We start from the raw sequence: 56,670 nt of genomic DNA, 5'->3' as shown, positions 1-56,670 counted from the left end.
GGCCGCGGGTGTCGGAGTCGCAGCCTCGGACGGTGCCGTTGGAGTTGCTTCGGCAGCGACCGCCGGGGGCTGGGTGACCTCGGGAGCCGAGACGTCGCCGCTCGGCGCGGCCGCGCATCCACTCAATAGGAGCGCGACCGCCACGACGAGCGCCGGGACGCGCAGCGCGCGCCCCGGCATCCGCGAGATGCTCCTGGTCACTGACCCGCTGCGCGAGCCCTGCGCGCAACCGCCAGACCAGCCGCGCCGACGACGGCGAGGCCACCGAGGCCGAGGAAGCCGAGCGTCGTCGCATCGAGGCCACCGGCAGCAGCAGCGCCGCCGGCACCCGTGTCGACGCCGCCGACAGGAACCTGCACGAGCTGGCCGCGCACGACGCCGGCCTTGAAGTCAGCCGTGTGCGAGTCGCCCGTGAAGCCGGCCGGGTTCGCCTCGATCTGCTTGAGCGTGAAGCCCTCGCCCGTGTCGGTGCCGGCGTCGCTGTTGAGGCCCGTCGTGAACGGACCCTCGAGGCAGCCGCTGCTGGTGCGCGTGCCGTCACCGTTGTCGGTGGGGTTCGGGAACGCGATGCGGGGCGGGCCAGCCTGGCCCTCGGCGGCCTCGTGGATGTGCGTGGCCGTCTTCGCGGGGCTCTCGTACTCGCCCGTGACACCCGTGAGGGTGATGTCGTAGCAGATGATATTCAGGTCGGAATTGATGCGGAAGTCGAACTGGCCCATCGATCCGGGCTCGCCCGGCGTCACGTCGCCATCGTTGTTGATGACCGCGTCGGGCGTCGCCATGACCGTGTAGGCGCTCGTGAACGAGTCGGGTTCGGAGACTTCCGTCTCGGCGGTCGCGGGGGCGGCGGCGACAAGAGCGATGGCGGCGGCAGCGGTGGCGCCGAGAGTGAGCGACTTCGCGAACGTGTGCTTGGGCATGAGGGGGTGCCTTCCTGCTTCGCAGCTCCCGGGTGGAGCCGTCGTACAGGGGCATACGGGGCTCGACCCTCCCGCGTTCATCCGCCCCCGAACTTTTTCGAGAGAGATTTTCGGGGACGCCCTGAACGCGGCATGCGGTCAGGCAGTACACCCCTGTACCAATCGCAGTTGAGTCGCCGGAGGGAGGAGCCGTGAGCACTGCCGTTATCGTTGACCGCGCCAGGGGGCCGACGACGAGAGGACACGCACGAATGGCGGATGCGCCGCACTCGTTCGACCTCCACGCGGCGTTCCGCGACCACGGCGGCGTGCTCCTCGGCTTCACCATCAATGCGCTGCGCGACCGCGCGCTTGCCGAGGACTGCGTGCAGGAGACGTTCCTCCGAGCCTGGCGAGCACGCGACCGCTTCGACCCCGCGAAGGCCGGCGAGCGCACCTGGCTGTTCGCGATCGCCCGCAACGTCATCGCCGACGCCCTGCGCGCCCGCGACCGGCTGCCCAGGACCTCCGCAGACGACGCATCCGCCGCAGACGTTGACGTGGCAGCCGAAACTCCCGACCCGCTCACGGGGCTCGGCCTCACCGAAGCCCTCGCACTCCTGCCCGACGAGCAGCGCGACGCGATCATCGCCATCCACCTCACCGGCTACAGCTACGCTGAGTTCTCCGCCCGCTGCGGGGTGCCCGTCGCCACCCTCCGCACCCGCGTCTTCTACGGCCTCCGCGCCGTCCGCGGCCACCTCGACGAATCCGGAGGAGCTCGTGACTGACCACACCGCAGACCGCCGCGGCGAGCTCATCGCCGCCGCCCTCGTCGGCGAGCTGACCGCCGACGAGACTGCCGAGTTCGAGCGGATGCGCGCATCCGACCCCACCATCGACGCCGACCTGACGGAGCTGCGGGCGCTGACGGGGCAGGTCTCCAGGCGCCCTGAATGGCTGGATGCGACGCCAAGCGACGGGCTCCGTGACGCCGTGCTGGCGATCGGGGCCGCAGATGGCGGCGTCGACCGTCGCGAATTCGGCGACGAGGAGCGAGACGATCGTGCCGGTGGCCCCGTTGGGCCAGACGACGCGGATGGGTCTACCGGGGCTCCCGGCTCGGCTGACGCCGTCGACTCTCGCAATGGCGCCGATGAAGCGGGCGGACGCGGCGAGGCCGACGAAGCCGACGCCGCCGCCGCCGACGCCGCGCCCGTCACGCCGCTGCGCCGCCCCCGGTTCGGAGGCGCCATGATCGCCGGGATCGCTGCCGTTGGCCTCGTGGTCGGCGTCGTCGGAGGCTTCTTCCTCCCCCGCCCTGAGACGCCCACACCAGTCGGCGACCCCGGAACGCTCGGCGCCGTCGAGCCCGTCGATTTCCAAGGCGAACCCGTCGGCGTCGAGATCGACGGCAGCGTCGTCGCGCACACCTGGGGCACCGAGACCCTGCTCACGGTCAACGGGCTGCCGAGCGGTGAGTTCTACTCGGTGGTCGTCGTCGATGCCGCCGGCGAGGACGTCGGCTCGGGGACGTTCCTGGGCTCAGAGGTCGAGATCAACTGCGCCGTCAACGCGGCCGCACTCCGCGAGGAGGTCACGAGCGTCGAGATCCGCGAGGAGAGCGGCGACGTCGTGGCCTCAGCAGCATTGCCGCGAGTCGAGGGGTAGCAGGCTCACGCTTTCAGAGTCGCGCGGTCGGCTGCGGGAGGGGCGCGGACGCACGGCGACAGGCGGATGGCAGGGTGTCGCGCCAATGTCACGGGAGCTTCACACAAGGAGCCCGGGACGCGAGCGGCCGCGCGGCACGCGGACGTAAGCGCGGCACGCGGGCACGGGCGCGGGACGCGAACACCAGCGTGGCACGCGGATGTCAGCGCGGCACGCGGGCACGGGCGCGGGACGCGGGCGTAAGTGCGGCACGCGGGCGTAAGTGGGCTCCGAGCACCACGGGGGCACACGGCGTCAGCAAGCGCAAGCGCGGCACGCGAACGCAGGTGCAGCACGCGAGCACAAGCGCAGCACCCGAGCACAAGCGCAGCACGCGGGCGTAGGCGCGGCTCTCGAGCGCCACGGGCACACAGGCACACGGGCACACGGGCACACGGGCACACGGGCACACGGGCACAGCAAACCGCACGATGACTCGGCTGTCTGCGAGCGGGATGACATTCTCAGCAGACAGTACGCGCGCGACACGGAACCGCCCTCAGACGACGCGCGAGCACCAGCGGACGCTATCGACAGGCCGACACAGCGCACCGCGGCAGGACCTGTTCAGGGACAACTGCCCCTGGCGACACGTGCGAGCAACTCGGACTGAAGTGCCGTGGTGCGCAGCGTCGGTGGTCCGTGGTCTGCTGAACGGGAGAAGAGAGTCGGCTCGGCCACAGCGCGAGCTGAAACGGCGAACAGCTGGAGACTTCGCAGCTACCCGTGTGCCGCCGGACATGAAGGACACCAAGGGCACCCTTCGTACCTATCATCGAATTACGTCATAAAACTCCTGTTGATAGCTAGATTGAACGGGTCCAATCGGCTAGGCTGGTGCTGATCTTGGGGGAGGTTATCGTGGCATCGCAGTCGGAGCAGGGGGCGCATCGCCAGTCGTCAGTGGAGTCGTCAGTGGAGACGGCTGTGGTGGATGCGCTCCTGGAGGCGCGGTGTCAGCTGGCGGGGCTTCCGGATGCGGAGATCGTGGTCGCGTTGCGGGAGCTGGCGGCTCGTCGGCGTGTGGTGGATGCGGCGTTGGTGGAGGTCGCGGGCGAGTTGCTGCGGCGGGAGGATGAGTCGCCGCGTGCGGAGTCGGTGGCGCGGAAGTCGGGGTTTCGGAACCTGACGGCGATGGTGGAGCAGGTGCTTGCGGTGCGGCCGTTCGAGGCGAGCACGCTGGTGCGGGTGGCGGCGGCGACGCGGGAGCGGATGAGCGTGACGGGCGAGCCGATCCCGGCGAAGTATCCGGCCGTGTCGCAGGCGGTCGGGTCGGCGGTCATGTCGATCGCGCAGGCGTCGGCGATCACGAAGGGCTTGGACCACACCGGGAACCGCGTGGGCGTCGACGAGCTCGAGCGGGCCGAGAGAGAGTTGGTCGCGTCCGCGTGCGGGGTGAACCCGGAAGACGAACAACCAGCCGTGCCGAAAGTCTTGGAGGTGCAGGCGGCGACGTGGGTGTCGTACCTGGACCCGGACGGCGACGAGCCGCGGGCCGACAAGATCGCCGAGGAACGCGGGCTGTGGATCTCCCGCCGTAGCGACGGCGCGGTCACCGGGAAGTTCGTGGCGACACCCGAGCAGGGCGAGCAGCTCTTATCGGTGTTCGACGCGCTGCTCTCGCCCCGGCGCAGGGTGGAGTTCCCGGCCGCGTCCGAGTGCGGGGAACCCCTCGCCCCCGCGCTCGGCGCCGACGAGCACCCGCTGGACGAAGACAACGCGCACAGCGACAACGACGAAGTCGAGGTTCCGCTGGTGGACCCGCGGTCGATCGAGCAGCATCGCATCGACGCGCTCACGATGCTCGTCCGCGCCTACGCCGAGTCACCAGACGCGCCCAGAACCGGCGGCGAAGCCCCCACCGTCATCATCGTCACCACCGAAGCCGGCATCGCCGGAACCGCGACACGACCCGAAGACGTCCCCCACCTGGAGCGCACCGGAGACCCCGTCCCACCCAGTGTCGCCGCGCAGCTGCTGTGCGACGCCTTCATCCGCGTCGCGACCCGCAGCAGCACCGGGGAGATCCTCGACCTCGGCCGCAAACAACGACTCTTCACCACCACCCAACGCCGCGCCATCGCGATCCGCGACCGGCAATGCCGGGCCCCCGGGTGCAGCGCACCCGTGCGCTGGTGCGAAGTGCACCACGCCACGCCCTGGAGCGAAGGCGGACCCACCGACGCGAAACACGGCATCCTGCTCTGCTCCTTCCACCACCACGAAGTCCACCGGGGACGGCTCGTCCTCATCAACGGCAGCAGCGGACGCTGGCACGTCGTGCCCACGCTCGGACACCACGGCCCACGCAGAACCGCCCGCCGCCGCAGCTACACCACCAACAGCGTCCAAGCCGCACGCCCACGGATCAACCGAAGACCCTGAAACCAGAGGCAGGGGGAACTAACCCGCCGACCCGCGACCCTGATCAACTGACGGCACCATTCCACCTACGGCTCTGATCAACGGACGGCTCTGATCGACCGAAGATTCTGATCGACCGAGGACTCTGATCGACCGAGGACTCTGATCAAGCGAGGACTCTGATCGATCGAGGACTTCTAAAACCACGGGCAGCCCAACAATCGGAGCCGAGACCCAGCCAGAAGCCCCCGAAACACCAGTCCCGCCGTCAACTCTGCCGTGCGCTCCTCTCCGCCGCCAGAACCAACTTGATCGTGGCCGCGTCATCAGGAACCGTCGGGTCGAGCCCCGTCACCGACGCGAACTTCGCCAGTCGGTTCATGACCGTGTTCCGGTGACAGAACAGCGCCCCCGCGGCCTTCGACGCCGAACCAGTAGCCATGTACACCTCGACAGCCTCAACCAACAGAGCCCGCTCAGACGAAGGCAGAACAGCGAAATCCCGAAGCGAATCCGCAGCCAGACTCGACACCACCGGCCCAAGCCGCCGCACAACAAGGCTCGGCCAATGCTGCGCGAGCAGCGCCGCCCGCCCCGGAACCGCAAACTCAGCCAACTCCGACGCCAACTGCCACATTTCACTCAACGACGACAGCGTCGCCGCCGACTGAGACACGCCCACCTGCAGACCCGCGAGCCCCAACTGCACAGACAAACCAGCAGACCACAAGCCAGCCGACTCAACACCAGACGACCCCCCGCCCGCAGAACCCACGCCAGACGACCGCGCACCGGACGAGCCGGCAACGACCGCGAACTCCACACCGTCCAAGCGCAGACACACGGCCGCGGGGAGAACGGCCCGCACATCCGAGGCGAAGCTGGCCGCCGCATCCTGATGCGCAACCGCAACCCAGTACGGACCAACGAGCGGAATCTCGAGCGCCTCCGCAGCCTGCACATGCAACTGCGAGTCGTCGACACCACCGCGCAGCAGACGACGCAGCAGGAACGCCTGCTCCTGCTCGAGCTCCGCCTTCACCTGCCCCAGCTCGAGCATGTACCCCGACTGCACGCTCGTCGTGTGCGCCTCCACAACCTCCCAGATCGCGACAACATCGTCGGACAGGCGATCCGCCTCCCCCGGCAAGCGGTCGTTGAGCGCCTGCCAGATGAAACGGAAGTCCATCCGCACCGCCCGCAGCAGCGACTCGAGCGGCACCCCCTGACGGACCCGCTTGCGCCCGATGGCTCGCGAATGCGCCCGCAGCTCGTCCTCGAGCCGCTCCCCACCGAGCTGCCGGAACATAAGCCCGAGCGTCGTGAACGCCGTGCTGTGCACATCGCGCTCCGCGATCACCGACTCGACATAACCCGTGAGCGTGCGCACCTGCATCACGTACAACGTCGTTATCTCGTCCAGGTCGTCGAGACACGATCGGATACCGCGCTGCAACGGCGCCGAAACAGACGCGTCATTCACCGGCTCAAAACCAATCTAGATTGTGCATTTGCCCATCTTAGGCGTGCAATCGAGTGGGCCTGGCGATTGCCCGACCCTGCCATGGCGGGGTTGCATAGGTACACCAACGTCACCGCAGACGTGCACGTTCACATGCAGGCCTTTCCCCCAACATCGGAGCCACCATGTCCCACGACCCGCAGACATCGACCTCGAGCGCCCCCGCCGCCCCACCCAAAGTCAGCCTCAAAGAAGCGCGGCGCATCGCCTTCGCCGCCTTCGTCGGCACCGCCCTCGAGTGGTACGACTACTTCCTCTTCGGCACCGCCGCGGCCCTCGTCTTCAACCGCCTCTTCTTCACCGACCTCAACCCGGCAGGCGCCACCCTCGCCGCCTTCGCGACCTTCGGCGTCGGCTTCGCGGCCCGCCCCATCGGCGCCGTCGTCTTCGGGTGGATCGGCGACCGCTACGGCCGCCGCCCCGCCCTCCTCACCACGATCGTCATGATCGGATGCGCGACCGGCCTCATCGGCGTCCTCCCCGACTACCTCGCCGTCGGCATCGCAGCCCCCGTCATGCTCGCCGTCCTCCGCCTCGTACAGGGCTTCGCCGTCGGCGGCGAATGGGGCGGCGCGACCACCATCGCCATCGAGCACTCCCCCGAGAAGATGCGCGGCCGCTTCGCCGCCCTCGTGCAGATCGGCTCCCCCGTCGGCACCCTCGTCTCATCCGGCGCCTTCGCCCTCGTCCTCATGATGCCGCCCGAGACCTTCGACGCGTGGGGCTGGCGCCTCCCGTTCCTCCTCGCCTTCCCCCTCCTCGGCATCGCCCTCTACATCCGCCTCAAGGTCGAAGAGTCCCCCGTCTTCCAGGAGCTCGCCGCCGCCGGCGAGCAGGTCAAGGTCCCCGTCGTCGAGCTCTTCCGGAAATCCGGACTCCGCCTCCTCGTCGCCGTCGCCGCCGCCATGCTCGGCGTCGGAGGCTTCTACATGATGACCACCTTCGTCGTCTCCTACGGCACCAACGTGCTCGAAGTCGACCGCCAGGTCATGGTCAACGCGACCCTCATCGCCGCCGTCCTCCAGATCGGCGTCACGATCTTCGCAGGCCGCCTCGCCGAGCGCTTCGGCCCCGGCCGCATGACCGTCGCCGGCGGCCTGACGACCGGCATCGCCGCCTTCCCCCTCTTCTGGCTCATCGACACCGAGAGCCCCATCGCCATCATCGCCGCCGTCAGCATCGGCATCGCCCTCATCACCCTCTCCTACGCCGTCACCGGCGCCCTCCTCGCCGAACTCTTCCCACCCCGCCTCCGCTACAGCGGCGTCTCCCTCGGCTACAACCTCGCCGGAGCCATCAGCGGCTTCCTGCCCCTCATCGCCACCGCCCTCATCACGGTCGGCGACGGATCATCGTGGCCCGCCGTCCTCGTCCTCATCGGCATCTGCGTCATCACCGTCATCGGCGGCGCCTTCGGCGAGCGGATGCGCCTCCGCGACGACATCGTCGAGATCGACGAAGCCGCCTCCTGAGCGCAGACAAACGCTCCCTCCCCACCCCGGGCACAGCTGCCCGGCAGCACCACACGCGAAAGCAGGACACGACCATGACCACGCCAACCACACCCACCGCCGCCCTCACCGACGATCAGCGCCAGCGCATCCTCGACGCCGTCGACGCCGCCTTCGACCGCCAGATCGCCTTCACCCAGGAGCTCGTGCGCCACCCGTCGCTGCGCGCCAACGAATCCTCGGCGCAGGACCTCCTGTACGGCGCCATGGCCGGACGCGGCCTCGCCATGGACCGCTGGCAGCTCGACCCCGACGAGCTCGCCGCCCACCCGGGCGCCGGCGCCGTCGAGATCTCCTACGACGGCCTCGAGAACGTCGTCGGCACCTTCGCACCCCAGGAAGAGCGCGGGAACTCGCTCATCCTCAACGGCCACATCGACGTCGTCCCCGAGGGACCAGAGAGCCAGTGGGCCCGCTCCCCGTGGGACGCCACCGTGCGCGACGGCTGGCTGTACGGCCGCGGCAGCGGCGACATGAAGGCCGGCCTCGTCGCCAACCTCTACGCCTTCGACGCCGTCCGCGCCGCCGGCCTCACCCCGACCGGGCGCATCCACTTCGAGTCCGTCGTCGAGGAGGAATGCACGGGCAACGGCTCCCTCTCGGCCCACCTGCGCGGCTACACGGCCGACGCGGTCCTCATCCCGGAACCCGAAGAGGACATGCTGGTGCGCGCCAACACCGGAGTCATCTGGCTGCGCCTCCGGGTCGACGGCAAGCCCACCCACCCGCGCGAGATGCAGACCGGCTTCAACGCCATCGACGCCGCCTACTTCGTCATCGGGGAGCTGCGGAAGCTCGAGGCCGCCTGGAACGCGAAGCAGGGCGAGCACCGCTACTTCGAGGAGCTCGACCACCCCATCAACTTCAACGTCGGCAAGATCCAGGGCGGCGACTGGGGCTCCAGCGTGCCAGCCTGGTGCGAAGTGGATGTGCGCGTCGCCCTCTACCCGGGCATCACCGCCGACTCGGCCTGGGCCGAGATCACGGATGCGCTCGCCGCCGTCACCGTGGATGCAAACGGCAACACGATCGCCACGACGGCAACGAAGACGGGCTTCTTCGCCGAGGGATACGTGCTCGAGGAGGGTGGCGCCGCCGAGCAGGCGCTCGAGCGCAGCCACAGCGCCGCCTTCGACGGGGCGAAGCTCGAATCGTTTGTCACCCCCGGCTACCTCGACGGGCGCGTCTTCGTGCAGTACGCCGACACCCCCGCCCTCGTCTACGGCCCCATCTCCGAAGCCATCCACGGCTACGACGAGCGCGTCGACCTCGAGTCCGTGCGCCGCATCACGAAGTCCATCGCGCTCTTCATCGCCGAATGGTGCGGGGTCGAGTAGACGCCGGCAGCGACTTCACGGCACCGACACCGGCGATCCATCGCAACGGCCGCGCCGGCTCTCACGCTCGAGAGTCTGCGCGGCCGACGTCGTCTTGTCCCCGCCCGCCTGGCGCCGCCGAGCGCGTCCCGGGATACCCAGGCTTGGTTCGGCGCTGCCTCGCGGTCAGCATCGTCTGCTCGCTCGATGTCTGCTCGCTCGACCTTCCCTGGTCACCTCCGCGTCGCCCCAGCGGGTGGCCCCGTCGCTTCTCAGCGCGCGCCCGCCCCGCGCATCCACTCGTCGCCGCTGCCGCTGAGGGAGTCCTGCACCGCTTCCTCGGCGTCGGCGAGCGCCTGCTCCGCGGCGTCGAGCTCGAGCTTCGTGGCTTGCTCCGCCTCGAGCCGTTCGCGGTCGGCCGCCTGGCGCTCGGCGCGATCGCGCAGCGACAACGACTGCGAATCCGGCACGTGCAGGTCTTCGCTGCGCAGGGCGGCGAGGCGCGAGCGCAGCTCCCGCGTGCGCAGGTACGCCTCGCGGACGCGGAGCATCAGCTCGGGTTCCGACTGCTGGCCTGCTTCGTCTGCGCGCGCGTTCACAGAGAGAGCCTAGAACGTTCCGACAGCACGCCCGAACACGGCGCGATCGCGGCGCGCGCGGTTCAGGCAGCCCAGGCCACGCAGGCGGCGCAGGCGGCGCAGGCGGCGCGTGCGGCCCAGCAGGTCTGACGGTTCAAGCAGCTCCGGACGCTCAGGCCGCGAGGGAACTCGTGCTGACGGGCTCCGGGCAGATGCGCATGCCAGCCGGCGAGCTGGCCGAGCTGATGATCGCGCGCACCCATGCGTCGTTGATGGCGGGCATCCGCCCCCCGACGAACCGGAAGCGCAGGTCGGTGGCCGGGCTGATCCACAGCGTCTCGCGGCCGCTGCCCTGGCCAGCGGGGCGCGAGATCGAGAAAGCGACGCTCTGCCCGGCCCGCAGCAGACTCAGCACGGCGATCTTCAGGTGCGCGAGCGGACGGTCGTCGATCTCGAGCTCGTGGCCCTGACTGCCGTAGTACATGAAACCCATGGGGTCGCCTTCGACTGATGAGGAACCAAGGCGACGGATCCGTCTCGACCGCTCGGTGTGCGCCCCGAACCAGTGAAGGAGGGGCTGGGAAACCGAAGTCCTTCGAGTGTTGCACGCCGCCCGCGCAATGCCTATATTTCCGCCGATTCCCACATCACCGCTGGCTCAGTTCGAGCCGCAGTGCTGCCGACGCCGCGGGCGAGATGTCCGATTCGCCTCCGTCGGAATCGACGCTCCGAGCTGCTGACTGCTCGTCGCCTCGGAGCAAGCGCATCTCGTACGGTGGATGCATGACCGGAGGAACACCGCGACGCGTCGCGCTCATCACGGGCGTGGGCCGCCGGCGCTCGATCGGGGCCGCGCTTGCGGTTGGCCTGGCTCGCGACGGCTGGGACCTGGTGCTCACCTACTGGCAGCCGTACGACGACCGCGTAGGGCTCAAACGCTCCGGCGATGACCCGCGGGCCGTGGCGGAGCTGTGCCGTGATCTCGGCGCGTCCGTCGAGCTCGTCGAGGGAGACCTGAGCGACCCGAGCATCCCAGCCCGACTCTTCGAGGAGGCGCGGACCCTCGGTCCGCTCGCAGGCCTCGTGCTGTCGCACGCGGAGTCCGTCGACAGCTCCATCCTCACCACGGATCTCGAGAGCTGGGACCGCCACTTCGCGGTCAACGCCCGCGCGACGTGGCTGCTGATCAAGGCGTTCGCGGAGCAGCTGCCCGTGGTGCCCGACCCCGGGAGCGCCCGCGCCAGCATCGTCGCCCTCACGAGCGACCACACGGTCGACAACCTGCCATACGGGGCCAGCAAGGGCGCGCTCGACCGCATCGTCACGGCGGCCGCCGTCGAGCTCGCCGACCGCGGCGTCAGGGCCAACGTCATCAACCCTGGCCCCGTCGACACGGGCTGGATGGATGACGAGACCCGAGCGTGGTGCACCGACGCGACCCCGGCGGGTCGCCTCGGCACCGCCGAGGACACCGCCAACCTGGTGCGCTTCCTCTTCTCGCCTGCGGGCGCCTGGATCAACGGCCAGGTGCTCTCCAGCAACGGCGGGTTCAAGGTCGGGTAGGCCGCATCCGCAACGCGCATCCGGTAGACATGACGCATGACTCCTGATGCGCCTCGCCGGACGATCCGCATGTGGATTCTCGCGAGCGTGATCGCCCTCGTGTTGGCGGCACTCGCGACGTGGCTGCTCTTCCCGGTCTCGCTGGACACGTACTGCGGTCGAACCGGGTTCGGCCCTCTGAACTGCGGCGACGTGAGCTACTCCGCAACTGGAGCGCCGACGAGCTTCGCTCTCTGGATGCGGGGAGCAGGCGCAGCCATCGCGACGCCGCTCGCCGTTGTGGTGGTCACCAGCTTCGTTCGGAAGCAGCGCGCCATGCGCGCCGAGCACGCCCCAGTCCCACCGGCGAATGAGGGAGCCCAGAGCACATGACGCCTCCGTTCCTCCGCCCACGATCGACCGCGCGCATCTGGCTCTGGACGGCCGTCATCGTGGTCCTGATCTCGCTCGTCCTGGCGCCGACACACGACTACACGATCTGCGTCGACAACTACACCGACACCTCCCTCTCCTACTGCGAGAGCTACCCGCTGTCCCTTGCCGGCAACCGGACCCACGTGTGGGTCTGGCTCGCCGCAGTAGCCGTGACGGCGCTCACCGGCTGGCTCCTCGCTCGGCGCCAGAAGGCGCGCGACCCGCGATAGGCGCGGCGCGAATCGCCCCTGCGTCACCACGCTTCCGCGCGCGACTTCGCCTCAGCATCCTGCCGCTGCCCAGCACGGCGCACCCGTTTCGCCCGCAGTCGGGCGCGCGGCCGGAGCGAGCTGACGAACGCCGCGAGGATGACCGCCGACCCGACCCAGGCGGCGACGGCTCCCGGAATGGGAACGACGAGGCTCGTCCACAGCAGCACGCTGAGCAGCCCGAGTACGTAGGCTGCGCCAGCCTTCAGGTGCCGGAGCTTGGAGAGCCCGTCAGCGGAGACGACGCCAGACGTGAGCCCGGCGAGGAACACCGCCCCGATGAGAACCGCCGCGCCCGCGACCAGCGCCTGCACCGCGGGAACCGGCACGATCGTCACCGACTGCAGCGTCGAGACGCCGTCGAGGATCTCGAAGACGAGGAAGATCACGAGCGCCCGCTCGAGGATGACGGTCGAGGCATGCGCGTGCAGGCGGAAGGCGCCGGTGCCGCCGCGGGCCCACTTCGAGACGCCCTTCGAGAGCGCGTAGGCGAGCCCGCCCACGGCGCTCCACGCGAGCACCTGCAGGCGCTCGGCCGGCTCGACGAGCGCTGCGACGAGGATGGCACCGGCGGCGGCCGTCGCCCACGACCAGACCCACGGATGCTGCACTCGCGCGAGCGCCGCCTCAGGCGCCCCCATCCACGCTCGCCTCGTGAGCCGGTCGGTGTTGAAGAGGTACTCGGCGAACACGAGCCACACGAAGACCGCCCCGAACGCCGCGATCGCGGGGCGCACCTCCAGGAGGTCTGCCGCGAACTCGCTCGGCTCGACCACCGCCTCCACCATCGCCCCGCCCGCGTCACCCTCGTCGGTCGCGACCGCCAGCGGAGGCAGCAGGAGTCGCACGGTCACGACGCCGACCACCAGCCCGAGCGAGAGGAAGAGCTGGCGAGCCCGGGAGTCGATGCGCGACGCGACGCCCGCCATCGGCACCGACGAGTCCGCCGCCATCGCGATCTCGAGCGTCACCAGGAGAACCAGCGCCAGCGCCACCTGCGGGCCGAGCGCGACACCCGCGACGGTCGCCGCAATGGCGGTGAGCAGGGCTGGAACGATCACGATCTGTCGGAGTGCGCGCATCCGGGGTTCCTCTCGTCGTTGCCCGTCGAGCGGAGCCCCATCGCACCAGGACGCCCAGACGAACAGACGAAGGTGAACGCGCGCTGGCTGCCTGCGTCACCGGACACAACAGGACGCGAATCAGGGATGCGAGAGCTTCGAATCGCCCAGTCAGCACCGTCTCCCGCCCTGCTAGCTTGAGCGCGTGGCCCCGCAGATCCCCCCGCAGCTCGCCGACCGGCACACGCGTCGCCTGCGCCGCCCGGCCACCGAGCGCACACCGGAGTTCGACCTGAGCTACGCGCGCACCGGGCCCCGAGCATCCACCCCCGTCGTCGTGATCCCGGGCGGCCCCGGCCTCGGGTCGCTCCTCCCCTACCTCGGCTTCCGCCGGCGCGCAGCCCAAGGTGGGCTCGACGTGATCATGGTCGAGCACCGCGGCGTCGGCTTCTCGCGCGCCGACCTGCGCGGCCGCGACCTGCCGGCGTCGGCGATGCGCATCAGCGACGTCATCGACGACATCGCCGCCGTGCTCGACCACGAGGGCATCGGCCAAGCGCATATCGTCGGCGCTTCCTACGGCACGTACCTCGCCTCGGCGTTCGGGGCCCGCTACCCGGAACGCGTCGCCGGCATGCTGCTCGACTCAGCCCTCCAGTCGGCCGAGTCGCTCAACCTGGAGCGCCACACCGTGCGCGAGCTGTTCTGGCGCGGCGACACCGCCACCGCCGAGGTCGTGCACGCGCTCATCGACCAGGGCGTCGACTCGCGCATCCTGCTCGACGTGGCGAGGGCTGCATACGAGCTCGGCGGCGACGAGCTCCTCCTCCCCGTGCTGCGGCAGCGCGCCAACCACACGCACACGGCCGCCTGGAGCGCCCTGCAGCTCTACGCGACCCGCGACCGCTCGATCGTGCGGTTCCCCGGCTTCTACGAGTTCGACCTCGCAGGCGTCATCGGCTTCCGCGAACTCGGCTACGGCGGCACCCCGGACGGACTCCCCCTCGACCCCGCCCTCACCTACTCCGAGATCGCCGACCTCTTCCCCGCCTTCGCGGGCGAACCCTTCGACCTCGCCGCCGAGACCCCGAAGTTCACGTGGCCGCTCGTGCTGCTCGTCGGCACACGCGACCTGCGCACCCCTCCGCCCATCGCCCGCGCCGTTGCGGCGACGGCACGGGATGCGGTGCTCGTGCACATCGAGAACGGCCACTCCGCCCTCGAATCGCACCCGCTCGCACTGCTCAACGCGATCCGCGCGCTCGTCCGGGGACGGGAGCACGCGCTGCCCGGAGCCGCGGCGGCGATCAACCGGCTGCCGCGCCGGGGACTCGCCGCGCGCATCCCGGAGCTGCTCGGGGCCGCGACCCTCGTCGAGAGCACGATTCGGCCGTAGCCCGCCGACCGCCGCCCCTCAACCGCGAGCGGGGTCCATCCCATCGACGACACCGGTGATGCTGTGGTTGATCGGGTGGTAGGTGTTGATGCCGATGTTGTAGTAGACGCCGCCCCGGTAGGAGCGGCGATGCTCTCGGAGGGCGGGCGTCCCGACAGGCATCTGGAGCGACCCGGCGAGGACGTCGTCGAGGACGACGGCCGTGAGCTTGTACTCGATCCGATCGGCCGCCCAGCCGTTTCCCGCGAATTCGGCTTCGATGCTCCCCCGGGTCAGCGTCTCCTCGTCGAAGACCACGGCATCGGGGCGGACGTAGTTCTCGAAGCTGGCGATCGGCACCCCGCTCGCGTACCTGTCTCGGACGATGTGCAGGAGGCGAGCCCCGATGGGGAACCCCGTGACCGACGACACGTCGGCGTCGGCGTGCGTCCAGGAGAACTCCCGAACGTCGGTGCTCGGCTCGCGCTTGCTCGCCGCGATCAGCTCGAAGAGCGTGTGCGAGGTCTCGGGATGATGCTGGATGGCGGCGGCACCCTCGACTCGGGTTCCGCTGCCCTGGGTCCGGGAGATCAGTCCTCTGGCCTCGATATCCCCCATCGCACGCCGCAGCGTCGACCGGGCCACCCCGAACCCTTCGCAGAGCTGCCGTTCCGTCGGCAGCAGGTCTCCGCTCTGCAGCACGCGCCGCCGGAGAGCTTCCTCCATCTGCGCGATGACCTGCGCATACAGCGGCGCCCTGCTTGTCACATCGACGGCGACGAACGCCTCGCCGAAGGACACACGTCGTGGAGCATCGCTCACTGCTGATTCTCTTTCCTCGCTTGTCGCGACGTGCGACGCCGGGATCTCCCGGCGCCGCACCGCTGGCCTCACTCTAGGAACGAGAGCTGCGCCACAGATCCTGCCAAGTGACCGTCTTGGTGTAATCATCCTGCAGGGTGTCGGTGTTGTACGGCTGGAACCCGCCCGCCTCCTTCAACTCGATAACGCCCCAATCGTCTGCCACGGGCTGCACCTCCGGATCGAACGAGGACTTGCTGTCGGGCATGATGAACTTCATCCCCTCCTGCGATGTCGCGAAATGGATGTAGAGCTTCGCGGCGTTCGGGCTCGCGCTGTTCGTCGCGTACGCCATCGTCTGCGGTGTCGCGGCCCCCGCATACGGGTTCATGCCCTCGCAGGGCGCGAGCTTGTATCCCTTGTCGACATTGTTGCGGTACTTCGCGGCATACATGAGGCCGAAGGGCGGGTCGCTCTGACCGGCAGCCCCCACCGCGTCGGAGACCTCCTCATCGTTCTTGAAGATCGTTGGGCTGTTGCCCGCGAGACGCTTCACCCACTCGTGAACCGCCGTGGGCTCCTCGGTCACTAGCTCCTCGCCGAAGTGCTCTTCGTAGGCTGCGGCGTACTCGTCCGCGTGATGGTTCGCCGCCTGGTTCCAGATCGTCGTGTACAGCGCCCGGCTCTCCGGGTCGGGGATGGCGACGCTCCCCGCCCACTCCTCGTCCGTGAGCTGCCAGATGTTCGAGATCGGGCAGGTGTCCCCGTACACCTCGGTGTTGTACGTCCAGATCGCCTGGTTGTCGCTGGTCAGATACGGGTACTGCGCGTGCGCAGGCAGGCGGTCGTAGGCGTCACCCGGAACCCAGTTCGTGAGCACCCCGTCGGCGAGCAGCTCGCTGTAGAAGGTGGGCACTTCCGAGTTCGCGACGACATCGCCGATGACGTTGTCCGCCTCGTACTCCTTGGCCACCTTGTCCATGACGTTGGTCTCGATCTTGATGCCCGTCGCCGGGATGCCGTACTTCGCAGTGAACGCCTCCGCGATCTGCACGACCTTCCCGGTCTCGTCGTAGATCGTGATGGGGCCTTCTTTCTTCGCGGCGTCGATGAGCGCATCGAGGTCGAAGCCCTCGGCCGTCTCGTCGACTGCGAGGTCCGGGCGCTCCACGGTGTTCTCGGCAACGCTGCCGTCCGCACCGGGAGGCGCGCAGGCCGACAGCGAGAGCAGCGCCGCCGCGGACACTCCGACGGCGAGCGCCCTGCGGAGGGCCCGCGAACGTGTTCTGGTCATGATGGTTCCTTTCGGGGGGATGAGATCAGTTGTCGGAGAAGACCGACGGGACAGGACGGGTGCTCTGGAGGCGCATCAGCGATTCGATGTGCGGGAAGACGGCGCCGGCGACGGTGCCGTAGTAGTGGCGGTTCAGGTGATCAGATGCACCCGGCAGCTGCTCCCCGCCGCCGTACGTGCGGTAGATTCCACCGGCCCGCTTCAGGATGAAGGCCGGTGCGGCGACATCCCAAGGGGACGCCTCGAACGAGAAGACGGCGTCTGCCCAGCCCGCGGCGACGTGTGTCAGCGTGATGGCGCTGCTCCCGAGATCGCGGACGTGCGAGTACGTGTCCTCGAGCTCTGCGTAGGCCTCCAGCGCTTCTGCCCGCAGGTGCACCAGGTCGCGCGGCAGCGGGAAGCTGGCGAGGACCGTGGCACGTTCGGGGGTCGTCGCTCCCTCTGATCGCAGGTCTTCGCCGTTGAGAAACGCGCCACGCTCATCCGCGACGAACATGTTGTCGGCCACCGGGTCGTAGACCACGCCGGCGACAACCTCCCCGTCGACGGCCGCGCCGATGCACACGGCCCACAGGGCGATGCCGCGTGCGAAGTTGGAGGTTCCGTCGATCGGGTCGATGAACCAGGTCACGTCGCCGGCACCGCTCGCGCCTCCTTCTTCTCCCACGATCCTCGAGTCGGGCAGCTCCTTCTCGACGACGCCCCTGATGAACTGCTCGGCGCGAACGTCGTACACGGTCACCAGGTCGTGGAAGTTCGCCTTCTCGTCGATGCTCATGCCCTTGGAGCGGAAGCCCTCGAGGGCGAGCGCCCCTGCGCCCCGCGCCGCCTCCTCGGCGATCCGTGCGAGTTCGATGCTGCTGATGGTCTTCGTGGTCATGCGGTTTCCACCTTCATGCGTTGTTCGTCCTGATCGAAGACGTGCAGCGCGGATTGCGCGGCACGCAGTGTGACCCGGTCGCCCGCCCGGACCGGCGCGGCGACGGATGAGGTCGTGTAGACGTGGCGTTCGCCGACGAGGACGTCGGTGGTCCAGCTGCCCCCGGTGGGCATGACGGACGCCACCGTCCCGTCGAGCGTGAGCTCATCGGTGACTCCCGTGTCCCCAGCAGGCTCGACCCGGATCGCCTCGGGCCTCACTCCGAGCGATCCGAGCCGACCAGCATCCACCCTCGCCGCGAGGTACTCGTATGCCGACGCAGAATCGGCACCGGCGGGAGTGAAGTCGAAGAAATTCATGGGTGGCACGCCGAGGAAGTTCGCGACGAACCGATTCGCTGGCCTGTCGTAGATGTCGAGGGGTGTGCCCACCTGCTGCAGCTTCCCCTTGTTCAGCACGGCGACGCGGGTCGCGAGGGTCATCGCCTCCCACTGGTCGTGCGTGACGAAGACGATCGTCGACTTCGACTCGTTGTGGATGCGCTTCAGCTCGGTCCGCATCTCCAGGCGCAGCCGGGAGTCGAGGTTCGACAGCGGCTCGTCCAGCAGCATCGTGTCCGGCTGCACGGCGAGCATGCGGGCGAGGGCCACGCGCTGCTGCTGCCCTCCAGAGAGCTGCGCCGGATAGCGATCGCGGTAGTCCGTGATGGAGAGCGAACGCAGCACCTCGTCGATTCGTTTCGCACGGGCCGCCTTGTCCAGCCTCCGGAGCTTCAGGCCGTAGTCGATGTTGTCGGCGACCGTCAGGTGCGGCCAGAGCGCGTAGCTCTGGAACACGAGACCCAGGTCGCGCCGCTCAGGAGGAACGAAACGAGCGGCTCCGGGTTCGTCGACGGCGCGGTCGCCGATGCGGATGGATCCGCTGGTCGCGTTCTCGAGGCCGGCGATCATGCGGATCGTGGTCGTCTTCCCGCATCCGGACGGGCCGAGGAGGCACATGAAGTCGCCGTCCTCGATGGTCAGATCGAGGTCGTCGACAGCGTTGGAGGCTGCCCCGTAGTTCTTGACGATGCTCTTGAGATCGATGGTGGGCATGGGGTTAGCCTCCTAGGCCGCGGGACAGGTCGGTCTTCATGATTTTCTGGACGGCGTAGGTGCCGAAGAAGGCGAGGGCGGAGACGACGAGGACGACCCCGTTGCCGGCTTGCGTGTACCCCACATCCAGAAGACGGATGGACAGTGTGGTGAGCACTTCGAGGCCGGGGACCGCGAGGATGACGACCAGGCTCAGGCTCTTGACGCCGGAGATGAAGGACATGAGCATCGACGTCGCCACGGCGCTCTTCTGGACGGGCAGGATGATCGTGCGGAAGCGGTGGAACCAGCCTGCGCCTGCGACTCGCGCGGCCTCCTCGGTCTCGCTCCCGAGCTGCATCATCGCGGAGATGCCGGCCCGCGAGGCGAAGGGCATCTGCTCCGTGAAGTAGATGATCACCAGCAGCGCCGCGGTCCCGTAGAGGGCCGGCACCGGCCCCCGCTGCACGGCGAACAGCGACAGGTAGGCGGTCGCGAACGCGATGCCGGGAACCAGGTACGGGAAGAACAGCATCTGTCGCAGCGTCCCGGAGAGGAGCCTCGACTCCGACCTGACGATGACGTAGCCGACGAGCAGCCCGACGACGCCGGCCATCACCGACGACAGCCCGACGATCCAGAACGTGTTGAAGGCCGCGCTGAGGACTTCCGCGTTGAGGAGGATCCCGTTCGGGAATCCGAACGTCTGCAGGTTCGTGCCGATCCAGAAGTCGAGTGTGAAGTTGTCGGGCGCGAAGCTGCCCGGCACGCGCATGACGGTTGAGAGCGCCAGCACGAGAATGGGGAGCGCCACGCTGACCGTGAAGAGCGCGACGCAGGCCAGGGTCGCGAAGATGCGAGACCTGCCGAGCCGCACCTCGTTTCCCGCCGAGCCGCTCTTCCCCGAGATCGTCACGAAGCGCTTCGCTTCCTTGAGGAAGTGCATGTCGACCCACAGCGAGATCGCGCCGATGAGCACGATCGCCGCGACGATGACCGCCGCAGAGCCTTGCTGGTTGCTGTAGACGCTCCGGTAGAGGCTCGTCGCGAGGACGTTCATGTTGACGGGCAGGCCGAGGACGTAGGCGACGCCGAACTCTCCGAGCACTTTGGCGAGGATGAGCGTCACCGCTGAGATCAGCGAGGGTCGGAGGATCGGCAGGACGATCGTGAAGGCGGTCCTGATGCGTGATGATCCGAGAATCTGGGCCGACTCCTCGAGTGTGGAATCGAAGCGCTTGAGGGCGTTGCCGACGAGCAGGATCACGAACGGGACGAAGTGGATCGCGAAGATCAGGATGATGGGCACTCGGCCGTAAGCGAGCCAGTCCGGGACGACGACCCCCATCGCCTCAAGCCATCCGGCCTGGCCTCCCGCTGAGCGATTCTTGAACATCGTCAGCCAGGCGAGCGCGAAGGTCCAGGCCGGGAGCATGTACGGCACGATGAGCGCGGTCGCGAACCACTTGCGACCCCACATGTTCGTGCGGACGAGCAGCCAGGCGGCGCACACGCCGATGACGAGCGCGAGCGCCACGCTGCAGACCGCGATGACGACGGTGTTGCCGAGCGGCCCCCAGAATATGGCGGCGGCCTGCGGCGAGAAGAGCACCCGCCAGAGGTAGTAGGAGGTGAACGACCCTTCCTCCTGCTGGGTGATCGCTGTGTCGGCCCGGTCGACCGTGATCCCGTCTCCGAGCAGCGAGATGATCGGCGCGACGATCAGGTAGGTGAAGAGCAGCAGGGCCAGGATGCCGATCGTCGTCGTGGGGTTCGTCGAGAGGACCCTGAGCCGGTACGCGAGCGGCGTCTTCGTCTTCGGTGGACGCTTGCCGCGCCTGGCTCGCGGGGGCACGGGCGGTTCCCCCTCCGGCGTCTCCGGAATGATGATGCTGGTTGTCAAGACATCCTCGTCTCACAGTGCAGGTGAATTGGTACCTCATTAGGTATGTTTAGAGGAAACACCCACCCCACCAAAATGTCAAGACAATAGATCGAAGTGACACCTCATTTCCGCGCCGGTCCAACAGAGCCCGCCGCGTCGGTGCGCACAACGGACTCGGGGCGGTGAGCCGAAGCCCACCGCCCCGAGAGACGACCGAGAGAGACCGAAGCTACTCGCTGATGACGGCGTCGACCTCGACCTCAAGCAGCAGGTCCTTGGCGACGAGACCCGCTGTGCCGATGAATGCGCAGGCCGGTCGGATGTCGCCGAAGACCTCGCCGTGCACGGCGCCGACGGCGTCGAAGTCGCGCTCGATGTCGACGAGGAACACTCGCGTGCGCACGACGTCGCTCAGTGAAGAGCCCGCCTGCTCGAGCGCGGCCCCGATGCGTTCGAAGATCTCCCGCGCCTGCTCTTCAGCGTCGACACCCGGGGCCGTCGTACCCGCCACGAAGACGAGGTTGCCGACCTTCACGGCTCGCGAGTAGCCGACCGTCGCCTCGTACGGCGAGCCGGAGGAGATGTTCGTGCGCTCGGTCATGTGGGGCTCCTTCTTGTGGTCAGGTTCCGCCTCCGACTTGGGAAGCGCGTCCTGGCAGGCGATGTCAGGGAGAGCATGCCATGCGGCGGGCGCCGGGTGAACCCGCCTCAGACCCCGACACGGCCCCCGTCGTCATCGCGGTCCAGCTCCGGCTCCCCGGACTCGAGCGCCGCCCGAGCTGTCGGCGCCTCGATCCGCGCCGGGTCATCGGCATCCGGCCGGTCCGCGTCCGGTCCCCCCCGTGTCGGCCTTCACCACGTCGAGCATCCCCGTCGTGGCCTCCGTGTACCACTCGGTGAGCGCCGGGTCCTCGGTATCGAGCCAGGCACCAGCCCCGTGCTCCGACTCGACGACGCTCGCCCCGAACACGAAGTCGTCACCGTGCTCGGCGATGCCCGCGCGCACGCCCTCGTCGATGGCCTCCTTCGCGTACCGGCGGCGCATCATGTAGGGGTCCGTGCGCAGGTCCTTCGCCCACGCCCACATGATGCCCATGACGACGAACGCGAACGGCAGCGCAGTGACGACCATGATCGCCTGCAGCCCCGACAGCGCATCCCGGCCGCCTGCGAGCAGCAGCGAAGCCGCGATCAGGCCGAGCATGAGGCCCCAGAAGATCGTGACCCAGCGCGATGGCTCGGCCTTGCCCTGCTGGCTCATCGACCCCATGACGATGGACGCGGAGTCGGCGGACGTGACGAAGAAGATGACGATGGATACCAGCGCGACAACACTCGTAATGGCGCCCAGCGGGAGCTCCGCCAGGAGAGCGAACAGCTGAGCCTCGGCCGAACCGGCCGCACTCACGCCAGCGCCCTGCGTCTCCAGCCACATCGAGGTGCCCCCGACGATGCCGAACCAGACGAGACACACCGCGGACGGCACGACGATGACGACCGTCACGAACTCGCGCAGCGTGCGCCCGCGGGAGATCTTCGCGATGAACAGGCCCACGAACGGCGTCCACGAGACCCACCACGCCCAGTAGTACGTCGTCCAGGCCTGCATGAACACCTCCGTCTCCTCACCCATGGAGGCGTTGCGCATCAGCATGGTGCCGAGCTCACTGAAGTACGTGACGCCGGCGGCCGGGATGATGTTCGCCAGCAGCAGCGTCGGCCCGGCGACGAGCACGAACAGGCCGAGGAGGCCCGCGACGACCATGTTGATGTTCGACAGGATGCGGATCCCCCGCTTCACACCCGACACGGCGGACAGGATGAACAGGGCCGTGAGCACGGCGATGGCCCCGATGATGAAGCCGTTGCCGAGCGCTCCGAGCCCTGTCACCATCTCCACGCCCGACGCGATCTGCAGCGCGCCGATCCCCAGCGAGACTGCCGTGCCGAAGAGCGTCACGAGGATCGCGAAGATGTCGATCAGCGGGCCGAACCATCCCTGCGTGCGCTGCGAGAACACCGAGTCGAACAGGGCCGAGATCAGTGGCGGACGGCCGCGGCGGTACGCCGCGTAGGCGATGGCACCGCCGACGAGCGCGTAGTAGGCCCAGGCCATCGGCCCCCAGTGCAGAACGGTCTGCGCGATCGCCGTGTGCATCGCATCCACGCTGCCCGGGTCGACGTCGAAGCCGTGCGGCGGCGCCAGGAAGTACGTGAGCGGCTCCATCGGGCCGTAGAAGAGCAGCCCGATGCCGATGCCAGCTGAGAACAGCATCGCGATCCAGGACACCATCGAGAACTCGGGCTTCTCATCGTCCGCGCCGAGGCGCACCCCGCCGGTGCGCCCGTAGCCGACGACGAGCATGAAGATGGCGACGACGATCGTGAGGAGCGAGAACAGCCAGCCGAAGTTCTCCGTCACCCAGTCGAGTGACACGGAGCCGACGGCCGAGATGCTCGCCGGGTCGACGAGAGCCCAGCCGATGACCGCGACGACGCCGGCGCCGGCGACCCCGAACACCCACCAGTTCGTCCGGAAGGCCCGGCCCGTCTCCTCGACGCCGATGCCGGGGATGAGCGCCGGATGCAGCGGATCCGGGTCGATCACCTCCCGGATGATGCGCGACACGGGCTTGCGCTCGGGCCCGAAGGCAGCCGGCTCCTGTGCGGATCGGGAGGGTGGTGCGTCCTGTGAGTTCATGGCGTGCGGTGCATCCGTTTCTCTCGGGGGAAGGCAAACGGGGTGCAACGTTACCCGAAGGTCTTCCCGCAGCCGAGTCGAGCTCGCACCGCTGCGACCTTCCTCTGACGCCGCGACGGGCGCTGAGCAACCTCGGAGGCCTGCGCGCGAGACTTGGCTGAGTGAACCACCTCACACCCCAGCATCGAGGAGACCCAATGCCGCTCAACATCGCCGACCTCACGATCAGCAGCCCCGACTTCGAAGCCGGAAGCCGCCTCGCGGACACGTTCAGCGCTGACGGAGGCAACACCGCCCCTCGGCTCGAGATCACGGGAGTCCCGGCCGACGCCGTCGAGCTCGCGCTCATCGTCCACGACCCGGATGCGCCCATGCCGCTCGGCTTCACGCACTGGATCGTGTACGGCCTCCCAGCTCAGGACGGCCCCGTCGACGCCACCGCCGACCACGCCAGGACCGCCGAGAACACGGCGGGCAAGAGCGAGTACATGGGGCCTCAGCCGCCGGAGGGCCACGGCGACCACCACTACTACTTCACCGTCTACGCGCTCGACCACCACGTCGAGGGAACGCCGTCCCGCGAAGAGTTCCTCGACGGGTACGCACGCGCGATCATCGAGCAGAACCGACTCGTTGGCGTGTACTCGAACTAGGCGCATCCCGGAGATCGCGCGGTCACAGGCAGCGCCCCGGCAGCTCCCCTTACATTGGGGGCCGTGACCCACCCCCGCGATTCCTCCCAGGGTGTCGAGGGCGAGCTCGCCCAGGACACCGCGTTCGACGACCGCGTCGTGCGAAAAGCCGACTCCAGAGCGGCGGTCGCCGTCCGCCAGGGCATCCAGCGCGTCGGCGACAGGGTCGGCCCGAACAGCGCGCTGATCCTGCTGCTCGTGATCGGCGCGGCGATCATCCTCGGCCTGAGCATCCTCGCCGCCGAGATCTACGAGGCCGTCACCGACCGGGACGGCGTCGCGGGCCTCGACCAGCCGCTGCTCGACTACGCCATCACCCTCAGGTCGCCGCAGTCCGACGCCATCATCACCGCGTACACCGACATCGCCGGGCAGATCGGCATGCCCGTCATCGCCGTCGGAACGCTGCTGATCCTGTCGATCCGCCGCCGATCGTGGACGCCGGTCATCCTCATCGTGGCGGCGGGCGGTGGCTCACTGCTCATGACGGTCGTCGGCAAGAACTTCATCGGGCGCGTGCGCCCCGAGCAGTCGGAGGCCGTGCCCCCGTACGAGACCTCCGCATCGTTCCCCAGCGGGCACACGCTCAACGCCGTCGCCGTCATCGGCGTCATCGCCTACCTGCTCATCCTGCGCCGCCAGACCCGGCGCGCCCGAGTCCTCATCGCCCTCGGCGCCGCACTCTTCGCGCTCACCGTCGGCCTCTCACGCGTGTATCTGGGACACCACTGGTTCACGGATGTGCTCGCCGGCTGGGTCCTCGGAGCCGCCTGGCTCGCGTTGGTCATCTGCGCGCACCGCCTGTACCTGCTCATCCGCGAGCAGCGGCATGCTCGCCAACTCGAGCAGACAGCCCAGGACAGGGCCGTCTGAGGCGCAGTCTGAGGCAATCCGTCTTGCCACGAGTCTCCCAGGAGGCACAGACGACTCGTGGATCCACGATCGCTACGGTCGCCGGCATGGTTAATCTCAAGAAGCGGGTGTCCACTGTCATCGCCGGTGCCGTCGTCGCGGGTGGCCTCATGTTCGGCGGGGCGACCGCCGCCCAGGCGGTGACCCCCAACTACAACGTCGGCCCGTTCGCGACGGTGAGCGAGTGCGAGGCGGCGAAGATCACCTACATCTCCTCCTGGACGAAGATCAGCCAGGACTGCACGTACTACCCGAAGCAGGGTGGCTTCGTCGACAACGGCTACTACTTCCACTACCGCGCGATCGCCTGATCGAGGTCGCCGGCAGCGCGCGGCTCAGCAAGCGATGCCCTCCGCCACACCGTACGTGGCGGAGGGCATCCTCGTTCCCTGGCCACCGCGGCGAACGAACGTGCTGCGAGCGTCACTGCGGCTCGGCGGCAACGCGCGCAGCAAGCGCGGCAGCTCAGGCGGCGGGGCAGCTCAGACGCGCTGCTCGTGCACGGCCTCAAGGGCGGCGCGATCCTCCGGCAGCATGCCGTCGATCGGCTCGCCGTTCCAGACGATGTCCGCGCCAAGAGCCGCGAGCAGCTCCTTGCGCTCCCCGTGCGAGAGCTGGGCCCCGTGCACGATCGTCGCCGGGCTCCACAGCATCGCGAGCTCGTCGTGCCAGCCAGCGCCGACGTCGCGCACGTGCAGCAGGTCGTGGAGTGACTTCGGGAGGTGCTTGATGGGCTCGGCGAACGCATCAGCGAGCACCGCGAGCTTCACCTGACGCTCGACGCCCGGCGCGACCACGAACGGCTCCGGGTTGGTGCCGACGAATGCTTGGGAGACCTCTTCGGCCTCGAGCAGGATGACGCCGCTCGTAGGCCGCGGGTTGCATTCGATCGCGAACAGTCCGCCGTCGTTGTCGACGAAGTCGAACGACAGCTGCCCCGTGTAACCCGGGTCGAGGGTGTCGACGAGCTTCTGCGTGTAGTCGAGCGTCTCCGTGCTGTCGATCGCGAGGAACGAGATGCCGGTGCTGTGCGCCCACTGCTCGGGCGCGCGGTAGGTGCAGTGCGCCGTCACGCGGCCATCGACGACGATGCTGTACGTGCAGATCATGGGGCCGTCCACGAACGGCTGCACGAGCCAGGGCTGGTCGGGCGTCGGCACCGCGTCGTCCACCGACATCTTGCCGGCGAGCGGTCCGGTGTTCGTGAGCAGCCCCACGCCGCCGCGCGAGAACGCGGCGCGCGCGAAGTACCTCGGGTACTGGTCGATCGCCGCCCGCAGCTCCTCGGGGCTGTTCGCCACGATCGTCTCCGGCACGGGCACGCCGGCCTCGATGGCGAGGCGCTTGAAGCTGGCCTTGTCGTGCAGGCGGGCGAGCTGCTCGAACCCGCCCGTGAAGATGCTCGTGCCGTCCGGCAGCTCGTGGCCGCGAGCCGCGAGGTAGAACGCCTCCTCGAACGTCGGGATGACGACGTCGATCCCGTGCTCTTCCACGATGTTCACAAGGTCTTCGATGAACTCGTCGGTGTTGAACCGCGGAGAGTTCGTCACGAAGTGCCCCGCGAGGTACTTGGAGTGATTGCCGATGGCACCCGCGTAGGTGTCGCTGGCGAACACCGTATGGCCCGTGCTGCCCAGCTTTCGGATGATGTCGAGCGCGAACGTGTTCCGGGAACTGGTGACGAGTACTCGCACGGGAAGATCCTCTCGAAGGGGAAGCGGGGTTCCCGCCAGCCTAGTGAAGTGCCCACCCCAGCCTTGCCCCGGGGATTCACGAGGAAACTCCCCATCGAACTCCCCACTTCAGCACCTCGGGCCGACGTGCCGGACCGCGCTCCCGTCGATGTCGGTGGCCGGTGCTGTACTTGGCGCATGGAAACTCAGGGGTGGGTTGCGGTGAGCTTCGTGCTCGGCGCAGCCGTCGCAGTCATCGTCGCGCTCGTGCTGCGCGGCCGCGCCGACCGACGCTGGCGGACGACGCTCGAGGAACGCGAGCATGAGGACGAGCTCGAACGGAGGGCGCTCAGCGACGCGGCCGAGCGCGCCGACCGTGACTTCAGAGCGCAGAAGGACCGACTCCAGCGGGAGGCCGACGCTCGAGTCGCACAGCTGCAGGCGGAGCACGACCTGGCGTTCCAGGAGAGGCAGACGCTCGTCGACCACATCATGGACTCCGCACGTCGCGCCCTCGAGACCGAGCTCGTGTCCCGCGAGGCGATCCTGCGGGCGAGCGCCACCCTCGGCGTGAACGGCGTGCTCGCGACGCGCACGTTCATCCTCGGCCAGCAGGGCTTGAGCACGGCTCGCCGCGTCGTGCAGCTCGATCACGTGCTGCTCACCGATGCGGGCGCCCTGCTCGTCCACAACAAGACCTGGGACGGCGTGATCTTCGATGGCGTCCGGCCGAGCGAGGCCCAACCCGCGTTCGCGAACCTCGTCGACGACGCGAATCTGCGTCCCCCGTTCGCCGTGCAGATCTCACCCGGACGCGACGCTCGGTCGCCGAGTGACGACACCCCCTCGACCGCTGGTCTGCGGGTCGTGACGCACGTCGGAGACCACTCCCCTCGCCGGGCTGCGCTCGAACACGCCGAGCAGCTCGCGCACTTCGCCGAGGCCGCCCTGGGCGAGGGGATCACCGTCGACACGTGCGTGTTCTACTCGAACCTCGCCGCGACCGTCCACACAGACGCGGCAGGTGTGACCCCGTCGGCGGATCGCACCGCCGTCGTCGCCGACGAATCCCAGTTCCTCGACCTCCTCGCGCGCCGCGAGCGCGCCAGGCGCCGCCCGCTCACTCCAGCCCAGATCGAGCGACTCACGATGCTGCTCCATGGGCAGGGAGCGAAGATCGACGCCTTTGGCGACTACGAGCGGCTGGCTCCGAGTGAGCAGCCGCACGAAGGGCACTGATCAGACGCGAAAAGCCCCGCTCGGCGGGGCTCTTCGTGTTGATCTCGCTGTTTCTACTGGCTGGGGTACCTGGACTCGAACCAAGAACAAAGGTACCAGAAACCTCCGTGTTGCCAATTACACCATACCCCAATGGCACCGAAGCGCCTCAGAGAGCATAGCGCACTCCCGGACGCTGAACAAATCAGCCCCTCAGCCCGTCGACCCCCGCAGCCTCGGCGACTCCCCCGACGGGGTCCGCGACCAGCTTGCGGCCGGTGAAGCGACGAACCAGTATCTCGAGCACGAAGCTGGCCACGAACACCACCAGCAGCGTTATCCACGTGCTCGCCGGACCGGTCGAGACCGTGTACCCGAGCAATAGGGCGAACAGCGCAGCGTTGAGGGCGATGGCCGCGATGAGCGGCCACATCTTCGCCCCAGTCTGCTTCCGCAGCTTGATGTGGCCGACGCTCACGGCGCCGTAGATGACCAGGAACGCGAGGCTCGCCATCTGCCCCACCGCGGAGAGCGGGAAGAACATGACGAACGCCACCGTAAGCGCGGCAGACGCGAACAGGCCACCCGTTCCGCCCAGCCACACCTTCTTCTTGAACTGCTGCGGCAGCTGCCCCGTCCGGGCCATCATGAACGCGAGGTTTGCGTCGCCGAAGAGGGTCGCGTTGACACCCGACGCCGTCGCCAGCAGCGCCGCCGCACCGATCACGACGAAGCCGACCTGGCCGAAGATCGCAAGACCCGCCTCGGCGACGACATGCCCCTGATGCTGCTCGACCTCGGGCACGGACAGGATCATGACCACCAGCGACGAGACGACCACGTACACGGCGACGACGATGATGAGCGACAGGTACATGGCTCGCGGCAGCTCTCGTGCGGGGTTCTTCATATCCGCCGCCGAGTTGGTGACCACCCCGAACCCCTCGTACGTGACGTACAGGAGTCCCGCGGCGAACAGGATCCCGAGCGCACCGGTCTGTCCCGCCTCCTCGAAGATGAACTTCGGGTCGGCCTTGAAGAGCCCGGCCACGATGAACGCGAGCAGGATGAGCAGCTCGATCGCGATCACGAACTGCTCAGAGCGGCCCACGAGCTTCGAGCCGACGAGGTTGACGACGACGACCAGCAGCACGAGACCCACCCCGAACGCCTTCGCCGCCCAGGCCGGCGCATCGAACGGGAGCATGCTCACCGCATAACCGCCGAAGCCGACCGCATACAGCGACATTGCGATGATCCACCCGATGAACTGGAACATGTTCAAGCCGCCCGCGACGACAGTGTCGCCGAAGCAGCGGATGAGGAACTGACCGGCGCCACCACGACTCGGGAACTTCGCACCGAGCTTCGCGTACGAGTAGACGCTGAAGGCGGAGACCGCGCCACCCACGATGAACGCGACCGGGATCCACACGCCCGCCGTCGTCGCCGCCAGACCGAGCAGCGTGTAGAGGCCAGCGCCCATCATGCCGCCGACACCGATCGCGGTGCCGCCGAGCAGCGAGATGGCGCCCTTCGGCTTCGAAGCCGCGCCTGCGGCTGGTGTGTCTCCGGTCATGGCTGGCCCTTCACGAGGAGCGAGGCGTCGCCTCACCGGCGCCCGCGGGAGCGGCGACGGTGCCGACAGTGTCAAGCTAGCGCAACCCGCACCCTCCGAACAGCCCACGGGCGCGCCCCGGACCAGCCTGCATCACGCCGCCCCCGCGCGGGCCACCAGCAGACGCGGCAAACCACGCGGGGCTCACGTGGGTCAGAGGCCGAGGAGGTCCCGGTCCACAGCCATGCCGGTCTGCGCACCGTTCCCCGCCGCGACGATGAGCATCTGCGGCCCGGGCCCCGTCAGCTCCCCCGTCGCGTAGATGCCGGGCACGCTCGTGCGACCCAGCTCATCCGCCGCCACGAGGCCGAACGCGTCGAAGTCGACACCGAGGTCGCTCGCGAAGTCGAGCTTCGCCACGTAGTTGGGGCGCACGAAGACGGCCTCGGTCGTCACGACGTCGCCATCCTCAAGCGCAACCCCCGTCACTCCCCCCGGCCCGCCTTCGACATCGACGACGGCCCGGTTCTCGACGACGACTCCGCGCTCGATGAGGTCGAGCTCCTGCAGCTCAGCAAGCTGCCCTTCCCCCGCGAACACGGTCAGCGCGCCGGTGAAGCGCGTCAGCTGCACCGCCCGCTCGTAGAGATCTGTCACCCCCGGCGCCGCGATCACGGAGACCCGGCGGTCGCGCTGCGTCCACCCGTCGCACTCGACGCAGCTGTGGATGCTCGTGCCGTAGAACGCGCGCAGCATCGGCAACGCAGGCAGCACCTCCGTGAGGCCCGTCGCCAGGATCACCGAACGCGCGAATACCGCCCGCGCTGGCGTGCCGCGCACCCCCTTCGCCTCGACCGCGAACCGGTACGGCACGCGCACACCATCCCGGCGACGAGATGCGATCTCGCGCGGGTCCGCGCTGACACTCGAACCGTCAGCGGCGGGGACGCCACCCGCCACGAACGCGAACGACCCCTCGAACGCGGCCCCCTGCGAGGCCTCCGCGCCCGCCGACTCCTCGTCGTTCAGCGCGCGCACCCGAGAGACCTGGGCGAACTGGATCTCCGCGTCCTCGTACGCCTCGACGTCCTCACGCCCGAGCCTCCGCAGTTCGTTGGGGGCCGTGTGGTCGCGGGTGAGGAAGCCGTGCGCCTCGAGCGTCGCCGAATGCCGGGGCCGATTGCCGTCGAGCACCAACGTCGAGTACCGGTGCCGCGCGAGGATCAGCGCCGCCTGCAACCCCGCAGGCCCACCCCCGATGACAACAACGTCGTAGTGCGTGCCCAAGGCCTCGGTCATGCAGTCCTCCCGGAGTCTCCCGCCCGCAGGCTCAGGCAGGCGGGCATCCTCTGAGGGTATCCTCACCCGTCCCGACGTGCGAGGGCTGGCGCGATCCGCAGGCCTCCGGGCGCCATCGCATCAGCCCACTCACGCCGACTGGGCGACTTCAGCAACCCCTCGCCCTCGGACACAAGTCTCGGGATGGGTAAATCGCTTCGGGATGGGAAAGAAACCATCCCGAAGTGATTAACCCATCCCGAAACGAGGTGCGTGCGTGCTCGACGAGCGGTCGACCGTTCCGCGAAACCTGCGGGCGCCATCGCATCAGCCCACTCACGCCGACCGTGCGACTTCGCCAGCCCCTCGCGCTCGGACACAAGTCTCGGGATGGGTAAATCGCTTCGGGATGGGAAAGAAACCATCCCGAAGTGATTGACCCATCCCGAAACGAGGGGGTGAGTGCTCGGCACGCGCGAGCGGACACGCGCGAGCGGGTGAGCGCGCGAGCAGCGCGGGCTACGCGGCGAGGCGCGAGGCGAGCGAGCGGATGCGCGCGAGCGACTGCTCGCGGCCGAGCAGCTCGAGCGACTCGAAGAGCGGCGGGGAGATCTTGCGGCCGGAGACGGCGACGCGGATCGGGCCGAACGCGACGCGCGGCTTGAGGCCGAGGCCGTCGATGAGCGCGCCGCGGAGCGCCGCTTCGATCTGCTCCGTGGTCCACGCATCCGGCGCGTCGAGCGCGTCGAGGGCGGTGATGGATGCGTCGAGCACGCCCGAGACGTCGCCCTTCAGCGAGCCGACCGCCGTGTCCTCGACTTCGAGGTCTGCGGCGTCGACGAAGAGGAAGCCCAGCATCTCCGGGGCCTCGCCGAGGAGCTGCATGCGCTCCTGCACGAGTGGGGCCGCGCGGCCGAGCAGCTCGAGCTGCGCATCCGTCGTCTCGAGCGGGAGCACCCCGGCGAGCTGCAGCGGGGCGACGAGGCGTGACGCGAAGTCGTCGGCGCCGAGCAGGCGCATGTGCTCGCCGTTGATGGCCTCGGCCTTCGTGAGGTCGAATCGCGCCGGGTTCGGGTTGACGTCTTCCACGTCGAACGCGACGATCATCTCGTCCATCGTGAACACGTCACGGTCGGCGGCGATCGACCAGCCGAGCAACGACAGGTAGTTGAGGAGCCCCTCCGGCAGGAAGCCGCGGTCGCGGTGGTGGAAGAGGTTCGACTCGGGGTCGCGCTTGGAGAGCTTCTTGTTTCCCTCGCCCATGACGTAGGGCAGGTGGCCGAAGCGCGGGATGAACTCGGCGACTCCCACGTCGATGAGCGCGTGGTACAGCGCGATCTGGCGCGGCGTCGACGAGAGCAGGTCCTCGCCGCGGAGCACGTGGGTGATGCCCATGAGCGCGTCGTCGACGGGGTTCACGAGCGTGTACAGCGGCTTGCCGTTCGGCCGCACGAGCACGAAGTCGGGGAACGACCCCGCCTTGAACGTGATCTCGCCGCGCACGAGGTCGTCGAAGGAGAGGTCGGTGTCCGGCACCCGCAGGCGCAGCGCCGGCTCGCGCCCCTCGGCCTTGAGGCGGGCGATCTCGTCGGCGGACAGGTCGCGCTCGTAGTTGTCGTAGCCCATCTTCGGGTCGCGACCGGCGGCGATGTTGCGCGCCTCGATCTCCTCGCCCGTCGCGAACGACTCGTACAGGTGGCCGGCGTCGCGGAGCTTCTGGATGACGTCGAGGTAGATGTCGGTGCGCTGCGACTGGCGGTACGGCTCGTGCGGCCCGCCTGCGTTGACGCCCTCGTCCCAGCCGAGGCCGAGCCAGCCGAGCCCGTCGATGATCTGCTGGTAGCTCTCCTCGGAGTCGCGCTCCGCATCCGTGTCCTCGATGCGGAACACGAACGTGCCCCCGGTGTGCTTCGCGTAGGCCCAGTTGAAGAGGGCCGTGCGGATGAGCCCGACGTGCGGGGTGCCCGTGGGAGACGGGCAGAAGCGGACGCGGACATCGCTGCCCGTTGCGGTGGTTACGAGCGAAGAAGAGGATGCAGTCATGAGGCCCCCAGCTTACCGGGGCGAGCCCACGCGCCGGGAGCTCCGTCGGCAGCTCAGCCGGCAGTTCAGCCGAGCACCTTCCGCCAGGCGCCCTCGCTGATGAACGGACGGAAGCCGAGGGCCTCGTTGACGTTCAGCATCGGCCGGTTCTCTTCGGCGTTGTACGTGTAGACCCGCTCGACGTCGGGGTGCAGGCTCCTCCACGCGAGCAGGTTCTCCGCCTTCACGAGCAGGCCGAGCCGGTGGCCGCGGTGCTCGCTCAGCACGAGCGTGTCCTCCTGGTCGGCCCGCTTCGTGCCGTCGGCCATCCGCTGCAGCTCGGTGAAGGCCACGAGCTCGCCGCTCGGGAGGTGCTCGATCGCGCCGACCAGCACCTGGTCGCCTCGGGCGATGGCCGTCGACTCGAGCTCCTCGCGAACGCGCTTCGCGTCCCACTCCTGCTCATCTTCGGCGAGGTCGCCCTGCGGGGCGTCCGTGCTCATGCGGGCCTTCAGCTGCGCGTAGCCGTCGACGTGGTCCTCGGGCGTCGGGTACGACCATGAGACGTAGCGGTAGTCGTCGCCGGCGATCTCGGCCGCGCCGTCGCGCAGCCCGCGGAGGCCGGCGTCGCGCTCCTCCCCGAGCTCGAGCACGCTCATCCGCTCGACCTGTCCCAGCTCGAAGCCGCGCCCGACCAGCATCTGGGCGGCCGGGTCGAGGGCGGGGATGTCGCCCACCCCGGTCGGTGACGGGATGCGCGGCCCGTCGACCTCCCGGTGCACGACCCAGGTGCGGATCTCGGTGCGGCCCGCTTCGCGCACCAGGCGCTCACCCAGTTCGTAGGCGGCGGCCCCGAACCCGCGGCCCCTCGCCTCCGGGTGGATCTCGAGCATCATCTTCGCCATGTGGACGTCCTCCGTGAGCGGGAGGTCGAAGAGGACCCGGCCGACGAGGCGCCCGTGCTCGCGGATGAGACGACCGTCGCGGCGCTCGTACTCGCTCGCCTCGTAGCCCGGGAGCAGCACCTCAGCAGGCAGGACGAAGTCGTCGTTGCGGTACGTCTCCCGGGCGACGGCGTTGCGGAGCGCCGTCATCTCGTGGAACGACTCGGCCGACGCATCGCCGAGCGATGAGGGGATGGCCAGGGGTTCAGCGGTGAATCCGCCTGGCTGACTGGCGGCGGGGGCAGTGGTGTCGAGCGACATCGGATGCTTCCTGTTGGTGCGGTGAAGCTGCGGCATCGCAGCCGGCCAGGATATCGACGGCGACGCGCTCACCTCAAGCGGGCGGCGTGGCGACCGTCCGTCGCGCATCGCGCTTCATGGACACAACGACCAGAACCGTTCCAGAACTGGACGCCGGGGTAAGGCAAGGCTTATCTTGGCTCGGTGACTGCTTCCGCTGCTCTCCAGACCCGCCCCGCCTACCGGCCATACTGCGCCGAGGTTCGCTCGGTGCAGCATCTGTCGCCGGCATTCACGCGGGTGACCTTCACGTGCGAGGAGTTCGAGCACTTCGGCACCACCGGGCTCGACCAACGGATCAAGCTCATCCTCCCCATGGCCGACGGCACGACCAGCGACTTCGGGCAGCGCGACCCTGAGGTCCTCGACGCCGGCCTCTGGTACGAGCGCTGGCGCGAGACGCCGACGGCGCAGCGCAGTCCCCTGCGCACCTACACGGTTCGCCGCGTCGACCCGGACGCGCGCGAGATCGACGTCGACTTCGTCGTGCACCACGGTGCTGGCCCCGCGGGAGCCTGGGCCGAGACCGCGAAGCCCGGCGACGACCTCGTCATCGTGGGCCCCGACCAGCGCAGCGAGCACTCGCACCTCGGCGCCGACTGGCACCCAGGTACCGCCAAGCGCCTGCTCCTCGCGGGCGACGAGACCGCGGTCCCCGCCATCGGCTCCATCCTCGAGTCGCTCGACGAGCGGTGCGACGTAGACGCGCTCCTCGAGGTGCCGACGAGCGCAGACATCATCCGCATCGACGCGCCCGCGAACTTCCGCATCACCTGGCTGCCACGCGACGGCGCCAAGCACGGGGCGCGCCTCACGGAGGCCCTGACCAGCTGGTGCGAGGCCTCCCCCGACGCGCTCGCGCAGGCCGCATCCCCACGCCCGCAGCAGATCGCCGACATCGACGTCGACGTCGACCTCCTCTGGGACAGCCCAGAGGACGGCGAAGGCGAGTTCTACGCGTGGATGGCCGGGGAAGCGGCGACCATCAAGACGCTCCGCCGCCACCTCGTGACCGTGAACGGCATCGACCGCAAGCGCGTCGCCTTCATGGGGTACTGGCGCCTCGGCCAGTCCGAGCACCAGGAATGATCGCGGGCGCACGCGCGCGCCGCATCCGCCTGGTCGCCGTCGGCGCCGTCGCGCTGCTGATTGCCGCCGTGATCCTGAGCCTCCTCGTCGGAGCCCGCCCCATCGCCCCCTCCGTGGTCCTGGATGCGCTGCTCTCCCCCGATCCAGAGCTCGCGGACCACACCGTCGTGCGAGACCAGCGCATCCCCCGCACGCTGATCGGCCTCTTCGCGGGCGCGGCGCTCGCCGTCGCGGGCACCCTCATGCAGGGCATCACACGCAACCCGCTCGCCGACCCGGGACTCCTCGGCATCAACGCGGGGGCCTCCGTCGCCGTGCTCGTGGCCATCACGTTCTTCAGCATCTCCGCGCCGACCGGATTCGTGTGGTTCGCGTTCGCGGGAGCCGCCGTCGCCGCCGTGGTCGTGGCCTTCGTCGGCACTCGGGGGCCCGACGGCGACAACCCGGCGAAGCTCGCGCTGACCGGGGCCGCGGTCACCGCCGGCCTCACCGCCGTGACCACCCTCATCCTGACGACCTCCATCGTGGCGCTCGACGTCTTCCGCTACTGGCAGGTCGGAGGGCTCACCTCGCGTGGCCTCGACACCGTCGCCGTCGTCGCCATCCCGCTCCTCATCGGCGGCATCATCGCCGTCGCGAGCGCGCGCGGCCTCGACCTCATCGCACTCGGCGCCGACACCGCGGCAGGCCTCGGGCAGAACGTGGCCCGCACCCGCGCGCTCGGCATCCTCGCCACCGTGCTGCTCTGCGGGGGCGCCACCTCGATCGCCGGCCCCATCGTCTTCATCGGGCTCCTCGTCCCCCACGCGCTGCGCGCCATCGTCGGCGACGACTACCGGCGCCTCCTCCTCATCGGCGCGCCCCTCGGCGGCGCCGTCCTGCTCATCGCCGACATCATCGGACGAGTCATCGCCCTCCCCGGCGAAGTGCAGGCCGGCGTGGTCGTCGCCTTCGTCGGCGCCCCGGCCCTCATCACGCTCGTGCTGCGTCGGAAGCAGGTGGCGCTGTGACGGGATGGGATACGCGCACGCTCGCCCCCGCCGCCGAGCACGCAGGGGCCGACTCGCCACTCGAAGCGGTGCGAGCCCGCGTCCGCCGCCGGCGTTCCGCCGTCTTCGTCGGCCTCAGCGTGGCCCTGGCCGCGGTTGTCCTCGTCGGCGTGACGACGGGCGACTACCCGCTGACGCTCGAGCAGCTTGGCCGCACCCTCCTCGGCGGCGGCGACCGTCTCGAGACGTACGTGCTGTTCCAGGTTCGACTCCCCCGGGTCCTCATGGGCGTCCTCGTCGGAGCGTGCCTCGGCGTGGCCGGTGCCCTCTTGCAGGGCGTGCTGCGGAATCCCCTCGCGAGCCCCGACCTCCTCGGCATCAGCGGAGGCAGCAGCGTCGCCGCTGTGTTCCTGCTCCTCGTCTTCGGCGTCACGGGGCCCTTCCTCGCACTCGCAGCGTTCGCCGGAGGCCTCGCGGTCGCCGGCGTCCTCCTCCTCGCGGCTGGCCGGCGCGGCGAGGCCGGCTTCCGCCTCATCCTCGCCGGCATCGGCATCTCGTTCCTCTGCGTCGCCATCATGAACTACCTCATGGTCCGCAGCCAGGTCGAGCTCGCCCAGGCCGCGCTGCTCTGGGTCACGGGCTCCCTCGCCTCCACCGCCTGGTGGCACCTCCTCGTGGTCGGCGTCGTCGCCCTTGCGGCGCTCCCCTTCGTGACGCTCTCGGCCCGCTGGCTGCCCATCACGCAGCTCGGCGCATCCACGTCCGCCGGACTCGGCGTCAGCACCAGTCGGGTTCGGATGACCGCGGTCCTCACCGCGGTCCTGCTCACCGCCGTCACCTGCGCCTTCGCGGGCCCCATCTCCTTCATCGCCCTGTGCGCGCCCGCCATCGCCAGGTCGCTGCTCGGCCACGGCGCCATCGGCGTCGGCGCGAGCGCGCTCACCGGAGCGGCCCTCCTCACCGGCGCCGACCTCGTCGCGCAGTTCGCGATCCCCGAGACCTCACTGCCAGTCGGAGTCGTCACCGGAGCCGTCGGCGCCGTGTTCCTGCTCTGGCTCCTCGCCTCCACGAAAGGACGCCAGCTGTGAACGGCGACGACTTCGCGCTTGCCCTCGCCGTCGACCCGTCGGCGACCACCGGCGCGGGCCCGCGCCTCTCCGCCCGCGGACTCTCGGCCGGTTACCCAAGCCGCACGGTCATCGAGGGACTCGACCTCGACATCACCCCCGGCCGCATCACGATGATCATCGGCGCCAACGCCTGCGGCAAATCCACCCTCCTCGGCGTGCTCGCCCGCCTCACCGCGCCGCTCGCGGGCAGCGTTCGCCTCGACGACGTCGACGTGGCGGGCATCCCGAGGCGCCGGTTCGCGCAGACCGTCGGGATGCTCCCCCAGCATCCGACCGCCCCCGACGGCCTCACGGTCGCAGAGCTCGTCTCCCGCGGACGCCACCCCCACCGCGGGCTCTTCGACCGCTGGGGCCAGGCCGACACGAAGCACGTCGACGAGGCAATGCGCCGCACCGGCGTCGCCGAACTCGCCGACCGCCCCGTCGGCGACCTCTCCGGCGGGCAGCGCCAGCGAGTGTGGATCGCGATGTCGCTCGCCCAGAACCCCAAGGTGCTCCTCCTCGACGAACCCACGACGTTCCTCGACCTCAGCCATCAGCTCGAGGTCCTCGACCTGCTCGTGAGCCTCAACCGGCGCGAGGGAACCACCATCGTGGTCGTGCTCCACGAGCTGAACCTCGCCGCCCGCTACGCCGACGAGCTCATCGTCATGCGCGATGGACGGATCGTCGCAAGCGGAGCTCCCACCGACGTCCTGACGAAGGAGGTCGTCGCCGACGCGTTCGCGCTCGACGCGCTCGTCATGCCAGACCCCCTCACCAAGACGCCCCTCATCGTGCCCGTGCCAGGCGGCGCCCACACCGGCAGTGAGCCCGCATAGTCCCGCCGCACCCCGACTTCCTCACGTCACGCCCCGTTCGAAAGGAACCACCAATGCACCGAATCCTCCGACCGATCGCCGCCGCCGCGGTCGCGGTCACGGCGCTCGCGCTCAGCGCCTGCGCCCCCGCGGCCACCGACGCAGGCGATGCGGCCGCCGCCCCAGGCGACGCATCCAGCTTCCCCGTCACCTTCGAGCACATGTACGGCAGCACCACGATCGAAGAGGCCCCGACCCGGGTCGCGACGTGGGGCTGGGGCGTCACCGACGCGGTCCTCGCCCTCGGCATCGTCCCCGTCGCCATGGCCTCGATGGACTACGGCGGAGGCGACGACCGCATCGCGCCGTGGGTGTCCGACAAGATCGAGGAGCTCGGTGGCGAGACGCCCGTCATCCTCGACAACGCCACCTACGAGCTCTCCGTCGAAGCGCTCCTCGCCACCGACCCCGACGTGTTCATCGCGTCCTACTCGGGGCTCACCCAAGAGGAGTACGACGCCGTCACCGCAGCCGGTGTGCCGGTCGTCGCGCCGGAGGAAGCCATCTGGTCGACGCCGTGGCGCGACGTCATCACCGACACCGGCAAGGCACTCGGACTCGAGTCGGACGCCACCGCGGTCCTCGCCGACCTCGACCAGCAGGTCGCCGACCAGGCCGCAGAGCACCCCGAGTTCGAAGGCACCACCATCGCCTACGCCTCGGAGGACGTCGACACCTTCTACCTCCTGCTCGAGAATGACCCGCGCGTCGAGCTGCTCACCGACCTCGGGTTCACGAGCGCACCATCCGTCGCAGAGCTCGCCACCGGAGAGTCGACCTTCTCCACCACGGTCTCCAGCGAGAACCTCGACCGGATCGACGCGGACGTCGTCTTCACGCAGACCGAGACCGAGGAGCAGCTGCAGACGTTCCTGACCTCGGACCGCACGAAGCTCATCCCCGCCGTCTCGAAGGGTGCCGTCGCGGCACTCGTCGGCGAAGAGAACGGGGCGGCCATCTCGCCGACCGCGCTCTCCATCCCGTTCTTCCTCCCGACACTGGTCGAGCAGCTCGCCGCCGCCACGGAGGTCGCGAACAGCTAGCCGCGGAGCCCACTCCCGCACGACGAAGATCGCCGCCAGTCAATGTGCCCTTTCGGGGCGCCCAGAAGGGCACATTGACTGGCGGCGATGGGCCGACGCAAGGTCGGCGGGGCTCCAGTAACGGGCGGAGAGCGCGGCTCAGCGCGGCGAACTCTGCGGAGAGTGCGGCCCTAGCGGGCGGTGACGGGGTTCGAGAGCGAGCCGATGCCCTCGATCGTGCAGGTGACGGTGTCGCCCTTCGCGAGGGGACCGACGCCCGCGGGCGTTCCGGTGAGGATGATGTCGCCGGGCAGCAGCGTGAACACGCTCGACGCGTACTCGACGAGCTTCGCCACCGAGGTGATCATCTGCGAGAGGTCGCCTTCCTGGCGCAGCTCCCCGTTGACCTCGGCCGTGATGCGCCCCTTCGACGGGTCGAAGTCGGTCTCGATGATCGGGCCGAGCGGGCAGAACGAGTCGAAGCCCTTGGCGCGGGCCCACTGGCCGTCGCTCTTCTGCAGGTCGCGGGCCGTCACGTCGTTGGCGATCGTGTAGCCGAAGATGACCTGGCCCGCATCGGCGGCCGGCACGTTGCGGGCGACTTGACCGATGACGACGGCCAGCTCGGCCTCGTGGTCGACGCGCTCCGACTGGGGCGGCAGCACGATGGGGTGGCGCGGGCCGATCACCGAGGTGTTCGGCTTGAGGAACATCATGGGGACCTCGGCGGCCTCGTTGCCGAGCTCGTTGGCGTGCTCCGCGTAGTTGCGGCCGAAGCCAATGACCTTCGAGCGCGGCAGCACGGGCGACTGCAGCTGCACCTGGTCGATCGGGATGCGTTCGTCGAGCGTCTCGTAGCCGAGGTAGAGGGGGTCACCCGCCAGCTTGACGTAGACCTTCTCCTCCTCGTCGAGGATGCCGAAAGTGAGCTGACCCTGGTATTCGAAGCGCGCGATCTTCACCGGGCCAGCCTACAGCGGACCGGGCCGCCCGCGGTCGGGCGATGCCCAGCCACGTCACGCCAGGCCGGCACGAACTACTGCAGCGCGGGGGCCGGCTCCGCGTCGCCGTCGGCGCCCGTCTTGATCGTCTCGCCGCGGAAGAAGCCGGGGCTGCGGAAGTACTGCACGACCATGAGCACGACCCCGAGCAGGAGCACCCCGACACCGAGCACGAAGACGAGGCCTATGCCGTCCTGGGCGATGCCGTCCGCGTCGTAGCTGGTCGCGAAGATCGCCGAGCCGGACCCGAACGACGGCGAGAGCGACGCCCTGGCGGTCTCGAAGAAGAAGTAGAGCAGCGCGAGGCCGCCGAGCAGCGGGAACACGAAGCGGAAGAACACGTTGCGCGTGGATGCGAGCAGCGAGCGACGGAAGTACCAGACGCAGGCGAGCCCGGTCACGCCGTAGTAGAAGCAGACCATGAGGCCGAGGGCCGCGATCGTGTCCCACAGCGCGTTCTCGGAGAGCAGGCGCAGCACGATGTAGAAGGCGATCGCCGCGACGGCCGAGGCGATCGTCGCGACCGACGGCGACTTGAAGCGCGGGCTGACGCTCGCGTACGACTTCGGCAGCGCCCCGTAGTGCCCCATCGCGAGCAGCGTGCGCGACGGCGACACCATGGTCGACTGCAGCGAGGCGGCCGAGCTGAACATGACGGCGACCGTCATGAGCAGCGCGAACGGCCCCATGATCGGCTCGGCGAGGGAAGCGAGGATGCTCTCCTGGTTGTCCGGGTTGCCGGCACCGAGCCCCTCCTCGCCGATCCCCGCGTACGCGAGCACGGCGAGCGTCATCAGCACGTAGATGGCGACCATGACGAAGATCGTGAGCATGGATGCGCGTCCTGGCGTCTTCTCCGGGTCCTTCGCCTCCTCGTTCATCGTGATGACCGTGTCCCACCCCCAGAAGAGGAAGATCGACAGCGAGACGCCCGCCGAGATCGCGGCGAGCGAGCCGACCTCGAACGGGTTGAACCAGGACAGCTCGACGGGCGTCGCGTCGAACGCGGTGCCGTTCCCGACGTGCACGAACGCCGCGATGATGAACCAGACGATCGCGATGAGCTGCACCACGACGAGCACGTACTGCACCTTCTTCGTCGACTCGACGCCCCGATACGAGATCCACGCCGCCAGCGCGGTGAAGATCACGGTCATCGGGATGTTGACCCACAGCACGCGTGTGAGGTCGGCGAGCGCCGGGTTCTGGAAGATCTGCGCCAGCATGATGAAGAAGAAGTCGACGGCGACGGCCGCCAGGTTGGAGAGCACCAGCACGGTGGCGGCGATGAGCCCCCATCCGCCCATCCACCCGATCCACGGGCCGAACGCGCGGGTCGCCCAGGTGAACGACGTGCCGGAGTCGGGCATCGCCGTGTTGAGCTCCCGGTAGCCGAAGACCACGAGCAGCATGGGAATGAAGCCGACCATCATGATCGCCGGCGTGTACACGCCGACCTCCGCGATGGTGGGGCCCAGGCCGGAGGTGACGGCGTAGGCGGGGGCGATGCAGGAGACGCCGATGACCGCGGCTCCGAGCACGCCGACCTTGCCGGCGGAGAGGCCCTTCGCGCTCAGTCCCCCGCCGTGCAGCTCCTCATTGAGCTTCGCGGCGGCTGCGGTTTCCGATGTTGTCATTTGGTGATGATGACCCATCGACGGTGACCCGTCAATGGGCCGAAATGGCCCCGAAATATACTTGAATCGACAGAACGGCCAGTGGCCTCCACCGACCCGTCGGTTTGCAATCCGGCCGGGCCCGCGAGACATTGGCACCTGCTCGCGCGTGTCCTCCCCCTCGAGAGTTGGTGGGCAGCACCCTCGACCGAGAGGCACCATGAAGAGGCCAACAGACCCGCATCCCGTCATCGAGACCCTGCTCGACGGTGCCGACGACGACGCAGCCCGTCCCAGCCCGCGGTCGCCGAGCCGCGCATCCGCACCCTCCGCCCGCCGCCCCAGGGCTGGCGAGGGCCGCCACGTGTCCAGGCGCAGGCGCACGAGCTCGAAGTTCGTGAGACGCCGCATCATGGTCGCCGCGGCGGCGGCGGTCTGCGTGACCATGGTCGCGGGCATCAGCTTCGTGTCGGCCACGTACTTCCAGGTCGTCGGCAACCTCGCCGACAACGCGGTCGGGCGCGCCGACGGAACGGGCACCGAGATCTCCGGGTGGGACGGCGCCGTTAACATCCTCATCATGGGCTCCGATTCGCGGGACGGGCAGACGAGCGCCGACTACGGGGAGGCCGGCGGGGCCAGATCCGACGTCATGATGCTCCTGCATGTGTCGGCTGACCGCGAGGACGCGACGCTCATCAGCATCCCCCGCGACACCATGCTGCCGACCCCGGAATGCACGACTCCGGCGGGCGACATCGTGCCAGCGCAGGAGGCCGCGCAGATCAACGGCGCCCTCGAGAACGGGCCGTTCTGCTCGCTCGACACGATCCGTGCCTTCACGGGGCTCCCCATCGACCATTTCATCGTCGTCGGCTTCGACGGCGTCATCGGCATCACGGAGGCGATCGGCGGCGTCGACGTGTGCGTCGAGAACGACATCGCCGACGACTACTCGGGCCTCTACATGACCGCCGGCACGCACACCCTGAAGGGTGAGGCCGCCCTCGCGTTCCTCCGCACCCGCCACGGTTTCGCCGACGGTAGCGACCTCGGCCGCATCCAGGCGCAGCAGGCGTTCCTCGCCTCCCTCGCCCGCAAGGTGACGAGCGCTGGCACCCTCACGAACCCGGGTGCCCTGTACGGACTCGCCGACTCCGCGTCCAAGGCCATGACGGTCGACGAGGCGCTCGCGCAGCCGAGCAGCCTCGTTGCCCTCGCGCAGACGCTCTCGAACGTCGACCTCAGCCGGATCGTCATGCTGCAGCTGCCCGTCGTGCCGTACTGGGCAGACCCGAACCGGGTGGAGCCGCTGACCGAGGAGACCGACGCGATCTTCGCGACGCTGCGAGCCGACCTGCCGCTGTCGTTCCAGGACGACGAGGCACCGGATGCGCCGGCCGGGGTGGCCCCGGAGCCCCAGCCGGACGACGCGCCGCAGCCCGAGGACGCGGCCGGAGCGCCGAGCGAACCCCTGACGCTATCCGACGACATCGTCGGCCGGACGGCGGAGGACACCACCTGCGCGAGCTGACGAAGCACTCCGCATGAACACAGAAACTGGAGTTGCGCATCCGATCATCTGACCGGGATGCGCAACTCCAGTTTCTGTGTCAGGCCCGGCGCGGGCCGGGCGAGAGCGCCCGAGCGCTAGTCCTTCAGCACCTCGATCGACTGCGTGTCGCGGTCGTTGCCGATCTGGATCGTCTCGCCGCGGAAGAATCCGGGGTTGCGGAAGTACTGCACGACCATGATGACGACGCCGAGCAGCAGCACGCCGATGCCGAGCACGAACACGAGGCCGATGCCGTCCTGGGCGATGCCGTCCGCGTCGTAGCTCGTCGCGAAGAGCGCCGAGCCGGAGCCGAACGACGGCGAGAGCGATGCGACTGCTGTCTCGTAGAAGAAGTAGAGCAGCACGATGCCGCCGAGCAGCGGGAACAGGAACCGGAAGAAGAAGTTCCGTGCGGAGGCGAAGAGGCTGTGCCTGAAGTACCAGACGCAGGCGAGGCCCGTGACGCCGTAGTAGAAGCAGATCATGAGGCCGAGGGCCGCGATCGTGTCCCACAGCGCGTTCTCGGACAGCAGCCTCATGACGACGTAGAAGACGACGGCGGCGATGGCCGAGGCCAGGGTCGCGACCGACGGCGACTTGAAGCGAGGGCTGACGTCCGCGAACCGCTTCGGCAGCGCCCCGTAGTGCCCCATCGCGAGGATCGTGCGCGACGGGGAGACCATCGTCGACTGCAGCGACGCCGCCGACGACGAGAGGATGGCGAGCGACATGAGCAGCGCGAACGGCCCCATGACCGGGCCAGCGAGCGCCGCGAAGATGCTCTCCTGGTTGTCCGGGTTCCCCGCCCCGAGACCCTCGGTGCCGATGCCCGCGAAGACGAGCACGGCGAGCGTCGTGAGCAGGTAGATCACCATGATGATGATGATCGTGAGCATGGCGGCGCGGCCCGGGGTCTTCTTCGGGTCCTTCGCCTCCTCGTTCATCGTGATGACCGTGTCCCAGCCCCAGAAGAGGAAGATCGACAGCGAGACGCCGGCGGCGACCAACGACATGTCACCGAGCTCGAAGGGGTTGAACCAGGACAGCTCGACGGGCGTCGGGTCGAAGGCCGTGTTGTTGCTCAGGTGCATGAACGCGGCGATGATGAACCAGGCGAGCGCGATGAGCTGGAACGCGACGAGCCCGACCTGGATCTTCTCGGTCGCCTCGACTCCCCGGTACGAGATCCACGCGGCGAGCGCCGTGAAGAGGACCGTGACGGGGATGTTGATCCACAGCACCCGCGTGAGGTCGGCGAGCTCCGGATTCTGGAAGACCTGCGCCAGCAGGATGAAGAGGAAGTCGACCGCGACGGCGGCGAGGTTCGAGAGCACAAGGACGGTTGCCGCGATGAGCCCCCATCCGCCCATCCACCCGATCCACGGGCCGAAGGCGCGCGACGCCCACGTGAAGGTCGTGCCGGAGTCGGGCATCGCCGAGTTCAGCTCGCGGTAGCCGAAGACCACGAGCACCATCGGGATGAAGCCGATGAAAAGGATCGCGGGCGTCTGCACGCCGACCTGCGCGATGGTCGGGCCGAGGCCCGAGGTCAGCGTGTAGGCCGGGGCGATGCACGAGATGCCGATGATGGTGGCGCCGATGACGCCCACCTTGCCGGCGGAGAGGCCCTTGGAGCTGAGCCCGCCCCGCTCCGTGCTGTCTGCTGTCTTCGTCATCGCCCTGTTCCTGTCTCAGTGGATTCGGCACCGGGGGCGGGCTTGGGCGCCTCGGCGGGGAGCACCGCGCGTGGCACGACGATGACCGGCACCGTCAGCACCCGCAGCAGTCGCTGCGCGCGGGCGCCGAGGAAGATGCGGCCTCCCTGCGCGAGTCGGCTGGAGCCGACGAACGCCACGTCGCCCGCACTCCAGTTCGCCTTCTCCAGCGCGGCCTCGAGGTTCTCGCCCTCGACGGTCTCGACGGTCGCCTTCCCGGACTCAAGCAGCGCCTCCGCGCGCCCCGCGAGCACGGCGCCGCCGAACTCGCGCACGAACTCCTCGACCTCCTGCACCTGGCTCGGCGGAACGCGGTCGAGCTGCACGAGCGAGAGGAGACGCAGCTGCACGTCGCGCTGGAGCGCGCTCTCGACGGACGTGCCGATGAGCGCGGCCGCACCGGAGCGCGTCCCGAAGAGGGTCGTGATGCGCGTGACTGGGCCCTCCTCCGCGAAGCCAGCTGGCGCGAGCGCCACCGGCAGCGGCGAGGCGTGCAGGAGCGTGGATGCGACGGTCCCGACCGTGAACTGACGCAGGAGCGCCGTCGTGGCCGCCCCGATGACGATCGCGACCGCACCGAACTCCGAGGCGACATCCATGAGGCCCTGCGCTTCGCCCGAGGCGCTGCGGACGACGCCCGTCGCCTGGATACCCTCGGGCACCTGGGCGAGCGCTTCGCTCATCCACGTGTCGATCTGCTTGCCGATGATGCTGTCCGCATCGTCGAGCGGCAGCGGGTGCGTGCCGCTGTACGGCGACGTCTCCGGGGTGACCATCGCGATGATGAGCTCCGTGTCCGTGCCCTTGGCGAGGAAGGAGGCGAGGGCGAGAGCGTCATGCCCTCGGTCGCTCGCGATGTAGCCCACTACGAAACGCTGCGTCATGCTGCCTCTCCAGTTCTTCGGGTGTCGTCCGATTTCACGTGCCGTGGGCGCTCAGGACTCGAGGATGCGCTTCGCCGTAGCTTCGCCCATCCGCACTGCGCCGTCAACGTGCTGGTAGCCCTCTGCCGCGAGGTCGGAGCTCGACCAGAAGATGGGGCCGACCGGGTCGTGCTGGATGGCGCCCCAGCGGGCGAGCCCACCGAGGTCGTAGCTGGTGGCGTACGCGCCTCGCGTCCACTCCTCCGCGCCGAAGTCGGAGAGGTAGAACACCTCGGGCTCGAGTGCCTTCGGGCCGAGGAATTCGGCGACGGCCCCGAGCACGGCCGCCTTGCGCTCCTCTTCGCCGAGCGCCCACATGGCTTCGGCCGCCTCGTCGGTGATGAACCCGACGAGCGTGCCGCGCTCGTCTTCGTGGTTGGTGTTGTCGTAGACCTCCTGCACGAGGTGGCCGGCGCCGAAGGCGGTGCCGCTGAGGCCCTCTTCCCGCCAGAACGGCGTCGCGTAGGTGGCGTGCACCTTGATGACGAGGCCCATGGAGATGTGCTGGTGCACGATCATCTGCTGGCGAGGCAGCGCGGGCACGAACGAGACGCGCGAGTAGAGGTTCGGCGGCACGGCCATGATGGCGTGCTGGGCCTTCACGGTGATGTGGTCGGCGATGGCCGTCACCGGGGCGGCCTGGCCTGCGCCGTTGTCGTCCCAGTGGAGGAAGCGCACGGGGTTGTTCAGGAACACGACGGCGTCGCCGAGTTCCGCGGCCATCTGCTGGCTGACCGACTGCATGCCCCCGACGACGCGCTTGTCGAGGATGAAGCTCTCGTCGACGAGGTTCGAGAACGAGCCGGCGGATGCGGCCATGAGCACCGCCTGCAGGGCGGAGAACGCGAAGGCCGGCTTGGTGAGCATGCCGCCCGCGACGAAGAGCCCGATGTTGTTGCAGGCTTCCTCGTCGTCGGACTGCTGACGCAGCCAGTGGTGGAAGGAGATGGTGTCGAGCTCGCGGGCCTTGGCGTGCGCCCAGGGCTCGTGGGGGCCGATCTCGGCGGCGAGGCCGTCGAGGATCTCGATCATGCGGTCCATCTCGGCGGCCGTGTGCTCGCTGACGGGGAAGGTGTCTCCCTCGTAGACGGTGCGCTCGCCCTTGGGGCTGATGTAGACCGACTTGCCTTCGCGGTAGCGCGAGAAGGTGTCCTTGCCGAGCTCTTCGAGAAGCGCGAGGAGTGCCGTCTGGTCCGGCGACACCCACTGGCCGCCGATCTCGAAGAACTGGCCGTCGATGATGTTGCTCCACGTGCGCCCGCCGACGCGGTCGCGCGCTTCGAGGACGGCGACGGTCTTGCCCGCCTGGGTGAGGCGGCGTGCCGCCGTGAGTCCGGATGGGCCCGCTCCGATGATGACGACGTCGCGTTCGATGGTCTGCATTTCCGCTCTTTCCGTTGTGACAGCCCCAAGCGCCCTGGCTTCGCCGTCGAAGTGAGTCAGGATGGCGACCGGGTTCGTGACCGTGCCATCCAAATGAACAGGATTAATTTACGTTAGTCGACACCGCGCCCTCGGACAAGGAGCATTTGCGAGGCGATATGGTCGGGAGACGGGAGGGCCAGTGAGCACCAGCGAACATGTCGAGTCCGATGGACAGCGGCGTGCCGGGCGACCCCGCACGCGCATCCTGACGCAGAAGCGCATCACCGACGCCGCCATGCGGGTCGCGAGCCACGACGGCTACGACGCCCTGACCATGGCGAAGCTCGCCAAGGCGCTCGATGTGACCCCCGCCGCGCTCTACAACCACGCGCACTCGAAGCGACAGATCCTCCGCTGGATCGAGGACCGCCTCATGGCCGCCGTCGACGCCTCCGCTTTCGAGACCGAGCCATGGGACCTGGCCCTGGCCGCGTGGGCGCGCAGCTACCGGCTCGTCATGAAGGAGCACGACTCGCTCGTCGAGGCGATCGCGAAGATGCCCGTGGCAGGTGCGACCGAGACCCTCGCGATGTACGAGAGCGTTGCCGCAGGCCTCCGCCGCGCGGGCTGCCCCGACGCGAGCATCATGCCGGCGATCGTCGCCATCGAGTCGTTCATCTACGGATCCGCGTACGACCTCAACGCCCCGCTCGACATCTTCGACCTCGGCAACCAGGCGGATGCGGCGCCGACGCTCGCGGCGGCCGTCGCCGCACATCCACCCCGCGAGCTGCGCGAGCAGGCCTTCGAACGCGGCCTCGAGGCACTCATCCGAGGCCTCGGCGTCGCGGCCGGTCTCAAGACGACGACCCACTGACCAGTTCCGGCCACCGCGCCCCACCCGTTCCGAACCGTCGCGCTGAATCCGTCCTGGCGCCCAGCCCCGGCGCAGACATGCGGAAAATGCAGGCTCGTCTCGAAACGAACCTGCAGGAGCCGCATCTTTGCACGCCGTTCGGCGGGATGCGGGGGCGCGGGCGGGCGCGGGCGCGGGCGCGGCGGCGAGCGCGGGCGCGGCGGCGAGCGCGGGCGCGGCGGCGGGCGCGGGCGCGGGCGCGGATGCCCGCGGAGACACCTCGACGCCCCGGCGGCGCGGAATGTGCCGGGGCGTCGAGATTCTGGTGCCGGGGCTTCCCGGCGGTCTGGTGCGCGCCCGTGGCGGGCGCGAGCGGGCTACGCCTGCGCGCGGATGGCGGCTTCGAGCACGTCGAGGCCGTCGTTCAGCAGCTCGTCCGTGATGGTGAGCGGCGGGAGGAGGCGCACGACGTTGCCGTAGGTGCCGCATGAGAGGAGCACGACGCCCTGGCTGAGCGCGTCGGCGACGATCGCCTTCACGGCCGCCGGGTGCGGCTTCTTCGTGGTCGTCGCCGTGCCGGCCTCGACGAACTCGAACGCCAGCATGGCGCCGCGTCCGCGGACCTCGCCGATGATCGTGTTCTCGCCGAGCTCGGCGCTGAGCGCCTCGAAGCGCGTCTTGACGATGGTCTCGATCTCGAGGGCGCGGGCAGCGAGCTGCTCGTCCTCCATGATGCTGATCGTGGCGAGCGCGGCGGCAGTGGCGACGGGGTTGCCCGTGTAGGTGCCGCCGAGTCCGCCGACGTGCACGCTGTCCATGATCTCGGCGCGGCCGACGACGGCCGAGAGCGGCATGCCGCCCGCGACGCCCTTCGCGATCGTGACGAGGTCGGGCACGATCTCCTCGTGCTCGGAGGCGAACCAGGCGCCGGTGCGGCACATGCCGGCCTGCACCTCGTCGGCGATGAAGACGACGCCGTTGGCCTTCGCCCACTCGACGAGCGCGGGGAGGAAGCCCTCGGCGGGGACGATGAAGCCACCTTCGCCCTGGATGGGCTCGATGATGATGGCCGCGACGTTGTTGCCGCCGACCTGCTTCTCGATGACGTCGATCGTGCGGGCTGCCGCCTCGGCGCCGGTCAGGCCGTCACGGTACGGGTAGCTCATGGGTGCGCGGTAGACCTCTGGCGCGAAGGGTCCGAAGCCGTCCTTGTACGGGATGTTCTTCGCGGTGAGGGCCATCGTGAGGTTCGTGCGGCCGTGGAACGAGTGGTCGAACGCGATGACGGCGTTGCGGCCGGTCGAGTGGCGGGCGATCTTGACCGCGTTCTCGACGGCTTCGGCGCCGGAGTTGAGGAGCACGGCCTTCTTGGCGTGGTCGCCCGGCGTGATCTCGATGAGCTTCTCGGCGACGGCGACGTAGCCCTCGTACGGGGTGATGCCGAAGGCGGTGTGCGTGAAGTGCGACGCGGCTTCCTGCACGGCGGCGACGACGCGGGGGTGCGAGGCGCCGACGTTGGTGACGGCGATGCCCGCGCCGAAGTCGACGAACTGGTTGCCGTCGACGTCGCGGATGATGGCGCCATCGACGTCAGCCGCGTACACGGGGACTGCGGGGACGAGCGACGCGGAGACGCTCGCCTCACGACGCGCAGTCAGGGCCTGCGACTTGGGGCCTGGAATGGCGCCTTCGAGCTTGCGCTCCTGGGCAATGCGGAACTCCGTCACGATGCTTCCCTTCCTCGGGGTTCGACCTCTTGGTATGGCTTGAAGGCTACGCGGTTCTCCCCTCAGCGACGAATGGGCACGCGCACGACGCGTCCCACGGCTGCTGTGCATCCGTCTAGGCGTGCCTACAATCGGGGCATGCTTGCCACCGTCGACACGCTTCTCGCGGACCGCTCCCTCGGCCTGACCCTGCTCACCGGAGCCCCCGGGACGAGGCGGACGGGCATCGAGTGGGTCGCGACGACCGAGCTGCTCAACCCGCAGCCGTTCCTCACGGGAGGCCAGCTGGTGCTGACGACGGGGATGCGCCTGCGCGGCACGCGCGCGTACCGCTCGTTCGTGGACTCGCTCGTCGCGGCCGACACCGTGGCGCTCGGCGTCGGCACCGGCTTCACGCACGAGAGCGTGCCGGAAGCCCTCGTCGCCGCGGCCGAGCAGGCCGGACTCCCCCTGTTCGAGGTGGCCTACGAGACGCCGTTCGCGGCCCTCACCAAGGTCGTCACGCAGGCGAGCACCGATGCGCAGCACTCGCGCCTCGAGGGCGAGCATCGGCAGCAGCAGCAGCTCGTCACCGCGCTGCTCTCCGATGGCGGCGTCGCCGGGCTCGCCGCGCGCCTCGGGCGGCTCACGAAATCGCACGTCGCCGTGACGCGTCTCGGCGAGCTCCTGGCGGGCAGCCTCGACGTGCAGGATGAGGCCGTGAGCGGCTGGGACGCGCTCCCCATCTCCACGGGACAGTCGGCCGGCGCGACGCTCCACATCACGAGCCCGCGTGTCAACGAGGGGCTCGTGAACTACGCGCGCTCCCTCCTGAGCCTGCAGCTCATGCAGGACGCGCGCCGCGTGCGGGCGGCCCGCGACGCGTCGGGTCTCGTGCTGCACGACCTCGTGCAGGGGAAGTTCGCGGTCGAGGACGCCGAGCGGCGGCTGACCGCGCTCGGCGTCGCGACGGGGCAGGCCGCGCGCGTGCTCGTCGCCGAGACCGACGATCGGCGCACGGCGGAACTCACCGCGCTCCCGTTGCCCGCCGAGCTGCAGTCGTCGGTCTCCGCGGTGTTCGATGGCCGCCTCGTCGTGATCGCGCCCGAGCGAACCCGAATGCCCGCGGCGGCTGAGGCGCTCATCGGCCTCGCACGGTCGGCGGGCATCGCGGCACGAGTGGGCATCGGCGACCTCTACCCGACGTCGCTCGCGCTGCGCTGGAGCTACTTCGAGGCCCGGGATGCGCTGCGGAACGCCCCGCAGGACTTGGACGTCGCCACGTCGGCCCGCCTCTCCATCTCGTCGCTGCTCCTCGCGAGCCGCGACGTGCCCGTGCTCGAGCTGGCCGCTGAGGTGCTCGGCCCGCTCGAGACGCACGACACCGAGCACGGCTCCACTCTCCTCGCGACCCTCGACGCGTATTTCGCGCACTCCGGCCAGATCGCGCAGGTCGCGGAGGAGCTCGGCACGCATCGCAACACCGTGCGCTACCGACTCGACCAGATCGCGAGCATCACGGGCCTCGACCCGCGCGTCATGGCCGAGGGTGTGCAGCTGTGGCTCGCGGGCGCGGCCAGGCGCCTCAGCCCGAGCGGCGGGATGCGCGACTGAGCTGCGCGAGCGGACCCTGCGGGCCGTCCGCTCTGCCAGACTTGGCGCATGCGCACCTCCGTGACCCTCCCGAACGGCGTCGAGATCGAACGAGACGACGCCGTCGACGTCACCGTCGACGTCCTGGAGGTGGAGGACCTCGCCTTCGCGCACGTCTGCCGCTCCCTGCGCCCGCAGCTGCAGCCACCCGCTGGCCTCATCGTGACGATGCCCGCCGGCGACGACGTGCTCGGCTACGTGTATCGCGAGGAGCAGCGCGAGGACGGCCGCCGCGACGAGCTCGACGACACCGACTCGCTGTTCGTCGACATCCACGAGCTCACGTTCGAGTTCGACGCACCCCGAGACGCCGACATGGACGAGGACGGCGTGCGGGGCCTGCTCGCGCGCGCCCGCCCCGAGACCGCGCTGAAGGTCGAGGGCGTCGAGCTGCTCGATCTGCGGGACGGACCGATGTCGCTCATCACGTGCCGTCCGCCTCGCGCGTGGACCTTCCGTCAGCTCGTGCTGGAGGTGCAGCTGCTCCGCGGCTCCTACATGGCCCTGCACTACAAGAGCTAGCGGCGGCGCTGCGTCACCTCTCGCCAGCGGACCGCGCGCGACGGTGCCACGGCGAACGTCAGGAACCAGCCCCCGGAGTACGCGAAGAGCGCGACCAGCCCCATCGCGGCGACCGGACTCGCGAACACGCCGAGCGCCAGCATCCCGAGCACCGCCACGATCACGACCACCCGCCGCAGCCAGGCCGGGACGTGCACGAGGTACCTCGTGGTCGCCCACCCGGCGAGGGCGGCGACCACGAGCACGACGGGTCCCAGCCAGAACTCGGCGAGTGCGAGGAACACCGCGAACGCGATCGCCAGGACGAATTCGAGGACCGCCAGCAGCACGAAGCCGCGCCTCGACGGCGCAGCCATGGTCCGCTCCTGAAACTCGGCGCCCTTGCGGGCAGCCCACCCGTAGACCATGCGAATGCCGCAGCTACGCCAGGCGCTGCGTCCAGCCCATGAGGTCGGGCAGCTCGCCGTTCTGGATACCCGTCAGCTCTGCGCGGATGCGCATGCTCACCGAGTCCTCCGTGAGCGCCGGGTTCTCGATCGTGAAATCGGGCGACTTGACCTTGCCGATCGGCGAGATGACGGCCGCGGTGCCGCACGCGAAGGCCTCGACGATCGACCCGTCGGCGACGCCCTCGCGCCACTCGTCGATCGTGATGCGCCGGTGCTCGATCCTGCGACCGGCCCGCTCGCACAGCTCCAGCACGCTGTCGCGTGTGATGCCGGGGAGGATGGAGTCGCTCAGCGGGGTCAGGATCGTGCCGTCGGACTTGATGAGCACGATGTTCATGCCGCCGAGCTCCTCGAGGTACCTGTTCTCGGAGGAGTCGAGGAACAGCACCTGCTCGCAGCCGTTCGCGTACGCCTCCTCCTGCGGGAGCAGCGACGACGCGTAGTTGCCGCCGCACTTCGCCGCACCCGTGCCGCCGGCACCCGCGCGCGAGTACTCCTGCGAGAGCCAGATGTCGACGGGGCGCGTGGGGTCGGAGAAGTACGAGCCAGCCGGGCAGGCGATGACCATGTAGCGCACCGTCTGCGCCGCGCGCACGCCGAGGAAGTTCTCGAACGCGATCATGAACGGGCGCAGGTAGAGGGTCTTGCCCTCGCCGGCCGCCGGAACCCACTGCTCGTCGATCTGCACGAGCTGGCGCACCGATTCGAGGAAGAGCTCCTCGGGCAGCTCCGGCAGCGCGAGCCGCTTCGCCGAGTTCTGCAGGCGCTGCGCGTTGCGCTCTGGCCGGAATCCGAAGACCTCTCCCCCGTCGTGGCGGTACGCCTTGAGGCCCTCGAAGATCTCCTGGCCGTAGTGGAACACCGCCGAGGATGGGTCGACCTGCAGCGGGCCGTACGGCACGACGCGGGCGTCGTGCCAGCCGTCGGCGACCGTCCAGTCGATGATCACCATGTGGTCGGTGAAGTGCTTGCCGAACCCGGGGTCGGCGAGCACCGCCTCCCGCACCTCGGCGGATGCGGGAGCCGGGTTTCGCTCGACCGAGAACTCGAGGGACGCGCCCGCGGTGCGTGCGGCCTGCGTCGTCGTGCCTGGCTGGGTGCTGCTGGTGTCGCTCATGCGTTGGTTCCTTGCGCGGTCAGTCGGGAGATGATGGCGTCGCCGATCTCGGACGTGCTCCTGGATGCCCCGCCTCGCGACGCGAGGTCGGCGCGGCAGGCTGCCTCGAGGGTTGCGGCTGCGTCGATGAGTCCGAAGTGCTCGAGCAGCAGAACGACGGAGAGGATCGCCGCCGTCGGGTCGGCTTTGCCGAGGCCCGCGATGTCTGGTGCCGAGCCGTGGACTGGCTCGAACATGCTGGGGAATTCGCCTTCGGGATTGATGTTGCCCGAGGCCGCCAGCCCGATGCCGCCGGTGATGGCTGCGGCAAGGTCGGTCACGATGTCGCCGAACAGGTTATCGGTGACGATCACGTCGAATCGCGATGGGTTCGTGACGAAGAAAATCGTAGCAGCGTCGACGTGCAGGTACTCGACGGCGACGTCAGGGTAGTCGGCGGAGACCCGGTCGACGACGCGCTGCCAGAGCACGCCGGCGTTGACGAGCACGTTCTTCTTGTGCACGAGCGTGACATGCTTGCGGGGGCGGGACTTGGCCTTCTCGAACGCGTACCGCACGGTGCGCTCGACGCCGTAGGCCGTGTTCACGGAGACCTCGGTCGCGATCTCCTGCGGGGTGCCGACGCGGACGACGCCGCCGTTGCCGACATACGGCCCCTCGGTGCCCTCGCGCACGACGACGAAATCGACCTCGCCGGGGTCGCTCAGCGGGGTCTTCACGCCGGGCGAGATCGCGCCAGGGCGCAGGTTGATGTAGTGGTCGAACGCGAAACGCAGCTTGAGCAGCAGGCCACGCTCGATGATGCCCCCGGCCAGTCGCTCGTCGGCTGGGTCACCGCCGACGGCGCCGAGGAGGATGCCGTCGTGCTGCGCGAGCGCGTGCAGCTCCGCGTCTGAGATGATCTCGCCGGTCTCGAGGTAGCGGGCCGCGCCGAACGGGTACTCCGTGAGCGTGAGCTCGACGCCTGCCGGCAGCGAAGCCCGAAGCGCGCGCTGCGCCTCGGCGGTGACCTCCGGGCCGATCCCGTCGCCAGCGATAACGGCGATGTCGAGCTTCTCTGGCGCTGCACGTTCCGACACGAGGCGTCCTTTCCTGCCGACGGCGGTCGCGGCTCCCCCAGTTTAGGCCGCAGCCGGGCTAGCGTCTGTCGTCATGACCACCGCGATCCTGCGCCGCAAGGACGATCTGCCGCGTGCGCGCGCCGCCAGCCGCCTCACGGCCTACGTGTACGGCAACATCATCATCCTCGCGACGCTCCTCGGGCTCGTGCACGCGGGCGAGAATCCCGGCGAAGGTGCGATCGTGGTCCTCGCGACCGGGGGCACGACGCTCCTGGCGCACCTCATCGCCGACGCGGTCGGCCACTCCACGAGGGCCGAGGTCGGCGACCATCGCGAGCGCACTGCGCACATCGAGTTCCTGTACGAGCTGCGGGATGCGGTGCCGATCGCGTCGGCTGCGTCCATCCCGGCCGCGATCCTCGGAGTGGCCGCACTCGGCCTCATCGACGGCGAGACGGCGCAGCTCGTCGCGGAGATCGTGATCATCGTGCGGCTCGCTGCGATGGGCTTCACGGTGCAGCGCATCCGCGGCGAGCGGCCCTCGTTCCGCACCTTCGCCGCCGGTGTCGGCCTCGCCCTCATCGGCGTCGCCATCTCCGTGCTCAAGGCGAACCTCGGGCACTGATCAGCCACACGTCCCGCCCCTCACACCAGCGCTGTCCAACTTGCGTGTTGGATGCGCCAGGGCAGCCCCGCAAAGACCCGCCGACCCGCATCCATCCCGCAAGAGCGTCATGCACGCACGTCCCGTCGGCAGAACGCGACGGCTGCGCAGCAGACCAGTGCCACGACCGCGAGGAGGAACACCGCGTAGGCGCTCCCAGGGTCGAGCGCTGCCGCCGGGTTCGCTGCGGTCACGGCGGCAGCATCGAACAGCTGCGCGCCCGCGATCGTGGGCAGGAACTTCGCCCACGGCGTCAGGAAGACCAGGACAAGCGAGATCTGCGAGACCGCGATGAGCACGAGCAACGGCACCAGGGCCTGGCGGACCAGGACCGCGAAGCTGAACCCGATCAGCGCGATCCCCGTCCAGTAGACGACTCCGCCCAGCCAGCGCACCAGGAGCGAGACGGGCACGCCGTCGCTGAGCACACTGAGCGATCCGAGACCGAGCTGACTGCAGATGCTGAGCAGCGGGATCGTCACCGCTCCGAGCAACGTCACGGTGACGGCGAGGACCGAGACCTTCGCGAGGACGAGCCTGAACCGGTTCGGCACCGCGACGAGCGAGGTCTGGATCTGTCCGCCGGAGAACTCACCGCTTCCCGCGAGCACCCCCACGATGATGACGCCGATCTGCCCGAGCGCGATCCATTCGAGGCCGACGACCTCCGGCGTCGTCCCGGCGGCGAGCATCGGGTCGTCGACGCGCAGTCCCTCGCCAACCGAGGGGGCGGTGACTGCGGCCATCAGGACCGGCACGACGAAGCTCACGGCCAGCGTGATGAGGACCGCTCTGAGAGTGAAGAGCTTCCGGGACTCTGACGCCAGCGCCATCTTCACGCGGCATCACCCGCAACATGCTCGGCGCGACCCTGCGTCCAGGCGAAGTACGCGTGCTCGAGGCTGTCGTACTCCGCGACCAGGCTCGTCGCCGCCCCCGCCCTGATGACCGTTCCGCGCGCCATCACGACGAGGTCGTCAGCCATGGACTGCATCTCCCCCATGAGGTGCGACGAGATGAGCACCGTGCGGCCGGAACCCGCCAGCGAGCGCGCAAGATCCCGTATCCAGCGAATGCCCTCCGGGTCGAGCCCGTTCATCGGCTCGTCAAGGATCACGACCTCCGGGTCCCCGAGGAGCGCGGCCGCGATGCCCAGACGCTGCTCCATGCCCAGAGAGAAGGTCCCGACGCGGCGGTCAGCGACGTCCGACAGCCCGACGAGCTGCAGCGTCTCCGGGATGCGCGTGGGCGAGATCCCGTTGCTCGCCGCCATCCATCGGAGGTGCGCTCTCGCCGTGCGTCCGCGATGGGCACCCGACCCGTCGAACTGCGCGCCGACGCGGGTCAGGGGACGCCGCAGGCTTCGGTACTCGGAGCCGAGCACCGACGCGCGCCCGGACGTCGCTCGGTCGAGGCCGAGCAGGATGCGCATCGTCGTCGACTTGCCCGCTCCGTTCGGGCCGAGCAGCCCCGTCACCCTGCCTGCTCTGGCTTCGAAGGTCACGGACTCGATGGCAGTCCGCTTCCCGTAGATCTTTGTCAGGTTCTCGACTTCGATCATGAA

Annotated in this window: 53 protein-coding genes and 1 tRNA gene (2 of these 54 running past the window's edge); 23 read left to right on the top strand and 31 right to left on the bottom strand. The window is 69.2% G+C overall.

What is annotated here, in order from left to right; genetic code table 11:
* Positions 1–201: the 5' end (the start) of a class F sortase gene (locus C5B97_RS05595; protein ID WP_258067999.1), read on the bottom strand. 498 nt of this gene lie to the left of the window's left edge; only the first 201 of its 699 coding nucleotides appear in the window; its start codon is at positions 199–201; the stop codon falls past the left edge of the window.
* Entirely contained in the window at positions 198–920 is a 723-nt protein-coding gene (locus tag C5B97_RS05590; RefSeq protein ID WP_104311144.1) for a CHRD domain-containing protein, read from the bottom strand. Before C5B97_RS05590 ends, C5B97_RS05595 begins: the two co-directional genes overlap by 4 nt.
* A gap of 191 nt (positions 921–1,111) precedes the next feature.
* Here C5B97_RS05590 and C5B97_RS05585 point away from each other — a divergent pair, with 191 nt between their 5' ends.
* The 3 genes from C5B97_RS05585 to C5B97_RS05575 all read left to right on the top strand — a co-directional run bounded on the left by C5B97_RS05585 (position 1,112) and on the right by C5B97_RS05575 (position 4,994).
* The gene (locus C5B97_RS05585) at positions 1,112–1,690 is read left to right on the top strand and encodes an RNA polymerase sigma factor (protein WP_258067997.1); all 579 of its coding nucleotides are present in this window, start codon (positions 1,112–1,114) and stop codon (positions 1,688–1,690) included.
* Entirely contained in the window at positions 1,683–2,570 is an 888-nt protein-coding gene (locus C5B97_RS05580; protein ID WP_104311142.1) for a hypothetical protein, read from the top strand. The genes C5B97_RS05585 and C5B97_RS05580 overlap by 8 nt, the downstream gene beginning before the upstream one ends.
* Positions 2,571–3,470: 900 nt before the next feature.
* Positions 3,471–4,994 (top strand): HNH endonuclease signature motif containing protein, encoded by a 1,524-nt coding sequence (locus C5B97_RS05575; RefSeq protein ID WP_181026915.1) that lies wholly within the window; start codon positions 3,471–3,473, stop codon positions 4,992–4,994.
* A gap of 247 nt (positions 4,995–5,241) precedes the next feature.
* Here C5B97_RS05575 and C5B97_RS05570 read toward each other — a convergent pair whose 3' ends face one another.
* Entirely contained in the window at positions 5,242–6,456 is a 1,215-nt protein-coding gene (locus C5B97_RS05570) for a CdaR family transcriptional regulator (protein ID WP_104311140.1), read from the bottom strand.
* Between the two features lie 164 nt (positions 6,457–6,620).
* Between C5B97_RS05570 and C5B97_RS05565 the strand changes: the two genes are divergently transcribed.
* Both C5B97_RS05565 and C5B97_RS05560 read left to right on the top strand, forming a co-directional pair.
* The gene (locus tag C5B97_RS05565) at positions 6,621–7,967 is read left to right on the top strand and encodes an MFS transporter (protein WP_104311139.1); all 1,347 of its coding nucleotides are present in this window, start codon (positions 6,621–6,623) and stop codon (positions 7,965–7,967) included.
* Between the two features lie 74 nt (positions 7,968–8,041).
* Positions 8,042–9,343, top strand: a complete 1,302-nt coding sequence (locus C5B97_RS05560) for an ArgE/DapE family deacylase (protein ID WP_104311138.1) — start codon at positions 8,042–8,044, stop codon at positions 9,341–9,343.
* 251 nt (positions 9,344–9,594) lie between these two features.
* Here the strand turns inward: C5B97_RS05560 and C5B97_RS05555 are convergent, their stop codons facing one another.
* Together C5B97_RS05555 and C5B97_RS05550 are read right to left on the bottom strand one after the other, a co-directional pair.
* On the bottom strand, positions 9,595–9,921 hold the full coding sequence (locus C5B97_RS05555) for a hypothetical protein (protein WP_104311137.1): 327 nt from the start codon (positions 9,919–9,921) through the stop codon (positions 9,595–9,597).
* Positions 9,922–10,072: 151 nt separating this feature from the next.
* Positions 10,073–10,393, bottom strand: coding sequence for an ATP-dependent DNA ligase (locus tag C5B97_RS05550; RefSeq protein WP_258067992.1), 321 nt, complete (start codon positions 10,391–10,393; stop codon positions 10,073–10,075).
* Positions 10,394–10,683: 290 nt separating this feature from the next.
* On the opposite strand from C5B97_RS05550, the gene C5B97_RS05545 reads away from it, so the two are divergent.
* From C5B97_RS05545 to C5B97_RS05535, 3 genes are read left to right on the top strand one after another with little or no spacing between them, the layout of a single operon-like run.
* Positions 10,684–11,463 (top strand): SDR family oxidoreductase, encoded by a 780-nt coding sequence (locus C5B97_RS05545; protein WP_104311136.1) that lies wholly within the window; start codon positions 10,684–10,686, stop codon positions 11,461–11,463.
* A 36-nt stretch (positions 11,464–11,499) separates the two neighbouring features.
* Entirely contained in the window at positions 11,500–11,835 is a 336-nt protein-coding gene (locus C5B97_RS05540; RefSeq protein ID WP_146080737.1) for a hypothetical protein, read from the top strand.
* On the top strand, positions 11,832–12,107 hold the full coding sequence (locus C5B97_RS05535; RefSeq protein WP_104311134.1) for a hypothetical protein: 276 nt from the start codon (positions 11,832–11,834) through the stop codon (positions 12,105–12,107). Before C5B97_RS05540 ends, C5B97_RS05535 begins: the two co-directional genes overlap by 4 nt.
* 23 nt (positions 12,108–12,130) lie before the next feature.
* Here the strand turns inward: C5B97_RS05535 and C5B97_RS05530 are convergent, their stop codons facing one another.
* Positions 12,131–13,228, bottom strand: coding sequence for a DUF475 domain-containing protein (locus C5B97_RS05530; protein WP_104311133.1), 1,098 nt, complete (start codon positions 13,226–13,228; stop codon positions 12,131–12,133).
* A gap of 184 nt (positions 13,229–13,412) precedes the next feature.
* Here C5B97_RS05530 and C5B97_RS05525 point away from each other — a divergent pair, with 184 nt between their 5' ends.
* On the top strand, positions 13,413–14,603 hold the full coding sequence (locus C5B97_RS05525; protein WP_258067990.1) for an alpha/beta hydrolase: 1,191 nt from the start codon (positions 13,413–13,415) through the stop codon (positions 14,601–14,603).
* Positions 14,604–14,621: 18 nt separating this feature from the next.
* Here the strand turns inward: C5B97_RS05525 and C5B97_RS05520 are convergent, their stop codons facing one another.
* From C5B97_RS05520 to C5B97_RS05490, 7 genes are all read right to left on the bottom strand, one after another.
* Positions 14,622–15,404: a GntR family transcriptional regulator gene (locus tag C5B97_RS05520; RefSeq protein WP_181026914.1), complete on the bottom strand. Its 783-nt coding sequence runs from the start codon at positions 15,402–15,404 to the stop codon at positions 14,622–14,624.
* Between the two features lie 73 nt (positions 15,405–15,477).
* Positions 15,478–16,677 (bottom strand): ABC transporter substrate-binding protein, encoded by a 1,200-nt coding sequence (locus tag C5B97_RS05515; RefSeq protein WP_104311131.1) that lies wholly within the window; start codon positions 16,675–16,677, stop codon positions 15,478–15,480.
* 25 nt (positions 16,678–16,702) lie between these two features.
* Positions 16,703–17,557 (bottom strand): inositol monophosphatase family protein, encoded by an 855-nt coding sequence (locus C5B97_RS05510; protein ID WP_104311130.1) that lies wholly within the window; start codon positions 17,555–17,557, stop codon positions 16,703–16,705.
* A complete protein-coding gene (locus C5B97_RS05505) occupies positions 17,554–18,651 on the bottom strand; it encodes an ABC transporter ATP-binding protein (protein ID WP_104252405.1) in 1,098 nt (365 codons plus the stop codon). Before C5B97_RS05505 ends, C5B97_RS05510 begins: the two co-directional genes overlap by 4 nt.
* 4 nt (positions 18,652–18,655) lie before the next feature.
* A complete protein-coding gene (locus C5B97_RS05500; protein WP_219819763.1) occupies positions 18,656–20,533 on the bottom strand; it encodes an iron ABC transporter permease in 1,878 nt (625 codons plus the stop codon).
* A 211-nt stretch (positions 20,534–20,744) separates the two neighbouring features.
* Complete coding sequence (locus C5B97_RS05495) at positions 20,745–21,116, bottom strand: RidA family protein (RefSeq protein WP_104311129.1); 372 nt, start codon at positions 21,114–21,116, stop codon at positions 20,745–20,747.
* A 204-nt stretch (positions 21,117–21,320) separates the two neighbouring features.
* The gene (locus tag C5B97_RS05490; RefSeq protein WP_104311128.1) at positions 21,321–23,216 is read right to left on the bottom strand and encodes a BCCT family transporter; all 1,896 of its coding nucleotides are present in this window, start codon (positions 23,214–23,216) and stop codon (positions 21,321–21,323) included.
* A gap of 197 nt (positions 23,217–23,413) precedes the next feature.
* Between C5B97_RS05490 and C5B97_RS05485 the strand changes: the two genes are divergently transcribed.
* The 3 genes from C5B97_RS05485 to C5B97_RS05475 all read left to right on the top strand — a co-directional run bounded on the left by C5B97_RS05485 (position 23,414) and on the right by C5B97_RS05475 (position 25,131).
* Entirely contained in the window at positions 23,414–23,869 is a 456-nt protein-coding gene (locus C5B97_RS05485; protein WP_104311127.1) for a YbhB/YbcL family Raf kinase inhibitor-like protein, read from the top strand.
* Between the two features lie 63 nt (positions 23,870–23,932).
* A complete protein-coding gene (locus C5B97_RS05480; RefSeq protein ID WP_104311126.1) occupies positions 23,933–24,781 on the top strand; it encodes a phosphatase PAP2 family protein in 849 nt (282 codons plus the stop codon).
* 86 nt (positions 24,782–24,867) lie between these two features.
* The gene (locus C5B97_RS05475) at positions 24,868–25,131 is read left to right on the top strand and encodes a hypothetical protein (protein WP_146080736.1); all 264 of its coding nucleotides are present in this window, start codon (positions 24,868–24,870) and stop codon (positions 25,129–25,131) included.
* Positions 25,132–25,302: 171 nt separating this feature from the next.
* Here the strand turns inward: C5B97_RS05475 and C5B97_RS05470 are convergent, their stop codons facing one another.
* Positions 25,303–26,514: a carbamoyl-phosphate synthase large subunit gene (locus tag C5B97_RS05470; protein ID WP_104311124.1), complete on the bottom strand. Its 1,212-nt coding sequence runs from the start codon at positions 26,512–26,514 to the stop codon at positions 25,303–25,305.
* Positions 26,515–26,691: 177 nt separating this feature from the next.
* On the opposite strand from C5B97_RS05470, the gene C5B97_RS05465 reads away from it, so the two are divergent.
* On the top strand, positions 26,692–27,732 hold the full coding sequence (locus C5B97_RS05465; RefSeq protein WP_146080735.1) for a hypothetical protein: 1,041 nt from the start codon (positions 26,692–26,694) through the stop codon (positions 27,730–27,732).
* 57 nt (positions 27,733–27,789) lie between these two features.
* Here C5B97_RS05465 and C5B97_RS05460 read toward each other — a convergent pair.
* The 5 genes from C5B97_RS05460 to C5B97_RS05440 form a co-directional block, all read right to left on the bottom strand.
* Positions 27,790–27,864 (bottom strand) — tRNA-Gln (locus C5B97_RS05460).
* Between the two features lie 52 nt (positions 27,865–27,916).
* Entirely contained in the window at positions 27,917–29,290 is a 1,374-nt protein-coding gene (locus C5B97_RS05455; protein ID WP_104311122.1) for an APC family permease, read from the bottom strand.
* 192 nt (positions 29,291–29,482) lie between these two features.
* Positions 29,483–30,568, bottom strand: a complete 1,086-nt coding sequence (locus C5B97_RS05450; RefSeq protein ID WP_104311121.1) for an NAD(P)/FAD-dependent oxidoreductase — start codon at positions 30,566–30,568, stop codon at positions 29,483–29,485.
* Between the two features lie 498 nt (positions 30,569–31,066).
* Complete coding sequence (gene gltX / locus C5B97_RS05445) at positions 31,067–32,590, bottom strand: glutamate--tRNA ligase (RefSeq protein ID WP_104311120.1); 1,524 nt, start codon at positions 32,588–32,590, stop codon at positions 31,067–31,069.
* Between the two features lie 65 nt (positions 32,591–32,655).
* Positions 32,656–33,774 (bottom strand): GNAT family N-acetyltransferase, encoded by a 1,119-nt coding sequence (locus tag C5B97_RS05440; RefSeq protein WP_104311119.1) that lies wholly within the window; start codon positions 33,772–33,774, stop codon positions 32,656–32,658.
* Between the two features lie 183 nt (positions 33,775–33,957).
* Between C5B97_RS05440 and C5B97_RS05435 the strand changes: the two genes are divergently transcribed.
* The 5 genes from C5B97_RS05435 (at position 33,958) to C5B97_RS05415 (ending at position 38,924) form a co-directional block, all read left to right on the top strand.
* Positions 33,958–34,902 (top strand): siderophore-interacting protein, encoded by a 945-nt coding sequence (locus C5B97_RS05435; RefSeq protein WP_104311118.1) that lies wholly within the window; start codon positions 33,958–33,960, stop codon positions 34,900–34,902.
* Positions 34,899–35,912 carry an iron ABC transporter permease gene (locus tag C5B97_RS05430; RefSeq protein WP_104311117.1) on the top strand — a complete coding sequence of 338 codons (1,014 nt, stop codon included), beginning with the start codon at positions 34,899–34,901 and terminating at the stop codon, positions 35,910–35,912. Before C5B97_RS05435 ends, C5B97_RS05430 begins: the two co-directional genes overlap by 4 nt.
* Complete coding sequence (locus tag C5B97_RS05425; RefSeq protein WP_258067988.1) at positions 35,909–36,979, top strand: iron chelate uptake ABC transporter family permease subunit; 1,071 nt, start codon at positions 35,909–35,911, stop codon at positions 36,977–36,979. Before C5B97_RS05430 ends, C5B97_RS05425 begins: the two co-directional genes overlap by 4 nt.
* 110 nt (positions 36,980–37,089) lie before the next feature.
* A complete protein-coding gene (locus C5B97_RS05420) occupies positions 37,090–37,842 on the top strand; it encodes an ABC transporter ATP-binding protein (protein WP_258068036.1) in 753 nt (250 codons plus the stop codon).
* 53 nt (positions 37,843–37,895) lie between these two features.
* The gene (locus C5B97_RS05415) at positions 37,896–38,924 is read left to right on the top strand and encodes an ABC transporter substrate-binding protein (protein ID WP_104311115.1); all 1,029 of its coding nucleotides are present in this window, start codon (positions 37,896–37,898) and stop codon (positions 38,922–38,924) included.
* A 170-nt stretch (positions 38,925–39,094) separates the two neighbouring features.
* On the opposite strand, the gene C5B97_RS05410 is transcribed toward C5B97_RS05415, so the two are convergent.
* Together C5B97_RS05410 and C5B97_RS05405 are read right to left on the bottom strand one after the other, a co-directional pair.
* Positions 39,095–39,865, bottom strand: a complete 771-nt coding sequence (locus C5B97_RS05410) for a fumarylacetoacetate hydrolase family protein (protein ID WP_104252379.1) — start codon at positions 39,863–39,865, stop codon at positions 39,095–39,097.
* A 74-nt stretch (positions 39,866–39,939) separates the two neighbouring features.
* The gene (locus C5B97_RS05405) at positions 39,940–41,541 is read right to left on the bottom strand and encodes an APC family permease (protein WP_181026913.1); all 1,602 of its coding nucleotides are present in this window, start codon (positions 41,539–41,541) and stop codon (positions 39,940–39,942) included.
* Positions 41,542–41,740: 199 nt separating this feature from the next.
* Between C5B97_RS05405 and C5B97_RS05400 the strand changes: the two genes are divergently transcribed.
* Positions 41,741–43,054, top strand: a complete 1,314-nt coding sequence (locus C5B97_RS05400; protein WP_181026912.1) for an LCP family protein — start codon at positions 41,741–41,743, stop codon at positions 43,052–43,054.
* A 116-nt stretch (positions 43,055–43,170) separates the two neighbouring features.
* On the opposite strand, the gene C5B97_RS05395 is transcribed toward C5B97_RS05400, so the two are convergent.
* From C5B97_RS05395 to C5B97_RS05385, 3 genes are read right to left on the bottom strand one after another with little or no spacing between them, the layout of a single operon-like run.
* A complete protein-coding gene (locus tag C5B97_RS05395; protein WP_104311112.1) occupies positions 43,171–44,751 on the bottom strand; it encodes an APC family permease in 1,581 nt (526 codons plus the stop codon).
* Entirely contained in the window at positions 44,748–45,674 is a 927-nt protein-coding gene (locus C5B97_RS05390) for a universal stress protein (protein WP_104311111.1), read from the bottom strand. The genes C5B97_RS05395 and C5B97_RS05390 overlap by 4 nt, the downstream gene beginning before the upstream one ends.
* A gap of 51 nt (positions 45,675–45,725) precedes the next feature.
* Complete coding sequence (locus C5B97_RS05385) at positions 45,726–47,096, bottom strand: NAD(P)/FAD-dependent oxidoreductase (protein ID WP_104311110.1); 1,371 nt, start codon at positions 47,094–47,096, stop codon at positions 45,726–45,728.
* A 181-nt stretch (positions 47,097–47,277) separates the two neighbouring features.
* Between C5B97_RS05385 and C5B97_RS05380 the strand changes: the two genes are divergently transcribed.
* On the top strand, positions 47,278–47,955 hold the full coding sequence (locus C5B97_RS05380) for a TetR/AcrR family transcriptional regulator (RefSeq protein ID WP_258067987.1): 678 nt from the start codon (positions 47,278–47,280) through the stop codon (positions 47,953–47,955).
* A gap of 356 nt (positions 47,956–48,311) precedes the next feature.
* On the opposite strand, the gene gabT is transcribed toward C5B97_RS05380, so the two are convergent.
* Positions 48,312–49,661: a 4-aminobutyrate--2-oxoglutarate transaminase gene (gene gabT / locus C5B97_RS05370; protein ID WP_258067985.1), complete on the bottom strand. Its 1,350-nt coding sequence runs from the start codon at positions 49,659–49,661 to the stop codon at positions 48,312–48,314.
* Positions 49,662–49,799: 138 nt separating this feature from the next.
* On the opposite strand from gabT, the gene C5B97_RS05365 reads away from it, so the two are divergent.
* Positions 49,800–51,254: a PucR family transcriptional regulator gene (locus tag C5B97_RS05365; RefSeq protein ID WP_181026911.1), complete on the top strand. Its 1,455-nt coding sequence runs from the start codon at positions 49,800–49,802 to the stop codon at positions 51,252–51,254.
* Between the two features lie 48 nt (positions 51,255–51,302).
* Positions 51,303–51,815 carry a hypothetical protein gene (locus tag C5B97_RS05360; RefSeq protein WP_104311106.1) on the top strand — a complete coding sequence of 171 codons (513 nt, stop codon included), beginning with the start codon at positions 51,303–51,305 and terminating at the stop codon, positions 51,813–51,815.
* Here C5B97_RS05360 and C5B97_RS05355 read toward each other — a convergent pair.
* The 3 genes from C5B97_RS05355 to C5B97_RS05345 form a co-directional block, all read right to left on the bottom strand.
* Complete coding sequence (locus C5B97_RS05355) at positions 51,812–52,171, bottom strand: hypothetical protein (protein ID WP_104311105.1); 360 nt, start codon at positions 52,169–52,171, stop codon at positions 51,812–51,814. The genes C5B97_RS05360 and C5B97_RS05355 overlap by 4 nt on opposite strands.
* Positions 52,172–52,235: 64 nt before the next feature.
* Entirely contained in the window at positions 52,236–53,381 is a 1,146-nt protein-coding gene (locus tag C5B97_RS05350) for a branched-chain amino acid aminotransferase (RefSeq protein WP_104311104.1), read from the bottom strand.
* The gene (locus tag C5B97_RS05345; RefSeq protein ID WP_104311103.1) at positions 53,378–54,460 is read right to left on the bottom strand and encodes a 3-isopropylmalate dehydrogenase; all 1,083 of its coding nucleotides are present in this window, start codon (positions 54,458–54,460) and stop codon (positions 53,378–53,380) included. The genes C5B97_RS05350 and C5B97_RS05345 overlap by 4 nt, the downstream gene beginning before the upstream one ends.
* A gap of 73 nt (positions 54,461–54,533) precedes the next feature.
* Between C5B97_RS05345 and C5B97_RS05340 the strand changes: the two genes are divergently transcribed.
* A complete protein-coding gene (locus tag C5B97_RS05340; protein WP_104311102.1) occupies positions 54,534–55,067 on the top strand; it encodes a hypothetical protein in 534 nt (177 codons plus the stop codon).
* 107 nt (positions 55,068–55,174) lie between these two features.
* Here C5B97_RS05340 and C5B97_RS05335 read toward each other — a convergent pair whose 3' ends face one another.
* The 3 genes in view from C5B97_RS05335 to C5B97_RS05325 are tightly spaced (at most 2 nt apart) and all read right to left on the bottom strand, a layout consistent with a single transcriptional unit that may run on beyond the window.
* The gene (locus C5B97_RS05335) at positions 55,175–55,939 is read right to left on the bottom strand and encodes an ABC transporter permease (protein WP_104311101.1); all 765 of its coding nucleotides are present in this window, start codon (positions 55,937–55,939) and stop codon (positions 55,175–55,177) included.
* A 2-nt stretch (positions 55,940–55,941) separates the two neighbouring features.
* Entirely contained in the window at positions 55,942–56,667 is a 726-nt protein-coding gene (locus C5B97_RS05330) for an ABC transporter ATP-binding protein (protein ID WP_104311100.1), read from the bottom strand.
* Positions 56,664–56,670: the final stretch of a hypothetical protein gene (locus tag C5B97_RS05325; RefSeq protein ID WP_104311099.1), read on the bottom strand. 788 nt of this gene lie beyond the right edge of the window; the window shows 7 of its 795 coding nt (coding positions 789–795); the start codon falls outside the window, past its right edge — the gene reads right to left on this strand; the stop codon is at positions 56,664–56,666. Before C5B97_RS05325 ends, C5B97_RS05330 begins: the two co-directional genes overlap by 4 nt.

It is taken from the genome of Pseudoclavibacter sp. RFBB5 (genome assembly GCF_002931555.1).
Classification (GTDB): Bacteria; Actinomycetota; Actinomycetes; order Actinomycetales; family Microbacteriaceae; genus Pseudoclavibacter.
This window is presented reverse-complemented; position numbering and strand designations above follow the sequence as displayed.

Excerpts from the sequence above, each read along its gene's own strand:
- C5B97_RS05590 (WP_104311144.1), bottom strand. The coding sequence starts at position 920 with ATGCCCAAGCACACGTTCGCGAAGTCGCTCACTCTCGGCGCCACCGCT.
- C5B97_RS05565 (WP_104311139.1), top strand. The coding sequence starts at position 6,621 with ATGTCCCACGACCCGCAGACATCGACCTCGAGCGCCCCCGCCGCCCCA.
- C5B97_RS05560 (WP_104311138.1), top strand. The coding sequence starts at position 8,042 with ATGACCACGCCAACCACACCCACCGCCGCCCTCACCGACGATCAGCGC.
- C5B97_RS05550 (WP_258067992.1), bottom strand. The coding sequence starts at position 10,393 with ATGGGTTTCATGTACTACGGCAGTCAGGGCCACGAGCTCGAGATCGAC.
- C5B97_RS05545 (WP_104311136.1), top strand. The coding sequence starts at position 10,684 with ATGACCGGAGGAACACCGCGACGCGTCGCGCTCATCACGGGCGTGGGC.
- C5B97_RS05540 (WP_146080737.1), top strand. The coding sequence starts at position 11,500 with ATGACTCCTGATGCGCCTCGCCGGACGATCCGCATGTGGATTCTCGCG.
- C5B97_RS05535 (WP_104311134.1), top strand. The coding sequence starts at position 11,832 with ATGACGCCTCCGTTCCTCCGCCCACGATCGACCGCGCGCATCTGGCTC.
- C5B97_RS05530 (WP_104311133.1), bottom strand. The coding sequence starts at position 13,228 with ATGCGCGCACTCCGACAGATCGTGATCGTTCCAGCCCTGCTCACCGCC.
- C5B97_RS05515 (WP_104311131.1), bottom strand. The coding sequence starts at position 16,677 with ATGACCAGAACACGTTCGCGGGCCCTCCGCAGGGCGCTCGCCGTCGGA.
- C5B97_RS05510 (WP_104311130.1), bottom strand. The coding sequence starts at position 17,557 with ATGACCACGAAGACCATCAGCAGCATCGAACTCGCACGGATCGCCGAG.
- C5B97_RS05505 (WP_104252405.1), bottom strand. The coding sequence starts at position 18,651 with ATGCCCACCATCGATCTCAAGAGCATCGTCAAGAACTACGGGGCAGCC.
- C5B97_RS05495 (WP_104311129.1), bottom strand. The coding sequence starts at position 21,116 with ATGACCGAGCGCACGAACATCTCCTCCGGCTCGCCGTACGAGGCGACG.
- C5B97_RS05490 (WP_104311128.1), bottom strand. The coding sequence starts at position 23,216 with ATGAACTCACAGGACGCACCACCCTCCCGATCCGCACAGGAGCCGGCT.
- C5B97_RS05485 (WP_104311127.1), top strand. The coding sequence starts at position 23,414 with ATGCCGCTCAACATCGCCGACCTCACGATCAGCAGCCCCGACTTCGAA.
- C5B97_RS05475 (WP_146080736.1), top strand. The coding sequence starts at position 24,868 with ATGGTTAATCTCAAGAAGCGGGTGTCCACTGTCATCGCCGGTGCCGTC.
- C5B97_RS05465 (WP_146080735.1), top strand. The coding sequence starts at position 26,692 with ATGGAAACTCAGGGGTGGGTTGCGGTGAGCTTCGTGCTCGGCGCAGCC.
- C5B97_RS05455 (WP_104311122.1), bottom strand. The coding sequence starts at position 29,290 with ATGACCGGAGACACACCAGCCGCAGGCGCGGCTTCGAAGCCGAAGGGC.
- C5B97_RS05450 (WP_104311121.1), bottom strand. The coding sequence starts at position 30,568 with ATGACCGAGGCCTTGGGCACGCACTACGACGTTGTTGTCATCGGGGGT.
- gltX (WP_104311120.1), bottom strand. The coding sequence starts at position 32,590 with ATGACTGCATCCTCTTCTTCGCTCGTAACCACCGCAACGGGCAGCGAT.
- C5B97_RS05440 (WP_104311119.1), bottom strand. The coding sequence starts at position 33,774 with ATGTCGCTCGACACCACTGCCCCCGCCGCCAGTCAGCCAGGCGGATTC.
- C5B97_RS05430 (WP_104311117.1), top strand. The coding sequence starts at position 34,899 with ATGATCGCGGGCGCACGCGCGCGCCGCATCCGCCTGGTCGCCGTCGGC.
- C5B97_RS05415 (WP_104311115.1), top strand. The coding sequence starts at position 37,896 with ATGCACCGAATCCTCCGACCGATCGCCGCCGCCGCGGTCGCGGTCACG.
- C5B97_RS05405 (WP_181026913.1), bottom strand. The coding sequence starts at position 41,541 with ATGACAACATCGGAAACCGCAGCCGCCGCGAAGCTCAATGAGGAGCTG.
- C5B97_RS05400 (WP_181026912.1), top strand. The coding sequence starts at position 41,741 with ATGAAGAGGCCAACAGACCCGCATCCCGTCATCGAGACCCTGCTCGAC.
- C5B97_RS05395 (WP_104311112.1), bottom strand. The coding sequence starts at position 44,751 with ATGACGAAGACAGCAGACAGCACGGAGCGGGGCGGGCTCAGCTCCAAG.
- C5B97_RS05390 (WP_104311111.1), bottom strand. The coding sequence starts at position 45,674 with ATGACGCAGCGTTTCGTAGTGGGCTACATCGCGAGCGACCGAGGGCAT.
- C5B97_RS05385 (WP_104311110.1), bottom strand. The coding sequence starts at position 47,096 with ATGCAGACCATCGAACGCGACGTCGTCATCATCGGAGCGGGCCCATCC.
- C5B97_RS05365 (WP_181026911.1), top strand. The coding sequence starts at position 49,800 with ATGCTTGCCACCGTCGACACGCTTCTCGCGGACCGCTCCCTCGGCCTG.
- C5B97_RS05360 (WP_104311106.1), top strand. The coding sequence starts at position 51,303 with ATGCGCACCTCCGTGACCCTCCCGAACGGCGTCGAGATCGAACGAGAC.
- C5B97_RS05355 (WP_104311105.1), bottom strand. The coding sequence starts at position 52,171 with ATGGCTGCGCCGTCGAGGCGCGGCTTCGTGCTGCTGGCGGTCCTCGAA.
- C5B97_RS05350 (WP_104311104.1), bottom strand. The coding sequence starts at position 53,381 with ATGAGCGACACCAGCAGCACCCAGCCAGGCACGACGACGCAGGCCGCA.
- C5B97_RS05340 (WP_104311102.1), top strand. The coding sequence starts at position 54,534 with ATGACCACCGCGATCCTGCGCCGCAAGGACGATCTGCCGCGTGCGCGC.
- C5B97_RS05335 (WP_104311101.1), bottom strand. The coding sequence starts at position 55,939 with ATGGCGCTGGCGTCAGAGTCCCGGAAGCTCTTCACTCTCAGAGCGGTC.
- C5B97_RS05330 (WP_104311100.1), bottom strand. The coding sequence starts at position 56,667 with ATGATCGAAGTCGAGAACCTGACAAAGATCTACGGGAAGCGGACTGCC.